The sequence below is a fragment of the Pseudazoarcus sp. NS36 genome (assembly GCF_059703705.1).
This window is the reverse complement of sequence record NZ_BAAKJA010000006.1, coordinates 223888-279149: the sequence shown is the minus strand read 5'-3', so window position 1 is coordinate 279149 and position 55262 is coordinate 223888. Positions and strand designations below refer to the sequence as shown.

At 62.8% G+C, this 55262-nt stretch carries 63 protein-coding genes, 2 tRNA genes and 1 other RNA gene (2 of these 66 only partly in view); 12 read left to right on the top strand and 54 right to left on the bottom strand.

Translation table 11 applies throughout. From position 1 onward, the window contains the following. Positions 1–421, bottom strand: the 5' portion of a protein-coding gene (locus AC6H0R_RS11740) for a hypothetical protein (protein ID WP_497581549.1). It extends 788 nt beyond the left edge of the window; only the first 421 of its 1209 coding nucleotides appear in the window; it begins with the start codon at positions 419–421; the stop codon falls past the left edge of the window. 212 nt (positions 422–633) lie between these two features. Between AC6H0R_RS11740 and AC6H0R_RS11735 the strand changes: the two genes are divergently transcribed. From AC6H0R_RS11735 to AC6H0R_RS11715, 5 genes are all read left to right on the top strand, one after another. Further along, the gene (locus AC6H0R_RS11735; protein WP_497581548.1) at positions 634–1710 is read left to right on the top strand and encodes a hypothetical protein; all 1077 of its coding nucleotides are present in this window, start codon (positions 634–636) and stop codon (positions 1708–1710) included. 19 nt (positions 1711–1729) lie between these two features. Next, the gene (locus AC6H0R_RS11730; RefSeq protein ID WP_497581547.1) at positions 1730–2137 is read left to right on the top strand and encodes a hypothetical protein; all 408 of its coding nucleotides are present in this window, start codon (positions 1730–1732) and stop codon (positions 2135–2137) included. Between the two features lie 14 nt (positions 2138–2151). After that, a complete protein-coding gene (locus tag AC6H0R_RS11725; protein WP_497581546.1) occupies positions 2152–2424 on the top strand; it encodes a hypothetical protein in 273 nt (90 codons plus the stop codon). Between the two features lie 31 nt (positions 2425–2455). After that, positions 2456–3043 (top strand): hypothetical protein, encoded by a 588-nt coding sequence (locus AC6H0R_RS11720; protein ID WP_497581545.1) that lies wholly within the window; start codon positions 2456–2458, stop codon positions 3041–3043. A gap of 81 nt (positions 3044–3124) precedes the next feature. Beyond that, on the top strand, positions 3125–3475 hold the full coding sequence (locus AC6H0R_RS11715; protein WP_497581544.1) for a hypothetical protein: 351 nt from the start codon (positions 3125–3127) through the stop codon (positions 3473–3475). Positions 3476–3538: 63 nt separating this feature from the next. On the opposite strand, the gene AC6H0R_RS11710 is transcribed toward AC6H0R_RS11715, so the two are convergent. Then, positions 3539–4624, bottom strand: coding sequence for a competence protein CoiA family protein (locus AC6H0R_RS11710; RefSeq protein WP_497581543.1), 1086 nt, complete (start codon positions 4622–4624; stop codon positions 3539–3541). A gap of 11 nt (positions 4625–4635) precedes the next feature. Between AC6H0R_RS11710 and AC6H0R_RS11705 the strand changes: the two genes are divergently transcribed. Next, the gene (locus AC6H0R_RS11705; protein ID WP_497581542.1) at positions 4636–5754 is read left to right on the top strand and encodes a hypothetical protein; all 1119 of its coding nucleotides are present in this window, start codon (positions 4636–4638) and stop codon (positions 5752–5754) included. Positions 5755–6192: 438 nt separating this feature from the next. On the opposite strand, the gene AC6H0R_RS11700 is transcribed toward AC6H0R_RS11705, so the two are convergent. From AC6H0R_RS11700 to gyrA, 25 genes are all read right to left on the bottom strand, one after another. Beyond that, positions 6193–6269: transfer RNA gene (locus AC6H0R_RS11700), tRNA-Pro, on the bottom strand. Positions 6270–6319: 50 nt separating this feature from the next. After that, on the bottom strand, positions 6320–6700 hold the full coding sequence (locus AC6H0R_RS11695) for a MerR family transcriptional regulator (protein WP_497581541.1): 381 nt from the start codon (positions 6698–6700) through the stop codon (positions 6320–6322). Further along, positions 6681–6992 (bottom strand): integration host factor subunit alpha, encoded by a 312-nt coding sequence (locus tag AC6H0R_RS11690; protein WP_497581540.1) that lies wholly within the window; start codon positions 6990–6992, stop codon positions 6681–6683. The genes AC6H0R_RS11695 and AC6H0R_RS11690 overlap by 20 nt, the downstream gene beginning before the upstream one ends. Before the next feature lie 5 nt (positions 6993–6997). Next, positions 6998–9376, bottom strand: a complete 2379-nt coding sequence (pheT, locus tag AC6H0R_RS11685) for a phenylalanine--tRNA ligase subunit beta (protein ID WP_497581539.1) — start codon at positions 9374–9376, stop codon at positions 6998–7000. A 20-nt stretch (positions 9377–9396) separates the two neighbouring features. Then, the gene (pheS, locus tag AC6H0R_RS11680; RefSeq protein WP_497581538.1) at positions 9397–10428 is read right to left on the bottom strand and encodes a phenylalanine--tRNA ligase subunit alpha; all 1032 of its coding nucleotides are present in this window, start codon (positions 10426–10428) and stop codon (positions 9397–9399) included. Positions 10429–10492: 64 nt separating this feature from the next. Then, positions 10493–10852, bottom strand: a complete 360-nt coding sequence (gene rplT, locus AC6H0R_RS11675) for a 50S ribosomal protein L20 (RefSeq protein WP_497573744.1) — start codon at positions 10850–10852, stop codon at positions 10493–10495. A gap of 12 nt (positions 10853–10864) precedes the next feature. Continuing rightward, the gene (gene rpmI, locus AC6H0R_RS11670) at positions 10865–11062 is read right to left on the bottom strand and encodes a 50S ribosomal protein L35 (protein WP_497581537.1); all 198 of its coding nucleotides are present in this window, start codon (positions 11060–11062) and stop codon (positions 10865–10867) included. Positions 11063–11196: 134 nt separating this feature from the next. Continuing rightward, the gene (infC, locus tag AC6H0R_RS11665; RefSeq protein ID WP_497581561.1) at positions 11197–11715 is read right to left on the bottom strand and encodes a translation initiation factor IF-3; all 519 of its coding nucleotides are present in this window, start codon (positions 11713–11715) and stop codon (positions 11197–11199) included. Positions 11716–11740: 25 nt separating this feature from the next. Next, a complete protein-coding gene (thrS, locus tag AC6H0R_RS11660) occupies positions 11741–13657 on the bottom strand; it encodes a threonine--tRNA ligase (RefSeq protein ID WP_497581536.1) in 1917 nt (638 codons plus the stop codon). A 159-nt stretch (positions 13658–13816) separates the two neighbouring features. Next, positions 13817–13893, bottom strand: a tRNA-Val gene (locus AC6H0R_RS11655). 44 nt (positions 13894–13937) lie between these two features. Then, complete coding sequence (locus tag AC6H0R_RS11650) at positions 13938–14729, bottom strand: 3'-5' exonuclease (protein ID WP_497581535.1); 792 nt, start codon at positions 14727–14729, stop codon at positions 13938–13940. Further along, positions 14726–15148: a YdbL family probable chaperone protein gene (locus AC6H0R_RS11645; RefSeq protein ID WP_497581534.1), complete on the bottom strand. Its 423-nt coding sequence runs from the start codon at positions 15146–15148 to the stop codon at positions 14726–14728. The genes AC6H0R_RS11650 and AC6H0R_RS11645 overlap by 4 nt, the downstream gene beginning before the upstream one ends. Next, entirely contained in the window at positions 15145–15324 is a 180-nt protein-coding gene (locus AC6H0R_RS11640; protein ID WP_497581563.1) for a hypothetical protein, read from the bottom strand. The genes AC6H0R_RS11645 and AC6H0R_RS11640 overlap by 4 nt, the downstream gene beginning before the upstream one ends. A 19-nt stretch (positions 15325–15343) precedes the next feature. Further along, entirely contained in the window at positions 15344–17314 is a 1971-nt protein-coding gene (locus tag AC6H0R_RS11635) for a hypothetical protein (RefSeq protein WP_497581533.1), read from the bottom strand. 4 nt (positions 17315–17318) lie between these two features. After that, positions 17319–18209 carry a cysteine synthase CysM gene (cysM, locus tag AC6H0R_RS11630; RefSeq protein ID WP_497581532.1) on the bottom strand — a complete coding sequence of 297 codons (891 nt, stop codon included), beginning with the start codon at positions 18207–18209 and terminating at the stop codon, positions 17319–17321. An 88-nt stretch (positions 18210–18297) separates the two neighbouring features. Further along, the gene (gene lapB, locus AC6H0R_RS11625; RefSeq protein ID WP_497581531.1) at positions 18298–19473 is read right to left on the bottom strand and encodes a lipopolysaccharide assembly protein LapB; all 1176 of its coding nucleotides are present in this window, start codon (positions 19471–19473) and stop codon (positions 18298–18300) included. A gap of 5 nt (positions 19474–19478) precedes the next feature. Continuing rightward, positions 19479–19745: a LapA family protein gene (locus AC6H0R_RS11620; protein WP_497581530.1), complete on the bottom strand. Its 267-nt coding sequence runs from the start codon at positions 19743–19745 to the stop codon at positions 19479–19481. A gap of 83 nt (positions 19746–19828) precedes the next feature. After that, on the bottom strand, positions 19829–20113 hold the full coding sequence (locus AC6H0R_RS11615) for an integration host factor subunit beta (RefSeq protein ID WP_497581529.1): 285 nt from the start codon (positions 20111–20113) through the stop codon (positions 19829–19831). 13 nt (positions 20114–20126) lie between these two features. Beyond that, positions 20127–21830: a 30S ribosomal protein S1 gene (gene rpsA / locus AC6H0R_RS11610; RefSeq protein WP_497581528.1), complete on the bottom strand. Its 1704-nt coding sequence runs from the start codon at positions 21828–21830 to the stop codon at positions 20127–20129. A gap of 79 nt (positions 21831–21909) precedes the next feature. Then, a complete protein-coding gene (locus tag AC6H0R_RS11605; RefSeq protein WP_497581527.1) occupies positions 21910–23862 on the bottom strand; it encodes a bifunctional 3-phosphoshikimate 1-carboxyvinyltransferase/cytidylate kinase in 1953 nt (650 codons plus the stop codon). A 2-nt stretch (positions 23863–23864) separates the two neighbouring features. Beyond that, positions 23865–24758, bottom strand: coding sequence for a prephenate dehydrogenase (locus tag AC6H0R_RS11600; protein ID WP_497581526.1), 894 nt, complete (start codon positions 24756–24758; stop codon positions 23865–23867). Then, positions 24758–25894: a histidinol-phosphate transaminase gene (gene hisC, locus AC6H0R_RS11595; protein ID WP_497581525.1), complete on the bottom strand. Its 1137-nt coding sequence runs from the start codon at positions 25892–25894 to the stop codon at positions 24758–24760. The genes AC6H0R_RS11600 and hisC overlap by 1 nt, the downstream gene beginning before the upstream one ends. 10 nt (positions 25895–25904) lie before the next feature. Then, on the bottom strand, positions 25905–26969 hold the full coding sequence (gene pheA, locus AC6H0R_RS11590; RefSeq protein WP_497581524.1) for a prephenate dehydratase: 1065 nt from the start codon (positions 26967–26969) through the stop codon (positions 25905–25907). A gap of 12 nt (positions 26970–26981) precedes the next feature. After that, positions 26982–28082 (bottom strand): 3-phosphoserine/phosphohydroxythreonine transaminase, encoded by a 1101-nt coding sequence (serC, locus tag AC6H0R_RS11585; protein WP_497581523.1) that lies wholly within the window; start codon positions 28080–28082, stop codon positions 26982–26984. A gap of 19 nt (positions 28083–28101) precedes the next feature. Further along, positions 28102–30687 carry a DNA gyrase subunit A gene (gyrA, locus tag AC6H0R_RS11580; protein ID WP_497581522.1) on the bottom strand — a complete coding sequence of 862 codons (2586 nt, stop codon included), beginning with the start codon at positions 30685–30687 and terminating at the stop codon, positions 28102–28104. Between the two features lie 153 nt (positions 30688–30840). Here gyrA and AC6H0R_RS11575 point away from each other — a divergent pair, with 153 nt between their 5' ends. From AC6H0R_RS11575 to AC6H0R_RS11550, 6 genes are all read left to right on the top strand, one after another. Next, positions 30841–32163, top strand: coding sequence for a TRZ/ATZ family hydrolase (locus AC6H0R_RS11575; protein ID WP_497581521.1), 1323 nt, complete (start codon positions 30841–30843; stop codon positions 32161–32163). A gap of 76 nt (positions 32164–32239) precedes the next feature. Then, a complete protein-coding gene (locus AC6H0R_RS11570) occupies positions 32240–32953 on the top strand; it encodes an OmpA family protein (protein ID WP_497581520.1) in 714 nt (237 codons plus the stop codon). Between the two features lie 96 nt (positions 32954–33049). Then, the gene (ubiG, locus tag AC6H0R_RS11565) at positions 33050–33751 is read left to right on the top strand and encodes a bifunctional 2-polyprenyl-6-hydroxyphenol methylase/3-demethylubiquinol 3-O-methyltransferase UbiG (RefSeq protein ID WP_497581519.1); all 702 of its coding nucleotides are present in this window, start codon (positions 33050–33052) and stop codon (positions 33749–33751) included. Continuing rightward, positions 33744–34427 (top strand): HAD family hydrolase, encoded by a 684-nt coding sequence (locus AC6H0R_RS11560; protein ID WP_497581518.1) that lies wholly within the window; start codon positions 33744–33746, stop codon positions 34425–34427. The genes ubiG and AC6H0R_RS11560 overlap by 8 nt, the downstream gene beginning before the upstream one ends. A gap of 38 nt (positions 34428–34465) precedes the next feature. Beyond that, positions 34466–34844: a transfer-messenger RNA gene (gene ssrA, locus AC6H0R_RS11555) on the top strand. A 23-nt stretch (positions 34845–34867) separates the two neighbouring features. Continuing rightward, the gene (locus AC6H0R_RS11550) at positions 34868–35932 is read left to right on the top strand and encodes a dienelactone hydrolase family protein (RefSeq protein WP_497581517.1); all 1065 of its coding nucleotides are present in this window, start codon (positions 34868–34870) and stop codon (positions 35930–35932) included. Between the two features lie 217 nt (positions 35933–36149). On the opposite strand, the gene AC6H0R_RS11545 is transcribed toward AC6H0R_RS11550, so the two are convergent. The 27 genes from AC6H0R_RS11545 to AC6H0R_RS11415 form a co-directional block, all read right to left on the bottom strand. After that, complete coding sequence (locus AC6H0R_RS11545; protein WP_497581516.1) at positions 36150–36776, bottom strand: hypothetical protein; 627 nt, start codon at positions 36774–36776, stop codon at positions 36150–36152. Between the two features lie 3 nt (positions 36777–36779). After that, positions 36780–37001, bottom strand: coding sequence for a hypothetical protein (locus tag AC6H0R_RS11540; protein WP_497581515.1), 222 nt, complete (start codon positions 36999–37001; stop codon positions 36780–36782). Positions 37002–37082: 81 nt separating this feature from the next. Beyond that, on the bottom strand, positions 37083–37574 hold the full coding sequence (locus AC6H0R_RS11535; RefSeq protein WP_497581514.1) for a glycoside hydrolase family 24 protein: 492 nt from the start codon (positions 37572–37574) through the stop codon (positions 37083–37085). Beyond that, positions 37571–37897, bottom strand: a complete 327-nt coding sequence (locus tag AC6H0R_RS11530) for a hypothetical protein (RefSeq protein WP_497581513.1) — start codon at positions 37895–37897, stop codon at positions 37571–37573. Before AC6H0R_RS11530 ends, AC6H0R_RS11535 begins: the two co-directional genes overlap by 4 nt. A gap of 11 nt (positions 37898–37908) precedes the next feature. Continuing rightward, positions 37909–38046 (bottom strand): hypothetical protein, encoded by a 138-nt coding sequence (locus AC6H0R_RS11525; protein ID WP_497581512.1) that lies wholly within the window; start codon positions 38044–38046, stop codon positions 37909–37911. 63 nt (positions 38047–38109) lie between these two features. Then, on the bottom strand, positions 38110–38565 hold the full coding sequence (locus tag AC6H0R_RS11520) for a discoidin domain-containing protein (protein WP_497581560.1): 456 nt from the start codon (positions 38563–38565) through the stop codon (positions 38110–38112). Between the two features lie 8 nt (positions 38566–38573). After that, positions 38574–39323 (bottom strand): hypothetical protein, encoded by a 750-nt coding sequence (locus tag AC6H0R_RS11515; RefSeq protein WP_497581511.1) that lies wholly within the window; start codon positions 39321–39323, stop codon positions 38574–38576. A 3-nt stretch (positions 39324–39326) separates the two neighbouring features. Beyond that, on the bottom strand, positions 39327–42569 hold the full coding sequence (locus AC6H0R_RS11510) for a phage tail protein (RefSeq protein WP_497581510.1): 3243 nt from the start codon (positions 42567–42569) through the stop codon (positions 39327–39329). Continuing rightward, positions 42566–42988: a C40 family peptidase gene (locus AC6H0R_RS11505; RefSeq protein WP_497581509.1), complete on the bottom strand. Its 423-nt coding sequence runs from the start codon at positions 42986–42988 to the stop codon at positions 42566–42568. Before AC6H0R_RS11505 ends, AC6H0R_RS11510 begins: the two co-directional genes overlap by 4 nt. Beyond that, the gene (locus tag AC6H0R_RS11500; protein ID WP_497581508.1) at positions 42985–43821 is read right to left on the bottom strand and encodes a phage/gene transfer agent baseplate hub protein; all 837 of its coding nucleotides are present in this window, start codon (positions 43819–43821) and stop codon (positions 42985–42987) included. Before AC6H0R_RS11500 ends, AC6H0R_RS11505 begins: the two co-directional genes overlap by 4 nt. Beyond that, positions 43818–44693 carry a DUF2460 domain-containing protein gene (locus AC6H0R_RS11495; protein WP_497581507.1) on the bottom strand — a complete coding sequence of 292 codons (876 nt, stop codon included), beginning with the start codon at positions 44691–44693 and terminating at the stop codon, positions 43818–43820. The genes AC6H0R_RS11500 and AC6H0R_RS11495 overlap by 4 nt, the downstream gene beginning before the upstream one ends. A 5-nt stretch (positions 44694–44698) precedes the next feature. After that, positions 44699–46810 (bottom strand): hypothetical protein, encoded by a 2112-nt coding sequence (locus tag AC6H0R_RS11490; protein ID WP_497581506.1) that lies wholly within the window; start codon positions 46808–46810, stop codon positions 44699–44701. Then, positions 46810–47085, bottom strand: a complete 276-nt coding sequence (locus tag AC6H0R_RS11485; protein ID WP_497581505.1) for a phage tail assembly protein T — start codon at positions 47083–47085, stop codon at positions 46810–46812. Before AC6H0R_RS11485 ends, AC6H0R_RS11490 begins: the two co-directional genes overlap by 1 nt. A gap of 29 nt (positions 47086–47114) precedes the next feature. After that, entirely contained in the window at positions 47115–47438 is a 324-nt protein-coding gene (locus AC6H0R_RS11480) for a hypothetical protein (RefSeq protein ID WP_497581504.1), read from the bottom strand. Between the two features lie 2 nt (positions 47439–47440). Further along, positions 47441–47932: a phage tail tube protein gene (locus tag AC6H0R_RS11475; RefSeq protein WP_497581503.1), complete on the bottom strand. Its 492-nt coding sequence runs from the start codon at positions 47930–47932 to the stop codon at positions 47441–47443. A 67-nt stretch (positions 47933–47999) separates the two neighbouring features. Continuing rightward, positions 48000–48356, bottom strand: a complete 357-nt coding sequence (gene gp17, locus AC6H0R_RS11470) for a tail completion protein gp17 (RefSeq protein ID WP_497581502.1) — start codon at positions 48354–48356, stop codon at positions 48000–48002. Beyond that, the gene (locus AC6H0R_RS11465) at positions 48356–48844 is read right to left on the bottom strand and encodes a hypothetical protein (protein WP_497581501.1); all 489 of its coding nucleotides are present in this window, start codon (positions 48842–48844) and stop codon (positions 48356–48358) included. The genes gp17 and AC6H0R_RS11465 overlap by 1 nt, the downstream gene beginning before the upstream one ends. Continuing rightward, positions 48841–49026 carry a hypothetical protein gene (locus AC6H0R_RS11460; protein ID WP_497581500.1) on the bottom strand — a complete coding sequence of 62 codons (186 nt, stop codon included), beginning with the start codon at positions 49024–49026 and terminating at the stop codon, positions 48841–48843. Before AC6H0R_RS11460 ends, AC6H0R_RS11465 begins: the two co-directional genes overlap by 4 nt. Further along, complete coding sequence (locus AC6H0R_RS11455) at positions 49019–49729, bottom strand: glycosyltransferase (protein WP_497581499.1); 711 nt, start codon at positions 49727–49729, stop codon at positions 49019–49021. The genes AC6H0R_RS11460 and AC6H0R_RS11455 overlap by 8 nt, the downstream gene beginning before the upstream one ends. Further along, a complete protein-coding gene (locus AC6H0R_RS11450; RefSeq protein ID WP_497581498.1) occupies positions 49719–50378 on the bottom strand; it encodes a glycosyltransferase domain-containing protein in 660 nt (219 codons plus the stop codon). Before AC6H0R_RS11450 ends, AC6H0R_RS11455 begins: the two co-directional genes overlap by 11 nt. After that, entirely contained in the window at positions 50371–50721 is a 351-nt protein-coding gene (locus AC6H0R_RS11445; RefSeq protein ID WP_497581497.1) for a phage head closure protein, read from the bottom strand. Before AC6H0R_RS11445 ends, AC6H0R_RS11450 begins: the two co-directional genes overlap by 8 nt. Then, the gene (locus AC6H0R_RS11440; RefSeq protein ID WP_497581496.1) at positions 50718–51032 is read right to left on the bottom strand and encodes a head-tail connector protein; all 315 of its coding nucleotides are present in this window, start codon (positions 51030–51032) and stop codon (positions 50718–50720) included. The genes AC6H0R_RS11445 and AC6H0R_RS11440 overlap by 4 nt, the downstream gene beginning before the upstream one ends. Beyond that, positions 51026–51421 (bottom strand): hypothetical protein, encoded by a 396-nt coding sequence (locus AC6H0R_RS11435; protein ID WP_497581495.1) that lies wholly within the window; start codon positions 51419–51421, stop codon positions 51026–51028. The genes AC6H0R_RS11440 and AC6H0R_RS11435 overlap by 7 nt, the downstream gene beginning before the upstream one ends. Before the next feature lie 53 nt (positions 51422–51474). Next, a complete protein-coding gene (locus AC6H0R_RS11430) occupies positions 51475–51792 on the bottom strand; it encodes a hypothetical protein (RefSeq protein ID WP_497581494.1) in 318 nt (105 codons plus the stop codon). A 53-nt stretch (positions 51793–51845) separates the two neighbouring features. Then, positions 51846–53249 carry a phage major capsid protein gene (locus tag AC6H0R_RS11425; protein WP_497581493.1) on the bottom strand — a complete coding sequence of 468 codons (1404 nt, stop codon included), beginning with the start codon at positions 53247–53249 and terminating at the stop codon, positions 51846–51848. A gap of 10 nt (positions 53250–53259) precedes the next feature. Continuing rightward, positions 53260–54120: a head maturation protease, ClpP-related gene (locus AC6H0R_RS11420; protein ID WP_497581492.1), complete on the bottom strand. Its 861-nt coding sequence runs from the start codon at positions 54118–54120 to the stop codon at positions 53260–53262. 5 nt (positions 54121–54125) lie between these two features. Further along, positions 54126–55262 carry the 3' portion of a phage portal protein gene (locus AC6H0R_RS11415; protein ID WP_497581491.1) on the bottom strand. It continues 177 nt past the right edge of the window, so only the last 1137 of its 1314 coding nucleotides appear in the window; its start codon lies off the right edge, out of view; its stop codon occupies positions 54126–54128.

The window sequence follows — 55262 nt, the reverse complement described above, 5'->3', positions numbered from 1 at the left end:
ACTCCTTTGGCCAACCGTCGCGACGGCGCAGTCGTTTAGCTGCGGCCTCAACCAAGGGATGCATATCGCCCTGTTGAGGTTGGGCCTCGACTGGGCTGGGTTCAGTCGCAGGAGGTGATTCCACAACGGTTCGCTTAAGACGCTTTCTGGCTGCAACGACCTCCTCGGGCACCTTCCTGAGCCCAGTTGAGACGGGACTGGGCGCCTTAATCGGCGGCAGTGGGGCCCGCTTCATGATCTTGCCTGCCTTCACCTTGGCCCAGTACCCGCGGCTTGGCAGCGGAATCCCCAAGGCGCGGCAGATCTTGGCCAAGCCCACATCGGACAAACCGTAGCGCGGCGCAACCACCGTCACCGGTTCGCTCCAGACCTCCTCGTACAACGCCTCTCGATCAACCGCGGCTTCGATGTTGTGCGGCATCGCATCGTCTCCGGTCGAAACACAACGGCGGAAGAGTGCAAACCTTCACCCTCGGAGGTCAAGCCATCTCTGAACATCGAGATCTCTGGTGACGCAAGCGTTCCAAGGGAAGCCTCAGACGTCATGTATATAGTCGATATATACGTGTTGACATGCTCGCAACAATGGCTACAATGCGTACTGTCGATAACGTGCATATAGTTCCTATACACATGAAAAACACACAGCTCACCAGCCCTGCCATCGCCAATGCCGGCATCTCGGTTCCGTTCAGCATTGAGGATCTACGCAAGGATGTCGCCAACGTCTTCCTCCTACACCTGCGCACAATCGCATGGATGACCGATGTAGAAACAGCAGAGTCCGTTGTCCCCGGACTTGCCGAAGACCACGACCGTCATCCTTTGATGTGGGAAGCCGACGCAGCAGACGTCGGCCTGACTTACGAACGCATCAAGGAGACAGCGCTCATGCGCACCCTTGAGTACCTCTACCGATACGCCTACTTCGGAGAACTAGATAGAAGCGCGGAGCCCATGGAGGACGAAAGCATCTACACATGGACCTCTGCGCTGGTCTTCGATGCCGCTAACGGACGCTTGGCGGATGAGTGGGCCGACAACGGATCGATGTCAATGCAGGCAGCCGCACGCTGCTTGACCGTGTGCGAACTAGCGAACGCACGTCATACGCTCGAGGGTGGGGAGCCCTTCTACTTCAAGTTTGGTTCGGTGAAGGACACAAACGCTGAGGGAGGCTGCCTCACCATCCGTCAGATGGCTCTTCTGGCAGGAATGGAAGAGATGAGTATTCGTGCAGCGGCCAACAAAACCCAAAAGCGGGCAAACCCGTTGCTCACCTACTCCACTGAGGGTGGCACCCGAGTCGCACTCGACATAGCACGGGAGTGGCTGCAGTCGAAGGGACGATATGTGCCAGTCAGAGTGCGCTGGTCCGATACCGAACTGGATCTGAAGAAGACGCGCTTCAGCAATGAAAAGGAGCTGTACTCGGCACTGAAAGCTCGTTTCGATAGCCGCTTCGCCGATCTCGGACACGAGCAGGCCACCAGGGTACTGGAGACCATTGGTCTGGATTCCCTGCTGGGGTTCTCCGGGGATCGGTTGAACGACCGCCCGCTCGTTCTGAAGCTCGCAGAACTGCTTGACCTGCCCGCTGACCTATTTGCTCTGCGCTGCCGGGAAGTGGCTGCGAGGGAAGAGCTCGCGCGGGTCGAAGAACTGCTCAAGCGGGCCAACGATGCTCTTGAAAGCACTGTCCATCCGTAACCATACCCCGAGGTCATCCATGGAAACCAACTGTCCCGTAGCCCAGTTCATCAGCCATCGGATCCAAGTGGTCGGCAAATCGCAGACCGAAATCGCCCACGAAGTTGGTTTCGACCGGCCGAACATGATCACGATGATCAAGCAGGGCAAAACAAAATTGCCCATGGCAAAGATTGGCCCGATGGCTGTCGCACTTGAAGCTGACCCGGTAGCACTCATGAAGCTGTGCATGAGCACCTACTACCCCGAAACATGGCGCCACCTGGAGGAGCAGTTCGAGTCCGCACTGACCCACGAGGAGCTGGTGATGGTCAAGGCTTGGCGCTCGTTCGTTGGCACCCCTTACCTTGCCGCACTCACTGAAGAGCAGAAGCGACACTTGAACGCATTTCTCAACTCACTCCGCACACCCGAACTGATGAACTGACCGGAGAAATGGCCATGGATATCACCAAACACGCGACGGATCGCATCCAGCAACGAGGCATTCCTCCCCTCGTGATTGATCTGCTCCTCAAGTTCGGCACCAGCGAGCCTGCTGGAGACGGGGCATGCAAAGTTTTTGCGGACAAGCGCGCGCGCAGACAGATCAAGGCCTTTGCGGGACCACTCGCACGCGCCATCGAACCTCATCTGGACGTTTATGTAGTGCTTGGGGCAAGGGGAAACATCATCACCACCGCTCCACGCATCGCACGTATTCACCGCCACTGACCTGAACTCGACCAACAAAGGCCTAGAACCCATGGACATCGTTCACGAGCTTGCCCCAATCATGCGGCCCTACATCTCCATCACGGGGGCGTCCGGAGATTACTACACCTACAAAAAGCGCTTCGGTGACCGAACGCTTCCAACTCTTGCAATCAAAATGCATCAACGAAAAGGCGAGCCTGGTGCCATGCTTTACATGGCAGTAGAGGCCGACGCCAAGCTTTCGAGCTTGTCGAGACGACAAAAACTCTATGTTGGGTCGCAAAGCGCTGTGGACCGGATGTTCCGGGGCGACGGGATGAACGGGCAGAACTTCCACCATGCAGAGATGCGTGCCGGAAAACACGGCGTCGGACTCGAAAGCTATGTTGCTGGAGGCGGCAAGGTAGACATCTACGCTGCTTCGGCCGCCCAGCTAGTGACCTTGGTCGGTACCTCTCAGAGATTCAAGGGAATGCTCCCGATGGTCCGCGGTGATGTCGCATTGTCTCGAGGCCGCAACCACGCCGGCTACTGGTTCGAGCAGTTGATTCTGCTCGATCAGGGGTCCGACTGGGTATGGAACAGCCAAGGCGCGCACGCTGATGCCGCGGCAGCACTACGCGCACGCAGCTTGTAAACACCCCATGAGCAAACAACACCCCATGAGCAAACTCAACGTCCTTCCACGCACCGCATAAACGAGACCCCAGATACGCCTATGAAAACTGACGCCATCGACAAACGCTTTGCCCTCATCTCCCGTGATGCAGAAGCCCTATATCCGTTCAAGAAGAAACAACTCTCTACCGGACGGTACGGCTTCGCCCTCTCCGCCCCCGGAGACAGGGACGCCTTCGGCGGCGGGGATTACACGGAAGACATCGCCGATGTGGTCTGGCAGGTAGTCTTTAACGGCTGGAAGGTCCGAGCTACGACTGTTGGCGAAGAAGGAAGACAACGCACAGGGTCCTTCAAACTTGGCGGAAAGGCCATTGTTGGGTACTGGATCGACCCCGATCTGCGCCACCTTGTTGCAGACGCCCCTGTAAAGCCATCCGCCCTCCCGTAACGAACGACCAGAATCCTTAGGAACCATCGCACAGACGCCCTGCGAGCAGAGCGTCTGTGCAGCTCAACGCCCCTGAAACTGGAGCAATCCGCCAAGGAAGTGGCTGAGCTTCCCGAAACACCCATCCCCCATCACCTGACGAACATCTGAGACTCCGAAGTACGAGCATCGCAACCCAGCTGACCGACAGAACTCTGACAGGAGCGCATCGTAATCCCCTGTCCGGCTGCCACCGAGAGTCACCAGACATGTGCTATCCGCATGGGGGTGGTGGCGCAAGTACGCGACCGCCCCGGGCAGCGGGAACACTGTTGGCTCGGGGTATGAACGCTCCAGGAATTCAGCTCGCTCGCCGGGGTCTCGGGGGATAAGTCCGAAGGCCGGATGAAAGACCAAGCCACTACTGAATTCGTACTGGTTCAGCCCTGAGCGCTCGGCTTCATCGTCCGCCCGCAATCGGCCACGCGAGCCCCTCTGCAGCGCACGCCGTTGGTGCTCCGCGCGCTGTCTGAGGCGCGCACGGACACCAGCCTCGCCAGGATGGAAGATCCACTGGCGAGTCTCTGCAGCGCTGCGTAGGATCTGATCCAGATCCTCAAGAGTCCATGCCCGGCTGCGATGAATCCCCGAGAGATCGAACTCCAAGGTGGCGACGCTCGCCTCGGCGAGTTTGGCACGCTTGCGCTCATCCACAGCATGTGTAACCCGGACCTCACACCAGACCTGCTCCGCCTCACCATGCAGAACGACATCGGGCCGAAAGCCAGTCGCAGACCATGCACCCCGCTCACCAACGTCATCTGGCAGTTCGGAGCGCAACACCCGCACCTGTCGCCCTGGGAGAGCCTCTTCAAACCCCGCCTCTGCCACTTGCAGCTCTGGCAAGTTGATGGAGCCCCACTGCGCAATCAGTTGGCGAGCCGCTTTATGCAGGGCGCTCTCAGGTCCGGTCGCGCAGGTCGCCACCACTTGACCGGCTCGGTAATGCGCAAAATGGTGCCGATACTTGGGCCCCTTCTTCGCAATCAGCGTGGCCCCGCATTCAGGGCAGACACATTTGCAAGGAAGCCCGCGGCGCACCATGGTCACGTCGACCATCAGACCAGTGTCTCGGGATAGTGCAAAATCAAGCCCATCATCATTTTTCACGAGGCGGCTCCATGAGCGTTGAGGACAAGCCCATGCTCGATGCGCAACCGCAGAAGATCGATGGAAGACTGGACGAAGATTCCGGAAGAACTCCGGAAAACATCTCAAATTCAGCGACTTGCAATCACGCCGGCATGCTCGAATCGGCCAGCGCGATTGCTGCCGACGCAGCTCGTGACGCACGCGAAAACGGATGGAACGGTGACTGGCTGATCCTGCTGCAGGCACTGGCTCAGCTGACTGAGCAACAGGCTCACGAGGGAGACCCTGCCCCAATCTTCACGGCCGAGCGGCTGCGCCAGGAGATCGCCAGCATCGTTGGCACTCCGGAGGCGCAGTGGTGGCTGGAAGAATCAGACAACGCCCGCAAGAAGTTCGCCAACGCCTGGAAAGCACTTTCGAGCGACATTGAACGCATGTCCGAGAACCTCAAGGGGCGCGCTCACAAGAACAATGTCCCGGCCATGGTGGGGTTGGCACCGGCGACGAAGCTCGGGACATCAAATGCGATGGGTTATGGCCTGACCCTGATCGAGCTGCAATTTCCACAACACGATGCTTCCTCGAGCTCTCCCGCCGTCTCACCGCTACCTCAGGAAGCGCTGAGCATCCAGTACCAGGAGGAGATGGAGGTCTATCCCATCCCGGGCATCAAGCGTCCGCTACGAATTTCGCTACCGGGGTTGCGGGCCACGGTCGTGACCTTGCCGGTGCTCGCCTTCATATTTGTCGGGGGCTTTTTAGTGTGGTTCGCGCTGATGCTCTGGGTCTCCGACGCAGACGCTCGAACGATCTTCCGAGGGACCGTTGTCGCGCTGCTACTTGGCGGCATGCTCGGATGGTGCGTGTATCCGTTCTACCGGCTCGTCGAGGACAAAATCATTCCTGCCCCTGCTTGGCTGGAGCTGACCGTGCCGCTTGGGCACGTGCTGGTGCTGAGACTAGAGGGGGAGGAACGCGTGCTGCGGATGGTTCGCTACACGGCGAAATGTCCGATCTGTGGGGGCAACATCAGTATCGAGCCCGGCAGACGGGCGCATAGGGGACGATTGGTAGGCGAATGCGCTCGGAACCCGGTTGAGCACGTGTATTCGTTTGATTTCATCACAGGGCGCGGACGGTTGCTGTGATTTACCCAAGAGATGCCCGATAGCTTTTGCCGCACTTTTAGCAGTCACTGCCTCGAGGCAACGACTGACCTAAAGCGAGCCTCACTAACCCGCCAACGGATCTGACGCAGAACGGGGTAACAGCGAGAGGCGTCGGATTCTTGACACCCAGCGAGCACACAGACTTGGAGTCGGGCTGACAGATTCACCATAACAACCGACACGGCTAATGCCGTCCCATCAAGAGACAACGAAACTGACTTTGCCGTCGGGAGAATTGCAATGCTTCGACCCCAGTGGAACGTCGTGAACCAACAGCACCTACAAGCCTCTCAAGACACAACCTGCCGTTAGTATCGTGGCCCCCCATTTGGCCCCCTGAGCCCAAACTCGTGGAACGCAAAGCAAAAAAGCCACCCCGAAGGATGGCCTAGATGCTTAATTTTACAGCGTATTTTTTGGTCGGGGCGGCGGGATTCGAACTCGCGACCCCTTGCACCCCATGCAAGTGCGCTACCAGGCTGCGCTACGCCCCGACACAAGCTGCGCATTATAGCAGCCACGGGGAGCTTTTCCAGCAAGATTCTCAGCTTCGAAGATAGTGCAGCAGATCCTCGATTTCGGCACGCAGACTCTTCACGCAAACACGCAGATGCTGGGCTTCGGTCGCCTCTTCCTGATCGTGAATGGCGTTCTCGCCAAGGCGGTTGCGTGCACCGGAAATCGTGAATCCTTCGCGGTACAGCAACTCGCGGATACGCCGGATCAGCAACACTTCATGATGCTGGTAGTAGCGCCGGTTGCCACGCCGCTTCACTGGCTTGAGCTGGGTGAACTCCTGCTCCCAGTAGCGCAGGACGTGAGGCTTCACACGGCACAGGTCACTGACCTCGCCGATCGTGAAGTAGCGCTTGGCCGGAATCGGCGGCAGCGGCTCCTGATCGTCCTCAGGCGGGCTGTTCTGCATTACCCAACTGCTCCACCGCCGCTTTCAGCTTCTGACTGGCATGGAAGGTGACAACCCGGCGCGCGGAAATGGGAATTTCCTCGCCGGTCTTGGGGTTGCGTCCGGGACGCTGGGGCTTGTCGCGCAACTGGAAGTTACCGAAGCCGGACAGTTTGACCGCCTCGCCACGCTCCAGCGCCTGACGGATTTCTTCGAAGAAGCCCTCAACCATGTCCTTGGCCTCACGCTTGTTGAGACCCACACGTTCAAAGAGCAGTTCGGCCAGTTCGGCCTTGGTCAATGTCGCGCTCATTATCCTCATCCGCGCAGTCGGGCGCCAAAGGAAGCGTCCGCCTCGCCAACGATGGCGGAGATGGCCGACTCGACTTCCGTATCTTCAAGTGTTCGTTGAGTATCTTGCATCAACACCCTGAATGCAAGACTCCTTTTGCCTTCGTCCACACCCTTTCCGGAGTAGACGTCAAACAATTCCACGGCGCGCACGATGGCCGGTGCAACGCGCTTCATCGCGGCCAGCAGGTCCGCCACCGGCACACTCTGGTCCACTGCCAGCGCGATGTCCCGCGACACGCCCGGGAAGCGCGACAATTCCTGATACGCAGGCACCGCCGCACCGAGCGCAGCCTCCAGATCAAGCTCGAAGACGATCGGCGCGGCGCCAAGATCATAGGCTTCAGCCCACTGAGGGTGGATCTCTCCGATCACGCCGATCGGCGCACCATCCACATGCACTTCGGCCGAGCGCCCCGGATGCAGTGCCGGATGGATGAGCGGCACGAATTCGGCATGGCGCGGTGCCAACAGCGCTTCAAGATCGCCCTTGAGGTCGAAGAAATCCATGCGACGCGTGGCTGCACCCCATTGCTCGGAGAGCGCAGGACCCGCCGCCAGGGCCGCGATGCGCAAAGGCTGGTGATAGCCTGCGACCGGCCCGCCATTCGCGTCAGACAGGAAACAGCGCCCCAGCTCGAACACGCGCACACGCGCCTGCTGGCGCTTGAGGTTCTCGGCCAGCGTCGCAATCAGCCCGGGAATCAGGCTGGTACGCATCACGCTCATCTGGCTGGCAATCGGATTGGCCAGCCGTATGGGCGCAGTGTTGCCGCACAGCTCACGTTCCCAGCGTTCTTCGATAAAGGCGTAGTTGATGACTTCCTGGAAGTCGCGCGCAGCCAGCAGCCGGCGCAATGACCAGCCGGTGCGCTTCGCTTCGGGCTGAATCAGCATCGACATCGGGCCAACGGGGACCTTGGCCGGGATATTGTCGTAGCCGTGCAGACGCACGATCTCTTCGATCAGATCGGCTTCGATCTGGATATCGAAACGGAAGCTCGGCGGCATGACTGTCAGAACGTCGCCCTCGCGTTGTACCGACAAGTGAGCGCGCTCAAGCAGCGTGATCATTGCCGCATCGTCAAGCTCAAGTCCCAGCAAGCGACGCGCACGCGCAAGACGCATGCTGACCGGCTGGCGCTGCGGCAAACATCCCTCGGAAACCGCTTCCAGCACCGGGCCAGACTGACCGCCGCACAGTTCCAGAATCAACTGCGTGGCACGCTCAATGGCACGACGCGGCAGATCGAAGTCCACCCCGCGCTCAAAGCGATGCGAGGCATCGGAACTGAAGTTGTACTGGCGCGCACGGCCAGCAATGGCTTCCGGCGCAAAGAAGGCGCTCTCGAGAAACAGATCGGTAGTATCGAGGGTGATGCCGCTCTCCTCGCCCCCCATGATGCCGGCCAGCGCGAGCGGGCGGGCCTCGTCAGCAATCAGCAAAGTGTCGGTGGCCGGTGTGACGGTCTGCTCATTGAGCAGCAACAACTGTTCGTCGGCGCGTGGCATACGCACATGAATGGCACCGGACAGTTTGGCGTCATCAAAGGCGTGCAACGGCTGACCAAGTTCCAGCATCACGTAATTGGTGATGTCGACCAGCGCGCTGATCGAGCGGACGCCGCAACGCTCCAGACGCTGCACCATCCACGCCGGCGTAACGGCACGCGCGTTCACGCCACGCACGATGCGACCACAATAACGCGGGCAGGCCTGCGGCGCGTCCAGCACAACGGCACGCGTGTCGGCGATGGCAGCGGCAACCGGCTCGGCTGCAGGCAGGGACAGCGGCGCGCCAGTCAGCGCTGCGACCTCACGCGCGACACCGCTCAGGCTCAGGCAATCGGCACGGTTGGGCGTGAGCTTGATCGTAAACATGCGGTCGTCGAGCGCAAGCAACTCACGGATATCCGAGCCGACGGATGCATCCTCAGGCAAAACCAGCAGTCCATCACTGGCCTCGGATATCCCCAGTTCGCGCGCCGAGCACAGCATTCCGAAGGACTCGACACCGCGCAGCTTGGCGGCCTTGATGTCGAAACCGGGCAGCTTCGCGCCGACGCGCGCCAGCGGGGCTTTCATGCCGACTGCGGCATTCGGTGCGCCGCAGACGATCTGCAGCAACTGGCCCGAGCCGTCGTCCACCTTGCAGACCTTGAGCTTGTCGGCGTCGGGGTGCTTCTCGGCTGCGACGATCTGAGCGACCACGACGCCGCTGAACTCGGCGGCGACCGGATCGCACTCCTCGACCTCGAGACCGGCCATGGTCAGCAGATGGCCCAGCGCCTCGGTATCAAGCTGCGGATCAACGAACTCGCGCAACCAGTATTCGGAAAATTGCATGACGGTATCCGCGTCGGTGATTAACGGAACTGGCTCAGGAAGCGCAGATCGTTGTCGAAGAACAGGCGCAGGTCATTGACGCCGTAACGCAGCATGGTCAGGCGATCCAGCCCCATGCCGAAGGCGAATCCGGTGTAACGCTCTGCATCAATGCCGCCGAAGCCCAGCACGTTGGGATGGACCATGCCGCAACCGGCGATCTCCAGCCAGCGTCCTTCCAGCGCGCCGCTCATGAAGGCGACGTCGATCTCCGCGCTCGGCTCGGTGAACGGGAAGAAGGACGGACGGAAACGGACCTGCAGATCGTCGGTTTCGAAAAAGCTTCGCAGGAAGTCGGCAATGACACCCTTGAGGTCTGCAAAGCTGACGTTCTCGCCAACCCACAAGCCTTCGACCTGATGGAACATCGGCGAATGCGTGGCATCGGAATCGACGCGGTACACACGACCAGGCGCGATCACGCGCAGGTCGGGCATGCTGGCCGCACCGGCATGGCGCTCGACGTGTGCAAGCATGGCGCGGATCTGCACCGGGCTGGTGTGGGTACGCAGCAGAACGTCGTCGCGGCCTTCGATGTAGAAGGTGTCGTGCATCGAACGCGCCGGATGGTTGTCGGGCGTATTCAGCGCGGTGAAGTTGTGCCAGTCGGTCTCAATCTCGGGACCATCGGCAACGATGAAGCCGATCGAACCGAAGAGTTGTTCGACACGCTCCTGCGTACGGGTGACCGGATGAAGTCCGCCCAGACCTGTGCCGCGCCCCGGCAGCGTCACATCCAGCGCCTCGGCCGCAAGCTGAGCTTCGAGACGCGCGTTGCGCAACGCATCCCGCCGCGCTTCAAGTGCGCCCTCGACGGCCTGCTTGGCGCGATTGATCTCGGCACCGGCAACGCGCCGCTCTTCCGGCGGCAACTTGCCCAAGGCCTTGAGGCGCTCGGTCAGGGAGCCGGTCTTGCCCAGATAGCGGGCCTTGGCCTGTTCGAGCTGATTGGGGTCACTTACGCCGTTGAACTCGGCAACCGCCGCGGCGACGAGAGAATCCAGATTGTCCATTTGGGTGACTGTCCGTACAGAAAAAAAAAGGAGGCCAGGCCTCCTTTTTTTGCGCCGCGCTGGATCAGGCGGCGAGTTTGGCCCGGGCTTGATCGGCAAGTGCTGCAAACGCAGCCCTGTCGAACACGGCCAGGTCGGCCAGTACCTTGCGGTCCACTTCCACTTCGGCTTTCTTCAGACCGTGCATGAAGGTGCTGTAGGTCAGACCCAACTCACGCGCAGCGGCGTTGATACGGGCGATCCACAGGACACGGAACTGACGCTTGCGCTGACGACGGTCACGGTAAGCGTACTGACCGGCCTTCATCACCGCCTGTTTGGCGATGCGGTATACGTTCTTGCGGCGGCCACGGTAGCCCTTGGCAAGGGCAAGGACCTTCTTGTGACGGGCGCGGGCGGTTACACCACGTTTAACTCGGGGCATGGCGGTCTCCTATCAAGCGTACGGAAGCATGGCACGGATCAGCTTGACATCGGAGTCATGGACTTCCGTCATGCCGCGCAGCTGGCGCTTGCTCTTCGTGGTTTTCTTGGTAAGGATATGGCGCTTGAACGCTTGGGACCGCTTGATCCCACCACCAGCGCGGACCTTGAACCGCTTGGCGGCTCCGCTCTTGGTTTTCATCTTGGGCATTACAACACTCCTGTTTTTGGATGCCGTCGGGTAGCACCGAACTGCGATGCATTTGTGACCCGACACCACTTCTTTTTGTCCGTTACCGGACTTTTTCCCGACCGCACTGCGCGGTCAGCGAAAACTTGCGGTGATCAGTGCTTCTTCGGCGCGATCACCATGATCATCTGACGCCCTTCCATCTTGGGCATCTGCTCGACCACACCGAGCTCATCGAGATCGGTACGGATGCGTTCGAGCTGACGCATGCCGATTTCCTGGTGGGCCATTTCACGACCGCGAAAACGCAGGGTGACCTTGCATTTATCGCCTTCGTCGAGGAAACGCTTCAGGTTCCGCAGCTTGATCTGGTAATCGTTTTCGTCCGTACCGGGACGAATCTTGACTTCCTTGATCTGCACCTGCTTCTGCTTCAGACGTGCCTCGTGAGCCTTCTTTTGCTCCTGGTACTTGAACTTGCCGAAGTCCATGACCTTGCAAACCGGGGGATCGGCCATGGGCGCAATCTCGACCAGATCAAGGCCTGCTTCATCGGCCACATTCAGGGCCGCCTCAAGCGAAACGATACCGAGCTGTTCTCCGTCATCCGATACCAGCCGGACCTCAGGCGCGTTGATTTCGTTGTTAACGCGCTGTTTCTTGTCTTGAGCGATGGTTCAGTTCTCCAAAAAAGCAATATCAGGCCGTGCCGGCTTTCGCTTCGAGCTCGCGTTGCCAGCGTTCGATCAACGTATCCAGGGACATCTGACCAAGATCGAGGCCACCTCGCGCACGCACCGCAACAAGCCCTTCGCCCTTCTCTTTCTCGCCTACAACGAGTTGATAAGGCAGCTTGAGCGCGCTGTGCTCGCGGATTTTATAGTTTATCTTTTCGTTACGCAAATCCGCTTCGACCCGGAAACCCGCGGCGCGCAGGCGTTTCGTGACCTCGGAAGCATATTCAGCCTGCCCATCCGAAATGTTCAGCACAACGGCCTGCACAGGCGCCAACCACAATGGCATCGCGCCGGCATGATGCTCGATCAGGATGCCGATGAAACGCTCCAGCGAACCGAGAATCGCGCGGTGCAACATCACCGGATGCTTCTTGGTGTTGTCGTCAGCAACGTACTCGGCCCCGAGTCGCACCGGCAGGTTGAAATCGAGCTGCAGCGTGCCGCACTGCCACACGCGGCCCAGACAGTCCTTCAGCGAGAACTCGATCTTCGGACCGTAGAATGCCCCCTCACCCGGCTGCAGGTCATAGGCCAGGCCCTGCGCATCCAGCGCGGCAGCCAACGCCGCCTCAGCGGCATCCCACTGCTCGTCGGTACCGACCCGCTTTTCCGGCCGAGTGGACAGCTTGACCTCGACGTCCGTGAAGCCGAAGTCCGCATACACCTTCTGCAGCAGGCGGATAAATTCAGCAGCCTCACCCTGCACCTGTTCGTCGGTGCAGAAAATGTGGGCATCGTCCTGCACGAAGTTGCGCACACGCATGATGCCGTGCAGCGAGCCCGACGGCTCGTTACGATGGCAGGAGCCGAACTCGGCCATGCGCAGCGGTAGATCGCGGTAGCTCTTGAGGCCTTGATTGAAGATCTCGATGTGGCACGGACAGTTCATCGGCTTGATCGCGTAGTCGCGCTTTTCCGATTGCGTCGTGAACATCAGGTCGGAATACATGCCCCAGTGGCCGGACTTCTCCCACAGGCTGCGATCGACGATCTGCGGCGTCTTCACTTCCTGGTAGCCCTCGGCGCTGATGGTGCGACGCAGGTACTGCTCGACCTGCTGCCACAGCGTCCAGCCCTTGGGATGCCAGAACACCATGCCCGGCGCCTCTTCCTGGATGTGGAACAGGTCGAGCTGACGACCGAGCTTGCGGTGATCGCGCTTCTCGGCTTCTTCGAGCATGTGCAGGTAGTTGGCCAGATCTTCCTTGCTGGCCCAGGCCGTGCCGTAGATGCGCTGCAGCATCTCGTTCTTCGAGTCGCCGCGCCAGTAGGCGCCAGCCACCTTGGTCAGCTTGAAGACCTTGAGCTTGCCGGTATCCGGCACGTGCGGGCCACGGCACAGGTCGATGAAATCGGCCTGACGATACAGCGACACATCCTGATCCGCGGGGATCGAGGCGATGATTTCGGCCTTGTACAGCTCGCCCTCACCCTTGAAGAACTCGACCGCCTTGTCGCGCTCCCATACTTCACGCGATACCGCGATCTCGGCCTTGGCGATTTCCGCCATGCGCTGCTCGATCTTCTCCAGATCCTCGGGCGTGAACGGGCGCTTGTACGAAAAGTCGTAATAGAAGCCGTTGTCGATGACAGGTCCGATGGTGACCTGCGCTTCCGGGAATAGCTGTTTGACCGCGTGCGCCAACAAGTGCGCCGTCGAGTGACGGATCACCTCCAGACCTTCCTCATTCTTTGACGTGAGGATGGCCAGACTGGCGTCCTGTTCGATGCGGTGCGACAGGTCCACTTCGCGGCCATCGACCTTGCCCGCGAGCGCGGCCTTGGCCAGACCTGCGCCGATCGAGGCCGCAACCTCGCCCACCGTCACCGGCTGATCGAAGCTGCGGACAGAACCGTCAGGAAGCGTGATGTTGGGCATTTCCGGGGCCTCGCGATCAATGACTTGTACAACAAAACTGCGGACGAAAAAAAAGTGCGGTCGAGCCGCACTTTTTTCTTTGGAACGATGCTGAGCCCGACCTAATACTGCACAGAGGCGGTAGTGGTAGTTCGGGACATCGACATGGCTCCTGGGTGTTGGTAGGCGCGATTGGATTCGAACCAACGACCCCCACCATGTCAAGGTGGTGCTCTAACCAACTGAGCTACGCGCCTGCTAAGAGCGGCGAATTATAGCGGCCCGTTCAGGCTTGTCAAAATTATTTGCTCGGCCAGGCTTCGAGAAAAGCTTTCCAGTGCGGCGCATCGATCTTCTCGAGCGATTCGCGCACGAATGCCAGCTCTGCCGCATGCGCCGCAGCATCACGCTCGCCGCGCATTCGCTGGAATCCGAGAAAGACCAGATAGGTGTTCACGACATCTGTTTCGCAGTAGTCGCGAATCTCGTCCGCACGCCCTTCCTGCCACGCCTGCCACACGGCGGAACCATCCATGCCGAGCTTGCCGGGGAAGCCCATCAGCTTGGCCATCTCATCGAGCCGCACCGATGCGCGCGGCTGATACATCGCCAGCAGATCCATCAGATCCGTATGACGAGCGTGGTAACGGCTGATGTAGTTGTTCCACTTGAATTCGCGCGAGTCGTGGTAATCACCCTCGCCCTGATCCCAGTACCGCGGTGCAGAAGCGCCATGAATCAGGCCGCGATAGTGCAGCACTGGCAAATCGAAGCCGCCGCCGTTCCACGACACGATCTGCGGTGTGTAACGCTCGATGCCGTCGAAGAAGCGCTGGATGATCTGCCCTTCACCGCTTTCCGGCTCGGCCAGCGAGAACACGCGGAAGTTCTGCGCATCACGCAGCACGCAGGAAATGGCGACAACGCGTTGCAGATGATGCGGCAGGAAATCCGAACCGGTCGCGACGCGACGCTGCTGGAAGGCGAACTCGGCCACCTCCGCGTCAGCCAGATCAGCCGGAAGCTCGTGCAGATCGCGAATACCGGCGACATCGGGAATGGTCTCGATGTCGAAGACAAGGACTGGCGTCACTTGCGCGCCCAGCCACTCGCCCCTTCGACCCACCAGCCGCGCTGGGCTCGGTCGATCCAGCGCTGGGCGAAGGTACTGCGGATGTCCGCCTCCCATTCGGGATGGCCGTTGGCACGCGCGATCTCACGGTACAGCGCACTGCGATCGGCGTTCTCGGACGCGATCAGCGAGGTGACGCGACTACGCTGGGCCAGCGGTACGCTGGAAGCATCGCGCAGCGCAACACTGCCGTCCTTTGCCAGACCGATGGCGCCGGAGGCATACAGAGGCGCAAGATCGCCATGCCGCTGCTGCATAGACTTCTGCAAGGCGCTGATTGCCGGCGTATTGATTTCAAGGTTGCCCTGCGCCGCGGCAAACGACGCCCACCCGGCGAACAGCAGCACGCACAACGCACGAAGCATGGATCGGAAAGTCATTGCGCACCTCCGTTGGCCGGCGCGGTCGTGGAGCCCTGCAGCTGCCAGACCTCGTCAATGATGCGGTCTGCCGCCTTTTCAGCCGCCGCGGCCGGAAAGTAGATGTTGATCGTGACGCAGCCGGCCAACAGCCCAAGCAGCGCTCCAGCGAGCATGTAGTGCCTCATTCCGCTCACGTGTAATCCCCCGGCAGGTTCAGCGAATGACCGGCGCGGCGTTCGATTCAATCACGCGCTGCACGCGTCCGACGAACTCGTCCCAGTCGACGCGGCGATTGTAGCCGATGATGTTGAGCGCCGGGATGCCGCCCCCGCGCACGATGTCGAAGCTGCCGGTCGCATTGGAGCCAATCCCGCCCATGCTGCAGACCCCGGATTCCAGCCGGCAACTCAGGCCGATTTCGCGATAACCGAAGTCATCGAAGAAGCGCAGGAAACTGCGCTGTAACGCCAGCCCGGCGCCCGGCCCGGCCAGCGCGCCGATGTTCTCGACGGCGCGCTGGCTGATGCGCTTCGAATACCGCCCCGGACTGCTGGCTACCCTTGCATCAAAACGCACGGGACGCCAATTGGCGAGCTCCAGCCCGTCGACGTCAAGATCGACGAAGCCGGTCATGCCTCCAAAGGAAAAGGTCTGCGTGAGCTGCGCCAGATCGAGATTGCGGGCAGTCAGATTGGCAAACAGACGGGACGAGACACCAAAAGGCTCGATCGCTTTCAGGTCGATCAAACGCAGATAGCCATCAAACACTGAAACGATCAAAGCGCCGTCAAGCGACAGCTCGCCCGGAGAAACGCGCAGCCCGGGCAAGGAAGCGGACAGCACACCGGCCATTTCGGGCAAACCTACCGCCTTGCTCAAAAGGGGCATGGAGATCGGCTCAACCACCGCTGCGCCGCTGCCTGACCACCCCGCCTCACTGCGCTCCAGCGCCAGGTCGCTGAGCACGAGACGACCGTCAAGCACCGGCACCACAAGCTGCGGCACCGACACGGATTGCCCCTGCAGACGTGCTTCCAACTCGAACCGGCCGAGCTCCAGAGCTTCCCAACGCCCGCCCTCGAAACGCAGATTGGCCCGCGTCGCCTCATCCGCGCGCCACGGTAGCGCGCCCGACAGGGGGCCGAACGACAGTGCCGCATCCGCATCTTCGAAGCGCACGCCATCAAACACGGCGTCAACCGATTGCACGGCTCCGTGATCAAACACGATGCCCGCACTGAGGTGACCGTCGAACCCCAGGGATTGGGCGCGCGAAGGTGCAAGCACCGGAGCGATGAAACGCGGGCCGATGATCGCCAGATCTGCCGACGCAACAGCTACCGCAAAGCGCTGCGGCACGCCGCCCGGCAAGGCAATGGTCGCTCGGGCCTCGACCGCCGCGGCACCATCAATCTCGAGCGCAAAACGTTGCAGCTCCAGCGTATCCGAGCCCAGTAATCCTTCGAATGACAGCCCGGCTGGTGCAGTGAGATAGACGGGGTGGATGTAGGACTCGCCGGCAGTCCAGCGCAGCCGGCCAGAGAACTCATGCCCCGCCTCGCGTGGACGCACACGTGCATCCACCTCAACCCGCAAACCCTCTGCTGCCTGCAGCCCATCCGCGCTGGCAAAACCGCCGCCCGACAACACGCCTTCAATAGTGATGGCGGAATCCGCCGCGAAGTCCACACGGCCATCGAATGCACCCGTCGGCGCATGGCTCGCCAATGCCGGGATCCAGGCAGCCAGACGCTGCAACCGGAACCCCTCCAGCTGCGCCGACAGTTCGCCATGCAGCAGGCGAAGCACCAGCGTTTCGCCCGCCGCGCGCACACGCAACGTGGCATCCCGCGACAGCAGATTGAGTTCGAAATCGACGTAAATCGGCTCATCAAGCCCGCTGGCCGCGAACCGCCCACCCTCGCAACGCGCGTCCGGAAAAGCGAGCAGGAACTTCGGGCAGCGCAGGTGCAGGGCCTGCCAGTGGCGCCCTGCCGCAGTGAGTCGCTGAACACGTATGTCGGCGCGCGCACCGTCGTCCGACACCGTCAGCGTCATCCCCTGCATGCTGAATGCCGGATGTTCGATGGCGCCGATGCTGAAATCGAGTGCGGCCGCATGCGCCGGTATGGCGCTGAGGAAAAGCAGCACCGCAAGCGCAAGACCGCGCCAGCCGGCACACATGGCTTCAGCCCGGGAACACGCCCGTAGACAGGTAACGATCGCCACGATCGCACACGATCGAGACGATCACCGCATTCTCGACCTGCTCGGCAATACGTAAGGCAACATGCATCGCCCCGCCAGAGGAAATACCGGCAAAAATGCCCTCCTCACGCGCAAGCCGACGCGTCATCTCCTCCGCTTCAGCCTGCCCGACATACTCCAGCCGGTCGACCGCGCTCTTGTCGTAGATACGCGGCAGATAGGCCTCCGGCCATTTTCGGATACCGGGAATCTGCGCGCCCTCGTCGGGCTGGCAGCCGATGATCTGGACGGCCGGGCTCTTCTCCTTGAAGAAACGCGAGCAGCCCATTATGGTGCCGGTAGTGCCCATGCTGCTGATGAAGTGCGTCACACGCCCACCGGTCTGCTCCCAGATCTCGGGGCCGGTGCCTTCATAGTGCGCAATCGGATTGTCCGGGTTGGCGAACTGATCGAGGATGATGCCGCGCCCTTCGTCGCGCATGCGCTCGGCCACATCACGCGCCATTTCCATGCCACCTTCCTTGCCCGTCAGCACCAGTTCAGCACCGAAGGCGCGCATGGTCTGACGACGCTCCACGCTCTGGTTCTCGGGCATCACCAGGATCATGCCGTAGCCACGCATCGCGGCCGCCATGGCCAGCGCGATGCCGGTGTTGCCGCTGGTGGCCTCGATCAGCGTGTCGCCCGGCTTGATGTCGCCGCGCGCTTCGGCGCGCACGATCATCGACAACGCCGGGCGATCCTTCACGGAACCCGCCGGATTATTGCCTTCGAGCTTGGCGAGGATGACGTTGTTGCGTCCGGCGGTGATGCGCTTGAGGCGCACCAGCGGGGTGTGTCCGACGTAGTCTTCGAGCGTCTTGTAGTCCATGTCAGCCTTGCTGGATGTGGGCGATGACGGTGAGTGTAGAGGCATGGCGGACAAGCCTGAAGCGGCCGCCGGTTCTATCCAAATGCCTTCAGGGCGCGAGGTCGAATTCCTCGGTGCGGCGCGGCGGGTAGGTCTCCCAACCGCCACAAGCCGGGCAGCGCCACTGGAACTGGCGGGATTTGAAGCCGCAGCCATCGCACCGGTAGCGTGCAACACGGCGCGTATGCCCGTGAATCAATTGCTTGACCAGCTCGATATCGTCGCGCTGCGCGGCGTCGGCCTGCTGTGCAGCGGCCTCCAGCAACTTCTCCAATCCCAGTACGGTGGGGTTGCGCTTGAGCTGCTCGCGCACCAGCTCATAGGCCGCCTTCGGCCCCTTGCGCTCGATCTCCCACTTGAAGACCTGATCCATCAGATCCAACGTGGGGTTGCGCTCCAACCAGGCACGCAACAGCGTCTGCCCGTGATCCAGGCGGTCGAGGCGACCATAAACGTCCATGACGCGCTCTGCGACCTGCGACAAATAGACGGGATCCTGATTCTCGACCCGTTTCCAGGCTTCGATCGCCTCCTCCAGCCGACCTTCAGCCAGCAGAAGATCACCCAGCAAAATACTGGCGCGCACGCAGCGCCGGTTCATCTCGATGGCTTCGTCGATATAGCCACGCGCCTCTTCATGCTGCGAACTTGCCAAGGCGTTGTCTGCCAGCTCACAGTAAAAATTGGCGATTTCCTTGCGCCACTGCACCCCTTCATGTCCGCTCAGGCTGCGTGCAATGTCGACCGCCTTCAACCACTCCTTTTCCTGCTGGTAGATATCGAGCAGGTTATGGGTGGCGATCTCGTTGTGCCGCGTCCCGCGCAAGCGCAGGTAGATCGCCTCAGCGCGATCCAGCAAGCCTGCACGCAGATAATCCTCAGCGAGGGCGGCCAGCGCGTCCATGCGCCGCTCTTCCTTCAGATCCTCGCGATCCACCAGACTCTGGTGCATGCGGATGGCACGCTCGGTTTCACCGCGGCGGCGAAACAGCGCACCCAGCGCGAAATGCAGCTCGATGGTGTCGGGGTCGATGCGCACCGCTTCAATGAAGGCATCGACCGCCTTGTCCTGCTGCTCATTGATGAGAAAGTTCAAGCCGTTCAGGTAAGAACGCGGCAGGGCCCGCGATTCGCGCACAACCTGACGAATATCGATACGCGCGGCCAGCCAGCCGAGCGCAAAGAAAAGCGGCAGCGCCAACAGCCACCAGAATTCAATTTCCATGCTCTTCAGTCCGTCTTGCGTTCGCGCTCAAGCCGCGCGTTCTCGCGCCGCAAACGGCTGATCTCGCGCTGCTTGCCAAGCAGCGAAGCGAAGGTCGCGGTCACGCCCAGCACTGCGCCCGCTGCAAACGCGGCAAGAATCACGAAAACCAGCGGCAAGCTCCATTCGCTGCCGAAGAAGAAGCGCAGATCGACAAGCTGATCATTCTTGACGGCAAACCCGAACAGGAGAAAGAACAACAGCAGGCGGATGGCCCATATCAGGATGCGCATGGAATATCTTCCTTCGAGGTCAAAAAAAAGGCGGCCTACGCCGCCCTTTCGGGAATCACCGGCAGGTGCCGATGCTTGCATGCTCAGGCCACGATATCAACCCGTTCCCGCAATTCCTTGCCTGCCTTGAAATGCGGCACGTGCTTTTCAGGAACCTGCACGCGATCGCCGGACTTGGGATTACGACCGATACGGGGCGGCCGATAGTTCAACGCGAAGCTGCCAAAACCGCGGATCTCGATACGATCACCGCGCGAAAGGGCGTCGGTCATCGCATCGAGAACCATCTTGACCGCGTAATCGGCGTCCTTCACGACCAGCTGCGGAAAACGAGCCGCAAGCCGCGCAATCAGTTCCGATTTGGTCATGACGAGCGCTGGATTACTGCTTCTGCTCGTTCAGCTTGGCCTTGAGCAGCGCACCAAGGTTGGTGGTGCCACTCACTGCGTCAGCCGACAGCTTGGTCATCGCGTCGCTGGTTTCAACCTGGTCTTTGGCACGGATCGAGAGGTTGATCGAACGGGTCTTGCGATCCACGTTGATGATCAGCGCCTCGACCTGATCGCCTTCCTTGAGCACGGTCGTCAGATCGTCGATACGGTGAGCAGCGGCCTCGGAAGCGCGCAGATAGCCTTCGACTTCTTCGTTGAGCTGGATCACGGCACCACGGGCATCAACACTCTTGACGGTGCCGGTGGCCAGCGAGTTCTTCTCGTGGGTGGCGATGAAGTTGGTGAAGGGGTCACCCTCCATCTGCTTCACGCCCAGCGAGATGCGCTCACGCTCGACATCAATGGCCAGCACCAGGGCTTCGACTTCGTCGCCCTTCTTGAAGCGGCGCACGGCGTCTTCACCGGACTCGCTCCACGACAGGTCAGACAGATGCACCAGACCGTCGATACCACCATCCAGGCCGATGAACACACCAAAGTCGGTAATCGACTTGATCTGGCCACGAACCTTGTCGCCTTTCTTGTGATTCAGGGCGAAATCGTCCCACGGGTTGGACATGCACTGCTTCATGCCCAGCGAGATGCGGCGACGGTCTTCGTCGATTTCGAGAATCATCACTTCGACTTCGTCGCCCAGCTGGACAACCTTGGTCGGGTGGATGTTCTTGTTGGTCCAGTCCATTTCGGACACGTGGACCAGGCCTTCGATACCCTGCTCGACTTCGACAAACGCGCCGTAGTCGGTGATGTTGGTGACCTTGCCGAACAGGCGGGTGCTCTGCGGGTAACGGCGGGCGATGCCGACCCACGGGTCGTCGCCGAGTTGCTTGAGACCCAGCGAAACGCGCTGACGCTCCTGGTCGAACTTGAGGACCTTGGCTTCGATTTCGTCGCCAACGTTGAGCACTTCCGACGGGTGACGCACACGACGCCAGGCCAGATCGGTAATGTGCAGCAGGCCGTCGATGCCGCCGAGGTCAACAAACGCACCGTAGTCGGTGATGTTCTTGACGATACCCTTGACGACCGAGCCTTCCTGCAGGTTCTCAAGCAGCTTCTGACGCTCTTCACCCATGGTCTCTTCGAGCACGGCGCGGCGCGAAACAACGACGTTGTTGCGCTTGCGGTCGAGCTTGATGACCTTGAACTCGAATTCCTTGCCTTCGTACGGCGTGGTGTCCTTGACCGGACGCATGTCGACCAGCGAGCCCGGCAGGAACGCGCGGATGCTGTTGGTCATGACGGTCAGACCGCCCTTGACGCGACCCGAGACGACGCCCTTCACCAGGGAGCCTTCGTTGAGTGCTTTTTCCAGATCGTTCCAGGCGGCAATGCGCTTGGCCTTTTCGCGGGACAGGCGGGTCTCGCCGTAGCCGTCTTCCAGAGCGTCGATTGCGACATGGACGAAGTCGCCGATGCTGACCTCGAGCTCACCGCGGTCGTCGCGGAACTCTTCGATGGCAACATAGCTTTCGGACTTGAGTCCGGCGTTCACGACCACGAAGTTGTGATCGATATTGACCACTTCGGCAGTGATCACCTCGCCAGCGCGCATTTCCTGGCGGGCAAGGCTTTCTTCGAACAGGTCGGCAAAGCTCTCCATGGAGCTGGAGACGGGGGTGGCAGTAGTCATAAGGGTTGAGGTTCCAAATATCGCGGAAACGGCCGCGACGCCTGTCAGTTTGCAAAAAAAACCGGACACCGGGCGGTGTTCAGTCAGCCTTGCGCGGGACGGACCCACGCATGTTTTCCAGAACAAATGAAACGGCCTCTTCGATCGACATATCGGTCGTATCGACAAGCACCGCATCAGGAAGCTGTCTTAGCGGAGCGACGCTTCGAGCCGCATCGCGGCGGTCGCGCTCCTCAAGATCGTTCTGAAGGTCGTGGAGTATAGCCGCTGAACCTTTTTCGATCAACTGCTTATAACGCCTTTGCGCCCTTGCAGCAGCCGAGGCGGTGAGGAAAAACTTGCTCGCTGCATCCGGAAACACCACCGAACCGATGTCACGCCCTTCGGCCACCAGGCCCGGCGCACGTCGGAAGTCACGTTGGCGGTCGAGCAAGGCGGTACGCACGGCCGGCAGCACGGCAACGCGGGAGGCGCCCACCGAACAGTCTTCCTCGCGAATGCGGTCCGTCACATCATCGCCGTCGAGCAGGATGCGGCCACCTTCGTAGCGCACCGGCAGCGCTCGTGCGACGGGCTCCAGCGCGAGCTCATCCTCGAAGGCCAAACCCGCGCGCAATGCGGCCAACGCCACCAAGCGATACAACGAACCGCTGTCGAGATAATTCCAGCCCAGCTTGGCCGCCACGCGCGCCGCAACCGTACCCTTGCCCGAGGCCGAAGGCCCGTCGATGCCCAGTACGGGCACCGGCTCGACGACTTCACCGAAAATATCGAAGTAGCCAGGGAAAGTCTTGTTCACGCACTTCGGATCGTTGATGCGCACACGGCAATCACCCAGCGTCACCAGCGAGAAGCACATCGCCATGCGGTGGTCGTCATAGGTGTCGATGGCGGCCGGAAGCAGACGCTCCGGCGGCGTCACACACAGGTAATCGGCGCCCTCTTCGACTACCGCACCGACCTTACGCAGTTCGATGGCCATCGCCGCGATGCGGTCGGTCTCCTTCACACGCCAGCTCGCGATGTTGCGCAGCCGGCACGGCCCGTCGGCAAACAGCGCGGCCACGGCCAGGGTCATTGCCGCGTCGGGAATATGGTTGAGATCCAGATCGAAGGCGCGCAGGCGACCGCTCTGCGGCGCGCGCGCCTCGATCCAGTTGTCGCCCATGGTGATACGCGCACCGAGTTGCTCCAGCGCCTCGGCAAAACGCACGTCGCCCTGGATGCTGTCGGCGCCAACACCTTCCACGCGTACCGGTCCACCACCGATGGCGCCGGCCGCGAGGAAGTACGAAGCTGCCGAGGCATCGCCCTCGACGAACAAGGTGCCGGGACTCACGTAACGCGCATTGCCCGGCACGATAAAGCGCTGCCAGCCTTCACGCTTCACGGTCACGCCGAAGCGCGTCATCAGCGCCAGCGTGATCTCGATGTAAGGCTTGGAAATCAGCTCGCCGACCACTTCAATGGTGGTCTCCTTGCCGGTCACCGGCAGCGCCATCAGCAACGCGGTGAGAAACTGGCTGGAAACATCGCCACGTACGCGCACTACACCGCCTGCCCCGATGTTGCCGGCGTGGATGGCGAGCGGCGGAAAACCCTCTTTGCCGAGGTAATCAATGTCTGCGCCGATCTGGCGCAAGGCGTCGACCAAATCACCGATCGGCCGCTCGTGCATGCGCGAAACGCCGGACAATCGGTACTCGCCCCCCGACAGTGCCAGCGCCGCGGTCAGCGGACGGAAGGCCGTGCCGGCGTTACCGAGAAAGAGATCGCCGGACTTCACCGGGAACGGCCCACCTACTCCCTGAACGCGGTAGCCACCATCGTCGCCGCGCGACCACTTCACGCCGAGCGCAGTAAGCGCTTCCAGCATGCGATCCACATCGTCAGACGACAGCAGATCGCGGATCTCGGTCTCGCCTTCGGCCAGCGCAGCGAGCAACAACGTGCGGTTGGAAATGCTTTTGGAGCCCGGCAAACGAACGGTGCCGCGTGCGCCGAGCAGCGGTGGAAGATCGAGGAACTCCATCGTCACTCCGGGGTATTCGGGTCTGTACGGTGGCCGTTGGCCCACGCATTGCGGGCCTCACGTGCGGCCGCGAAATGCTGCTCCAGTCGTTCGCCGTCGGCCGACAGCAGCAGCGCCCGCAGATACGCCAGTTCGGCCAAGTATTGATCCAGTTCGGCCAGCAAAGGCTGGCGATTGGCGATGCAGATGTCGCGCCACATTTCAGGGCTACTGCCGGCGATACGCGTGAAGTCGCGAAAGCCGCTGGCCGCGAAGTGGAACAGCTGTTCGGCATTGGCGCGTTCAGCCAGATCATGCACTAGCCCGAAGGCCAACAGGTGCGGCAGATGGCTGACGGCGGCAAAGATGCGATCGTGATCGTGCGGCGGCACTTCGTGCACCATGGCTCCGCAGGCCTCCCACACCTCGCGCACGCGCAGCACGGCGGCGGGTTCGTTCTCGGGCAGCGGCGTGACGACCACCTTCTTGCCCTCGTACAGCGAATCGAAAGCCGCCTCGACGCCGCTTTTCTCCGCGCCTGCGATCGGATGCGCCGGCACCACATTGCCGAGCCGTTCGCCCAGATTGCGGTAGATGGCTTCCATTACATCGCGCTTGGTACTGCCGGCGTCGGTGACGATGGTGTTCTCGGCCAGATGCGGAGCCATGGCGCCCATCGCGGCGTCCATCTGTCCGACCGGCGCAGCAAGCAGCACGAAGTCGGCGCCGTCCAACGCGTCGGCCCAGTCGGTGGCGATTTCGTCGATCACGCCGAGTTTGACCGCACGCTCCAGCGGCGCACGCGTACGTCCGATACCCACCACGCGCTTGACCATGCCGGCCTTGCGCAGCGCCATCGCAAAGGAGCCACCGATCAGGCCGACGCCACAGATCACCAGCTTGTTGATCACCGCCATCAGCCTGCACCCCTCACTTCAGCCAACGCCACCCGCAGGGCCGCGATGCAGCGCGAATTCTCCTCGGACAGCCCGATCGAAATGCGCAACCATTCGGGCATGCCGTAGCCCGCCACCGGGCGCACGATCACGCCTTGGCGAAGCAAGGCGCGATTGACCGCTGCCGCGTCGCCCACGCGCACCGCAACAAAATTGCCGGCCGACGGAATCCATTCAAGCCCAAGGCCGGCGAAGGCGTCCGTAAACTGCTCCATGCCGGCACGATTGAGCTCCGCGCTGCGCGCGAGAAAATCCGCATCACCGAGCGCTGCAGTCGCCGCGGCCAGCGCGACGCTGGAGACGTTGAAGGGCTGACGCACGCGGTTGAGCAGATCGACCACGGCCGGGTGGCCCACACCGTAGCCGACGCGCAGGCCGGCGAGCCCATAGGCCTTGGAAAAGGTGCGCGATACCAGCAGATTGGGAAAGCGTGCAATCCAGGCGATGCTGTCGTAGCGCTGCTGTGCGTCAAGGTATTCGGTGTAGGCCTCGTCGAGCACCACCAGCACGTCGGCCGGTACGCGGCGCAGAAATGCCTCAATGGCCGCTCCGGACAGGAAGGTTCCGGTCGGGTTGTTCGGGTTGGCGACGAAGACGATGCGCGTGTCCGGCGTGATCGCCGCCGCCATCGTATCCAGATCGTGGCCGTGATCACGCGCCGCAACCTCAATGCCCCGCGCGCCGGTGGCATTGGTTGCCAGCGGATAGACCGCAAAGGCGTACTGCGAATACACCGCTGACGCGCCCGGCGACAGCAGTGCCCGGGCAGCGAGTTCGAGAATGTCGTTGGAGCCGTTGCCGAGCACCAGCTGGTCCAGCCCCACCCCGAGCCTGGCCGACAGCGCGGCCTTGAGCTCGAAACCATTGCCGTCCGGGTAGCGCGCGATATCTTCCAGTGCGGCTGCAGCTGCCTTACGCGCGGCCTCGCTCATACCCAGCGGGTTCTCGTTCGAGGCGAGCTTGACGATGTCGCCCTCGGCCAGCCCCATCTCGCGCGCAAGCTCGGAGATCGGCTTGCCCGGCTGGTAGGGCGAAATCGCACGGATGTGAGCCGGAGCGCGCTCGGCGACGGGGGAAAGCTTGAGACTGTCGTTCATGCCAGAAACCTCAGATCGCGGCTACCGGATAGGAGCCGAGCACCTTCACGAAGGACGCGCGCGCTTCCAGCTCAAGCAGCGCTGCGGCCACGGCAGCGTCGGCCTGATGGCCCTCGATGTCGATGTAGAACATGTATTCCCACATGCCGTTGCGCGCCGGGCGGGATTGCAGCTTGGTCATGCTCACGCCATGACGCGCCAGCGGTTCAAGCAATTGATGCACGGCGCCGGGGCGGTTCGGTGCGGAACACACCAGCGAAGTCTTGTCGCGTCCCGACACGCCGGCATCGTGCTGACCGAGCACCAGGAAGCGCGTGGTGTTGCGCGGATCGTCCTCGATGTTGGCGCCGAGCACGCTCAGACCATACAGCGTTGCCGCCGCCTCACCGGCAATGGCGGCAGCGCCCTCTTCCGCGGCCGCCAGCCGCGCAGCCTCGGCATTGCTGGTAACCGGCACGCGTTCAGCACGCGGCAGATTGCGGTTGAGCCATTCGTGACACTGCGCCAGCGACTGCGAATGCGAATAGACCTTGGCCACGCCATCCAGCGCTCCGGCCTGGCTCATCAGATGCTGGTGGATGCGCAGGCTGACCTCGCCGCACACCTTGAGGCGGCTTGCCAACAGCAGATCCAGCGTGCCGCCGACCACGCCTTCGGTGGAGTTCTCGACCGGCACCACACAATAGTCGGCGTTGCCGGCCTCGACCATGCGGAAGGATTCCTCGATGGTGGCCTGCGGCTGGAACATCGGCGCAGAACCGAAATGCTTGCGCGCCGCGCTCTCCGAGAACGTGCCGGCCGGGCCGAGATAGACCACGCGCAGCGGCTGCTCCAACGCCAGACAGGCCGACATGATCTCGCGGAACACGCGCTGCACGGTCTGATCGGGCAAGGGGCCGGGATTTTCGTCGGCAATGCGGCGCAGCACCTGCGCCTCGCGCTCGGGCCGATACAGATTGCCCTGCTTGACCTCTCCGATGCGCTGGGCGTTGCGGGCGCGCTGGGAGAGACGTTCAAGAATTTCCCGGTCGAGGCGGTCGATGTCGTTTCTGAGCTGGTGCAGTTCGTCACTCATGCTGAACTCCGGTCATCCCCGCGTGCGCTCGAACTCGCGCATGTACGCGACGAGGGCCTCGACACCCGCAAGGGGCATGGCGTTATAGATCGACGCGCGCATGCCGCCGACCGATTTGTGTCCTTTCAACTGGGCCAGACCGGCCGCCTCGGCACCGGCCAGGAAATCCGCCTCCAGCCGCGTGTCGGCGAGCAGGAACGGTACGTTCATGCGCGAGCGGCAGGCCGGATCGATCTCGTTGCGGTACAGACCGGAAGCGTCGATGAAGCCGTACAGCAACTCCGCCTTGGCGGCATTGACGGTCTCCACCGCGGCCAGCCCACCCTGACGCTGCAGCCACTGGAAGACCAGGCCGGCAACATAAATGGCGTAAGTCGGCGGGGTGTTGAGCATGGAATCGTGCTCAGCCATGGTGCCGTAGCGCATCACGGCTGGCGTACCGCCCCAGACACGGTCGAGCAGGTCGTCGCGCACGATGGTGACGACCAGTCCGGACGGGCCGATGTTCTTCTGCGCGCCGGCGTAGATCATGCCGAAACGGCCTACGTCGAGCGGGCGCGACAGGATATGGGACGACATGTCGGCCACCAGCGGCACGCGGCTGTCAGGCAACTGTGCGGGGTCGAGGAATTCAACGCCGTGGATGGTCTCGTTGGTGCACAGGTGCAGATAGGCCGCCGACGCATCGAGCGAAAGCTCGCCGGCAAGCGGCACTCGACGGAAATGCGCCTCTTCGGTCGAACCCGCGCAACGCACGGCACCACCGACAAAAGGCGCGATGCCCTGCGCGACGTCAAAGGCCTTTTGCGACCAGGTGCCGGTCACGATGTAATCGGCAGAACCACCGCCGAGCAGGTTCATCGGAATCTGCGAGAACTGCTGCGTCCCGCCGCCCTGCAGAAACAGCACGCGGTAATTGGCAGGCACATCCAGCAGGCTGCACAGATCGGCTTCGGCACGCTCGGCAATGGCCGTGAAATGCTTGCCGCGATGGCTCATCTCCATCACACCGCAGCCGGCACCGTGCCAGTCGAGCATCTCGTCGGCGGCCTGACGCAACACCTCTTCCGGCAGCGCCGCGGGGCCGGCGCTGAAGTTGTACACGCGGCTCATGCCGGTCACTCCGAAAGCATTATTCCGCAGCCTCGTCGGCTGCATCGTCGCCGTCGTCCAGCACATCTTCCGGATCGGATTCGATGACCTGCTCGATACCGGCCAGATAGGTGCCTTCGTCGAGATTGATCAGCGTCACACCCTGCGTAGCACGACCCAGTTCGCGGATGTCAGCGACACGGGTGCGGATCAGCACGCCGCCATTGGAGATCAGCATGACCTCGTCAGTGGTATGCACCAGGCAGGCACCGACCAGCTTGCCGTTACGCTCAGAGGTCTGGATCGCGATCATGCCCTTGGTACCACGGCCGTGACGCGTGTATTCGCCCACCGGCGTGCGCTTGCCGTAACCGTTTTCGGTGGCAGTCAGAACGCACTGGGATTCGTCGCTGGCAACCAGCATGGCAATGACGCGCTGACTGTCCTCGATGTTCATGCCGCGCACGCCGCGCGCCTCACGCCCCATCGGGCGCACATCGCGCTCAGGGAAGCGCACGGCCTTGCCGGCGTCCGAGAAAAGCATCACGTCGCACTCGCCATTGGTGATGGCAACGCCGACCAGGTGGTCGCCGTCATCCAGGCCCACCGCAATGATGCCGGCCTTGCGCGGATTCGAGAACGCAGTGAGCGCGGTCTTCTTGACCGTACCCTGGGCGGTGGCCATGAACACGAAATGATCGTCGTCGAAGGTCTGCACCGGGAGCACAGCGGTGATCTTCTCGCCTTCGAGCAGCGGGAAGAGATTGACGATGGGTTTGCCTCGCGCGTTGCGAGCGCCCTCGGGCACCTCATACACCTTCAGCCAATACACACGGCCGCGGTTCGAGAAGCACAGCATGTAGTCGTGGGTGTTGGCGACGAACAGGCGGTCGATGAAGTCATCGTCCTTCATGCCGGTGGCCTGCTTGCCGCGGCCACCGCGTCGCTGGGAACGGTAGTCAGCGAGTGGCTGACGCTTGATGTAACCGCCGTGCGACAAGGTCACGACCATGTCTTCCGGCGCGATGAGGTCCTCGATGCTGATGTCCGAGGTGCTCATCACGATCTCGGAGCGACGCGGGTCACCGTACTGGTTCTTCACGACGGCGAGCTCCTCGCCGATGATGCTCGAGATGCGGTCGGGACGCGCCAGGATGTCGAGCAGATCGGCGATCAGCTCCATGACCTCGCGGTACTCCCCGACGATCTTGTCCTGCTCGAGCCCGGTCAAGCGCTGCAGGCGCAATTCGAGAATGGCCTGGGCTTGCACGTCCGACAGGCGGTAGCCTTGCTCCGACAAGCCGAACTCCGGCGCCAGCCCGTCCGGGCGGTAATGTTCAGCCGCGGCGCGCGCGAGCATCTCCTCGACAAGCGGGCTGCGCCAGACGCGCGCCAGCAACTCGCGCTTGGCGTCAGCCGGTGCCGGTGCAGCCTTGATCAGCGCAATGACTTCATCCACGTTCGACAGCGCCACCGCTAGGCCTTCCAGCGTGTGACCACGCTCGCGCGCCTTGCGCAGTTCGAAGATGGTGCGGCGCGTGACGACTTCGCGACGATGCGACAGGAAGCAGTCGATCATGTCGTGCAGGTTCAGCGTGCGCGGCTTGCCATCGACCAGCGCCACCATGTTCATGCCGAAAGTGTCTTGCAGCTGGGTCTGCTTGAACAGATTGTTCAGCACGACCTCGGGCATCTCGCCGCGCTTGAGCTCGATGACCACGCGCATGCCGGACTTGTCGGACTCGTCGCGGATCTCGCTGATGCCTTCGATCTTCTTCTCGTTAACCAGCTCCGCAATGCGCTCAAGCAGCGTGCGCTTGTTAACCTGATACGGCAGCTCGTCGACGATGATGGCCTGACGGTTGCCCTTCTCAAGGTCTTCAAAGTGGGTTCGCGCGCGCATCACCACACGGCCACGACCGGTGCGATAGCCGTCATGCACACCGGACAGGCCGTAGATCAGTGCAGCGGTCGGGAAGTCCGGCGCCTGCACGATCTGGATCAGGTCGTCGATCGACGCATCCGGATTCGCCAGCAGATGCAGGCAGGCATCCACCACTTCGGTCAGGTTGTGCGGCGGAATGTTGGTCGCCATGCCGACCGCGATACCGGACGAGCCGTTGATCAGCAGGTTCGGGATGCGCGACGGCAGGATCAGCGGTTCCTGCTCCGAGCCGTCATAGTTCGGGCCGAAGTCGACGGTTTCCTTGTCGATGTCCGCCAGCAGCTCGTGACCGATGCGCGCCATGCGGATTTCGGTGTAACGCATCGCTGCCGCATTGTCGCCGTCAACCGAACCGAAGTTGCCCTGGCCGTCGACCAACATGTAACGCAAGGAAAAACTCTGCGCCATGCGCACGATGGTGTCGTACACCGCCGAGTCGCCGTGCGGGTGATATTTACCGATCACGTCGCCGACGATACGCGCCGACTTCTTGTAAGGCTTGTTCCAGTCGTTCGACAGCTCGTGCATCGCGAACAGGACTCGCCGATGCACCGGCTTGAGGCCGTCACGTGCATCTGGCAGCGCACGCCCCACAATCACGCTCATGGCGTAATCAAGGTAGGAATGGCGCATCTCCTCTTCGAGACTGATCGGCAGGGTTTCTTTGGCGAACGTGGTCATCTCGGCTCGGGTCCAGGCGGCAGGCGCCGCGGTTCAGAATAACGCGCCATATTACCACGCCACCCTCCCTCCAGACCCCGCGTACGCACCCGCGCGAGCACCGGCAGGTATGATTGCGCCCCACAGCCCACCCGCCAGCCACGGAGACCACACATGCAGCGCGAATCGGCCGACCTGATCGTCAACGCCCGCTGGGTCGTTCCCGTAGATGAGGCAGACTCGGTACTGGATCATCATTCCGTGGTCGTAACCGGCGGGCGCATCGTCGCCGTCATCACGCAGGATCAGGCCCGAGTCCGGTACACGGCAAAGCAGGTCGTTGAACTCCCCGATCACGTGATCATTCCCGGCCTGATCAACGCGCACACGCACGCCGCGATGTCCCTGATGCGCGGGCTCGCCGACGACCTGCCGCTGATGCGCTGGCTGCAGGACGCCATCTGGCCAGCCGAGAACAAGCATGTGAGCGAGGCATTCGTTCGCGACGGCACCTTGCTCGCGGCAGCCGAGATGCTCGCTGGCGGAATCACCACCTGCAACGACATGTATTTCCACCCCGACGCAGCCGCCGAAGCATTCGACCTGGCCGGAATGCGGGCCGTCATCGGAGTCACCGTAATAGATTTCCCGACGCCGTACGCCTCCAACGCTGACGAATACTTCCGCAAGGGTCTTGCGGCACGCGACCGCTGGCAGCGACATCCTCGCCTGAGTTTCAACATCGCCCCGCATGCGCCCTACACCACATCGGACGAAACACTAACCCGCGCTGCCAGCCTCGCCGCAGAACTCGATTGCGGGCTGCACATCCATATTCATGAAACCAGGCATGAGGTGGACGAGTCACTGAAACACCACGGGATGCGGCCACTGACCCGACTGGCCGGACTCGGAATACTCGGAAACAATTTCCTCGGAGTGCATGCCATCCATCTGGACCGGGGCGATATCGAACTGCTCGCGCGAAACGCTTGCTCGATCGTTCATTGCCCTGCATCAAACATGAAACTGGCTAGTGGCATTGCGCCTATTGCCGAATTGATGAACGCCGGCATTACCGCAGCGCTCGGCACCGATGGCGCCGCAAGCAACAACCGCCTCGACATGTTTGCAGAAATGCGACAGGCCGCATTGCTCGCGAAAATCGCCAGCGGTGACGCAACCCACATCCCTGCACATACCGCGCTGCGAATGGCCACACTTAATGGTGCCAATGCAATTGGACAGGGAAACCTCATAGGCTCGCTGGAGCCCGGGAAACACGCCGACATGTGCGCCATCAATCTCGGCACGCCGGCAACCCAACCATGCTATGACCCGGTGTCGCATCTGGTGTATGTGGCGGGAAGAGAGCATGTATCCCACGTGTGGGTAGCAGGTGAAACGCGTGTTGAAAATGGGACACAAGTGCTGCACACCAGCAACACGGAATTGATCGCAACAGCGCGGCTGTGGCAAAGTAGACTAAAATCGTAACCGCGCTGCACGATCGCTCGGAGATTGGCGATTGCTGATTTGTTTGATAACCCTCTCTAATACGGACGACATAAAAATGAGCATTCAACTCAAAAGTAAATTGCTTGGGCTGGCTGCGATCGCCGCGCTCGGTATGGCTGCGGCCCCCGCGCTTTCGCAGTCGAAAGACACCGTAATTTCCTACACCACCGACTCCGCGGGCGTCGTTCCTTACGTGATCGACAGCCGCAATGCAGTGGCCACCAGCGGTTCCGGCCTGTGCTGGCGCACCGGCTTCTGGAGCCCGGCTGCGGCCCAGAGCGCTTTCGCCGGCAACTTCCCGGCTGGTTGTGTGTGCGACAAGGACATCGTCCCCGCCGAAATGTGCAAGTCGCCGTACGGTGACACTTCGGCCGTGAAGACCACCGCTACTGCCGACAAGATCAAGCTGTCCGCTGACGCCCTGTTCGACTTCGACAGCGCCAACCTGCGCCCGGCTGGCCGCAGCGCCCTGGACGAGCTGGCCACCAAGGCCAAGTCGCTGAACCTTGAAGTCATCCTCGCCGTTGGCCATACCGACCGTATCGGTTCGGACAACTACAACAAGCGTCTGTCCGAGCGTCGTGCCATGTCGGTGAAGAACTATCTGGTTTCCAAGGGTGTCGACGCCAAGCGTATCTACACCGAAGGCAAAGGCGAAAGCCAGCCGGTGACCGGCACCAAGTGCAACGGCGTCACCGAGCGCGGCGCACTGATTTCGTGCCTGCAGCCTGACCGTCGCGTCGAAGTGGAAGTGATCGGCACCAAGTAAGCCGTTTGCTGTCACACGGCAAGCCGTGCAAAGCCCTGCTTCGGCAGGGCTTTTTTTTGACCCCCGGATTCAACCCGAGCTACAGAGAGACACCTCATGAGTGTGAATGCCGATCCTGCAGAACTGCAAAAATTCGGTGAGCTGGCCCACCGCTGGTGGGATCCCGACTCAGAGTTCAGGCCACTGCACGAGATCAATCCGCTGCGCCTTGGCTGGATCGATGCTTGCGCCTCACTGCCCGGAAAAACCGTTCTTGACGTCGGATGCGGCGGAGGCATTCTGTCCGAAAGTATGGCTGCCCTCGGCGCAGACGTTACCGGCATCGATCTTTCCGACAAAGCGCTTGGCGTGGCAAAACTGCACCTGCTCGAAAGCGGGCAACGCGTGGCGTATGAGCTGATCAGCGCCGAGGATCTGGCGGAGCGACAGCCCGCATCGTTCGATGTCGTTACCTGCATGGAAATGCTTGAGCACGTACCCGACCCGGCCAGCACCATCGCCGCCTGCGCGCGCCTGGTCAGGCCCGGTGGGCACGTGTTCTTCTCAACGCTGAACCGCAACCCGAAGTCTTATCTCTTCGCGATCATCGGTGCGGAGTACATCCTCAAACTGCTGCCGAAAGGCACGCACGAGTACGCCAAGTTCATCAAGCCCGCAGAACTCGCTCGCGACTGTCGCCACGCGGGCCTGGAAGTCCAGGAGCTTCTCGGCATGGGGTATAACCCGCTGACACGCGTCTATTCGCTGGGCACTGACACAGACGTGAATTACCTCGTGCACACCCGTCGCGATGACTGACGGCGTCTTCTTTGATCTCGACGGCACACTGGCCGACACGGCGCCGGACCTCGCTCGGGCGATCAATCTCGTCTTGCACGATCACGGGCGCGACCCGCTGCCGCTGGCACGACTGCGCCCCCATGTTTCGTCCGGAGCACGCGGCATGTTGAGCGCAGCCTTCGGCGTTACGCCTGATGACCATGCCTTTCAGCCGCTGGCCGAGCAGTTCCTGGAGCAATACGCGGCAGCACTGTGCGTCGACACCCGTTTGTTCGCAGGCATGGACGAGCTGTTGACGGCCCTTGAAAGCGCCGCCATTCCCTGGGGCATCGTCACCAACAAGCAAAGCCGTTTCACTGACCCTCTGGTTACGGCCCTGGCGCTGCATGATCGCGCCTGCTGCATCATCAGCGGAGACTCTGCCGCGCGCCCCAAGCCGGCTGCAGATCCCTTGCTGCTTGCCTGCGAGCGTGCCGGCCTGACGCCTCGGAACTGCATCTATGTCGGGGATGACCTGCGCGACATCATTGCCGGGAAAGCTGCAGGAATGCGCACCGTAGCCGTTTCCTACGGTTATCTCGGTGTCGACCAGCCCATCGAAACATGGGGTGCTGACACAATCATCCAGTCCCCGCAGGAACTCGCAGAACTGATCGGCCTCCAAACTCCGGTACGTGATAGCATCCGCACTTGAAATACCTCTGCCTGACTCCATATGGCAGAAAGACTCCTGGGGCCGACTTGGCTTCGACGTGGGTCGCGAAGCAGCGCAGTGCATACCGAGGGCCAGAAAACCTCGTAAATCCATCTGGAAACAAACAAACGCCAACGACGAGCGTTTCGCTCTAGCCGCTTAATCCCGGTTAGCGCTGCACCGGCGGGTCTCTGGGCCGGATGGTCTTAGCGCAAGCTGAGCCATTGCAGTGTCATTTACAGAGAATCGCGAGCAGGGCCGGGTTACTTGGTTCTGCAGCTAAAAGTAAGGTAGCTCGCCCCTTTCCGGCCTGCCAATCGGCTAAGTCAGGGGTTAAAACCAAATAGGTTGGCTAAGTATGTAGATCTGTCTGTAGAGGGCTTGCGGACGGGGGTTCAATTCCCCCCGGCTCCACCACAACACGCTGTAAAATCAAAGGCTTGTGCCGCACTCCCTGTGCGCCACAAGCCTTTTTTTTGGGCTTTTTTGGGTGTCGTGGTCAACATTTTGGTCAACATTTTTCGGGCCTCAAAACACTGCTCGCCCTTCTCATCGGCATCAACGCCGGCCATTGGCTGCCTGATCTGCTGACTGAGCCACCGCCCCCGGTCATTGAGCATGTTGAGGTGCCGGCGCCACGCACACGGCCGGCGCAGGCGCAGGCGCTGCAGGCGAGAATGCGGGTGCAAACGGCTGATGACGTGGCCGCGGTACGGGCTGAGCTGCTGGGTGCGGTATTCGGCGGCGCGGTGCCGGGCGACATGCCGGCGGCGGTGGAGGATGTTGAGGCGCTGGGGGTGACTGGCCAGCGGCTGACGATGGCGCTGCCGAGCGGGGATCTGCTGGATGGTGTTCTGCTGCGCGCACCAGGTGCGCAACGGCTGGCCATCTATCACGCCGGGCACGGGCAGACTGCGCTGGAGGATGGTGGCGAGACAATCGGCGCACTGCTCGCGTCGGGGTTCGACGTGCTGGCGCTGGACATGCCGCCGGAGCCGCACGCACTCTACGCCGCGACGCCCCGCCCACTGGAATCGTTCATGCGCCCGATCGCCGAGGCGCTCAACTATGCGCTGGCGCAGCGCGAGTATCGGCGCGTGGTGATGACCGGGCTATCAGGGGGCGGGTGGGCGACGGTGCTGTATGCGGCGCTCGATCCACGCATCGAGGCGAGTTACCCGGTGGCGGGGTCGCACCCCTTCTACTTGCGAGAGCAGCAGGCGCAATCGCGCGGCGACTATGAGCAGCAGTTGCCGGGGCTCGACGTGGGGTATCTGGACCTGTACCTGATGGCCACGGACGGCGGACGCGAGCAAGTGCAGTTCTTCAACCGGCACGACCCCTGCTGTTTCGCGGGCGACCTGTCTCTGGCCTACCGCGACCCGCTGCACCGGATGGCCGAGCAGATCGGCGGCTCGTTTGACGTGGTGATCGACGACGAAGCGCTGCACGTCGTGTCGCGTCGGGTGGCCCGGATGGTGGCGGCGTTTGCTGCGCAGGACTGACGCGCCGCTATACTGCGGCCTAGCACGAAGGGAGGGCGAAATGGATGTAACTCAAGGGAGTGCCGCTGGGATATTTATCGCTTTCAACGAATCAGTCCCCTTGTCCGACTTCCGGAAATTCCCAGGGGGACGGTCACTCTGGATCAAGCCGCGCCAATCCTATCGTGCCTGGACCACCAAAGACGGGCAGCGCCAGGCGCGACGGACGCGCTAAGCCTTACACGTCAATCTGATCGAATAGCGGCGGGTAAGCCAGGCGGCACAGGCGCGGAGGAATGCGCACGCGCTGATCGAAGCCGCTTGGGTCTTTCTCGCGCTTGCGCACATTGTCGTTCCAGCTCGGCCAGCCGCCCAGCTTGACGGCGGCGTGCATGGCGGTGCGCTCCAACCAGCTGACGCCGGCGCAGCGCATGGCCTGGTTGAACAGGCTGTCGGTTTCGGCGCGGGTGAGTTCGGCTACGCCGATCTGGATCTGGCAGCGCTCGAACATATCGAATATCACCTGCTCGACGGGCGTGGGCTCCCACATATTCTGCGGGTTGGCGCCCCACCATGGGTTGAAGTTGTCAGGCGGGTGCGGGAGGTCTTCGGGGTTGAGGATGTATTCGATGCGCCCGGCGGTCTCATAGGGCCGGTCGTGCAAGGTGGCCGGCTGGCGCTCAAGGCCGTTGCCCGGCACCAGTGGCCGCGCGATATCCGGGATGCTGGCGAGGTCGCTCACTTGTCCGGGCAGGAGGCAGTACATGCGCCGCGTGCGCGGGTCGGCATAGACTTGAATGCGGCTCTGCGTCCAAACCTTCGGGCCGGGGCCGGCGATGCCGTGCAGGCGCGTGAGGAACGGCATGGCCTACCCTTCCCCATCCGTCAGTATCTGCACCGTGCAGTTCTCGCCGTGGTACTGCACCAGCACCCGCGCGAAGGCATGCTCTGCTCCGCTCTGATGCACGGCACAGCCGCGCCCGGTGATGCTGGGCAGCGCGCCGCCGTAGTCCATGACACGCAGCACGGCGGTGTCACGCGCGCAGCCGGCCAGCAGCAATACGGCGATGAGCAGAATCAGGTGTCGCATGGCTTGCTCCTGTGTGGTGGGCGGCTCAACCGAGTTGTCCCGAAACGGTTGATAGGTGTGTTGGCCTCGCCGCCCGTTGATCTAGGCCAGCACCCCGCCGGCCTCGATGTAAGCGGTTCGCAGCTTTGCAAGGCTCTGCTCGTGCTGGCCGTAACCAGCGCCCGGCAAGCTCGCCCAACGGCTGCGGCACTTGGCCAGGGCAGCGTCCAGCCGGCCGGCCTCGATGTCTTCCAGCGCCTTGCATTCGCGGATGAGCTGCAGCGCGATGGCGTCCTGCGCTATGGGGCCGAAGTCGGGCAGGCCGAGATGGCGCATGTAGTGCTCAGCAAAACGGTGCAGAATCTGATAGCGGCCGGCGGCGGTTGATTCTCCGGTGCTGCCCGACTGGTAGCGGAAGCCAACGATCACGTTCGGGTGCTGCGCGTAGCTGCGGAAGCGGATCGGGCGTGCCGGCGTGCTGCCGACGATCACGTCGTAGCCGTCGTCCCCGATGGCGGCCGTGCCCTCAGCAACCGCGATGGTGTCGAGTAAGGCGCGCAGGTTGGCGCTCAGGCTGGGGGTGCGCGCGCTCATGACCCACCTCGCCGAATCATCTCGCTGGCGTAGAACCACACGGCCAACAGCACCACGCCGACCACGCCGAGCACCCCTTTTCCGGCAAGCTGCTTGCGCAGGTCGCGGTAGAACTCGCGCCGCTCGCGGTAGGCTTCGATCATCTGCTCGTGCGCCTTGCGGTGCTCGGCCGGGTCGCCGTCAGGGAAGCCGCTGCGGATCAGGCCGCACACGCGCTCGAAGCCTTCGTCCTGCTGTTTCTTGAAATCGGCCATGCGGTCGGTCAGACGCGCATCCACAAGTTCGATCAGGCGGCGGTGCTCATCGGTGGTTTGGTCAGGCATGCAGCGGTCTCCTATGGCTTGCGGTGCAGACTGGTGCGCCGCGCGCGCAGCGCGGCCAGCGCCCTGCGCCAGGCGCTGGGGCGGGATTTTCTGTTTGATCGGTGTGCGGAGTAGAGGGCGCAGATCTCGCGCAGGCCGAGTGGGCTCATGTGTGCGGTCTCTATAACGAAAAAGCCCGGCGGGTGGCCGGGCGCGTCTGCAAAGCCGGCTCCTTACGTGCTGCCATACAGCCGAAACTCTGTCGTTGAAAGGTACGACCCCGTCGAAAGTCTGAATAGTTGCGCAGTGACTTCCGTGAAGCTGTACTCCTTCTGCACGTTCGGGCCGGAATCTTCCACGCCCGAAACGGTAGCCACCGTTTGCCATGCTGATCCGTCGTAGTACTGCACCTCGGCGCCATTCAAATAGGCGGCAACGCCGCCCCATCCACTCAATCCGCCACCAGCCACCAACACCTTGTCGACCGCCTGCGGCGATCCCATGTCGGCCTGTATCCACGCAGTGCCGGAGAGGTTGGTGGCCCCGCCGGTCGTGTAATCCGTGTCGCGCATGTTTGCGACGGTGGCCGTGTGAGGCTCCCACGTTGAGCTTTGCGAAAAGGAGGCTGGCAGCTTCTCGCTATAACCGGGCGCGGGCGCGGGGGCGTAAAGGCCTTGAGCCGCTACCACTCCGGGGATCACGGCGCAGCCTCTGCGAGCGCACCAAAGAGCGTCCACACGTTTTCGGCGGTGCGCTTGAGCGTGACGACGCCATGCTGCCCGGCAATGATCGGATCAACCGTTGAAAGGTGATTGAGCGTCACGCCGCTGCCGGCCGCGATGGTCACAACGCCCGTGCCGCCCTGCTCGATGTGGATCTCGGTATTCGCGGCCCATGCCTCAGAAGACTGCGGCGGCACGGTAATGGTTACTGCTGCAGAAGCCGAGGTCACGATGTAGTCCCCGGCATCAGCCAGGGCAAGCGTAATCGAGGTGCCGGCATTGCCGACGACTGCCGAGAAGCCGCCACCGCCCCCGCCACCACCTGACCCCGCCCCCTGATACTGCCCAGGGCATCGGTGATCCACCCAGCCTGTCACCGTGGCGCTGCCCGTCACCACCGAATACAGGTGCCAGTAGTCGTCAGTGTTGTTCCAGTTGGTGTCGTCGGTAGAGAAAGACACAACGCCGGTCGCCTTGGCCGCGACGACGTAGCAGGTGCTCGACGCCGTCAGGGTGCGCGTGCCATTTTCCACCGACACGCGGCTGCCGCTGCTCACCACCACGTTGCCGCCGAGGAAGCCCCAGGTCAGGCCCGAGCTAGTCGCTGCGTTCCGCCCGTAGGTCATGGCCTGCGAGGCGGCGTCGAACAGCGCATTGGCCTGCTGCTCTTTGCTCTCGCTGCCGACCACGATGCCGGGGATGTTGCTGGTAGGTCCGTCTGCCATTTTCTAGCCTCGCGTGATGCTTGAAGTGAGCGCAAAGCCGCGCCCTACCGTCGCGCTCATCTGGTAGATGCGCACGTACAGCGTTGCTTGATTGCTGCCGAAATCGGCCACTTGCTGCGCCGAGGTGTAGGCGAGCGTCGTCGTGCTGGCTGTGAGCGTGCGCACGACGCTGGTGTATCCGCTGCCGTTGTAAATCTCGATCTCGTAGGCCTCGGACTCTTCGCCCAGCGGCACGCCGACCAGATTTCGCCAGCCGGCGCTGATGCGCCCGCGCCGCAGCCAGGTCAGCGTCCAGTCGCGCGTGCTCGGGTGGCGGTGGCCGTTGAGGCGCACAGGGCTGAGCGGCTTGAGGTTCGCGCCTGTGTAAGTGAGCTCGCGCGTGGTGTCGCTGTCGATTGAGCGGCCGCTCGTGATGCCGCGATACCCCAGCGGCTGGCCGATGGTGGCGGACGACATGCCGATCCACGCCACATCAACATCGCGCAGCGCCACCACAGCGTCACCAGCCTGGTGCAGCGGCGCCGCCCACTCGCTGCCGAACAGGCCGCGCAGGAAGTCGGTGAGCACATAGCTGCCGTCTGCCTGCTGCTCGACGGTGGCCACGGCCACAATCTCCCACCGCCCCGGCGCACCAACGGCCAAGAGGTTGCCGCCGTTGTAGAGCGAAGCCAGCGTGATGCTGGAGAGGTCGCCGGTCAGCAGATCCACCTGCAACACGCTGGCTGCATCAACGATATCGGTGCGCCCTGCCGCCAGTGCGGTGCGGCACGTACCCATCGTCACCGGACTGAGCCATGCCTGCAGGTCTGCCCACGTCTGGCCGCCGTCTGGCGTGCGGTACAGCAACCCCCCCGGCCAGCCAGCCGTATAGCCGCACATCGCCGCGAACCAGCCGGGGCGGTTGAATTCGTCAGTCAGTAGCGGGATGTCCAGCAGCTCAAAGCGGCTGGGACCGGCAAGCCCCAGCGTGGGCGGCGTGGCGGTGCTGTCGGGTGCCACGGCGCCGGCCGTGTAGGTGGCCGCAGCGTTGAGCTTGGCCATACACTCCAGGCGACCGTCCGAAAGGTAATGCACCTGCGTGAGCCGAAGCTCAAGCGTGCCCAGCTCGCCGCCCTTGGTCTTGATTACATCGGCAGCTTCCAGCCCCCGATAACTCGGGGGCAGGTGGAACGGGCCGATGTCGCGGCGCTCCAGCCAGTACATGCGCAGCAGCACCTCGGGCATACCCGCTGCTTCACCAGCCTTGAGCGCAATCGCCAGCTCAAGCGTGACCTTGTGCGCACTCTCTACAGTGGTGCGCTCGTCGTCGGTCTGGTTGGTGTCGTACTCGCGGTCAACATCGGCAAACTGCACTTCGACCCGGCGCGGCAGTTGCGTATCCATTTCGCGGGCCACCGGCAACAGTGCGTTGCGCTGTGCTCCGGCCGGGCGGGCATCCAGATCAGCAGCGGGGATGGTCACGACGCTGGCCTGCCCGCGCGGGATGAAGTGGATCTTGTAGCCGCGCGGTACGATGTCAAACGGCCACGCCGCCTGCAGCGGCTCAAGGTTTGCCCGGATGCTGGTCTGGATGGCGATGCGGTAGCCGCGCACCTCTTGCGTGAGCAGGCTCACGTCCAGGTCGTCCTCGGTGAGCACAGCCGATTGCAGCGCTTCTTGAAGCACGATCTGCGAGAGCGGCTTGGTGCCCGCCCCCAGGCGCTCAAGGATGTACCGCCGAATGCGCACACCTGTTGCCAGGCCGCCCCCGCTGGATGGATCGTACAGGTCTGCCATGGTGCAGACGCCATCCATCACGCACGCAGAAACCGTCACGGTCGGGTCAGGCAATACAAAGCTGCGCACCACCGCAGCGCCATCGGCGCTCAGCTCATGCAGATACTTGGTCGGACCGGGCTGATTGACCTCTTCGAGCAGATACGGCTTGTCGGTGCCGATCAGCCGAGCCAGGGTTGTGCCGATCTGGGCGTTGATGGTGCAGGCCGCGGTCGATTCAACCTCCAGAGAATCCGGATTTATCACCCACGACTGCGCCAGATCAACGCGAGACACGCCGATGATCCGCCCGCCCACGAACGCAACCTGCATGTCATTGGGCACAGACAAAACCGCCACACGGCCAGCCAGCGGATCACACTTGACCAGCTCGTCGGCCGCGCTGTCGTACAGGTACAAGCACCCCCCGAAGACGGACCAGTTGTCTATATAGCTCCGGAATACGCCTGTGTTCGGGTAAGCGGTGCCGTTGTACCAGTAGTCATAGGGCGGGCTCGAATCGAACGGGCGACCGTCGTTGTACAGCGCAGTCTCGTGCCACGGATACGCCGGCATGAAGTCCGTCAGGCCTACGATGCTGCGCGGCTTGTCGGACGACACCAGAGTGTCAAAGCGGGCCAGACTGGCCGTGGAATAGTTGGCCACGCGGTGCGACTGCGGCACCCCGGCAAAGAAGTCGGCGTTGTATGCAACCGAGCACGCCACGCCATCATTGCCGAGCCGAAAGATCTGCACCTCATCGGCTGACGGGCGCGTAACCTCGGTATCCAACTGCTGCGAGAGCAGCACAGACTGGCCGATACCCTCGCCGATCACTTCCACCTTGACCTGCACGCCCGCAACGCTGTTGCTGTACTCGGTCAGCTCCAGGTCATCAAAGACGATGTACGCACGCCCGCGCCACGCCGGGCAGTTGCCCGCCCCCAGGTCGGCCTCGATGCGCGGGTCTGGCATCTGATCTTCGGTGCCCAGATACACCCGGAAACCCTTGGCGGCCTGGTTGCTGGCGATCACCGTTTCAATGTCATCAGAGCCGGCGTCGTAGAACAAGCCGGTCGTCGTCCAGATGCGCCGGATGCCTTGAATCGGGCCGGTCTTCGTGGTGTCGGCCAGCGCGAGGGCGAAGGTGGCGTAGTAAGTCGTTGTCTCAACTTCAGGCCCGCCGCCCCCCTTCCCCCCGCTCGATTCCTTGCGGGTGCGCGCCTTGAGCTCGCCGCCCTCGATCCAGAACACCGTGCCGTGCCCGGCCATGTTGGCGTGGTAGCGCGGCAGGAACACGCCGAAGCCGGCCGTCTGCTGCGCGAGGTCGGAGAGCTTCGGACCCTGCAGAACCGGGCCTTTGGGTGGGTCGATGAGGCCGCCGACACCCATACCCACTTGGGCACCATACACGGCGCCAGTCGGGCCGCCGGTGTAGAAGCCAACAACGGCACCTACTACACCGCCAACAATCTGACCCGCGCTACTCATGCCACCACCCGCGCACGCCAGGCGGCCACGATCTGCAGTTCCAGGGTGTCGTCAATGCGGTGCTCGACCACGCGCCCGATGCGCTGGTAGGCGTGAATGATGTAATCCGGCGCAGTGAGGATGCCAACGTGCGTGGGCTCGACCTTGAAGCGGATCAGCACCACGTCACCCAGCCCCGCCTCTGCCAGCGCGATGCGCTGCAGGCCGGCCTGCGCGTCAATGGCTTGCAACAGCCGCCCTTCGTTCGGCACGGTGCCGTAGGCCTTCACGTCGCGCATCTCAACGCCCGCCTCACGCAGCGCCACAATGCACAGCCCGGCACAATCCAGCCCTTTCCCCGGCAACCGCCCCTGATGCCGAAACGGCGTATCCATGCACGCCCGCGCGGCATCTACGATGCCCTGCTGCAGATCAGTCATCGGCCACCTACCTTGCCGTACTGGCTGCTCGTCTGCATGCCCACGTCGGCATCGCTGTTGATGATGTTGTCGTACTTGTCGCGGCAGTCCTCAAAGGGGCGCTTGCGGCAACCGGGGATCAGCTCGTATTCGTGGCCAACCTCCACCGGGTAGTACGCCGGCTCGAAGGTCTCAATGGTGCCGTCGGCCTCATAGCGTTTGATTTCCAGCGGGCGCAGGCCCACGTTCGGGCCGCTGGTGAATTCGATGGTGCCCTTGCCGAACCAGTCCGCAACCTCAGCGCGCGCCGAGTCGCGGAAGATGTTCTGGCTCGTCACATGCGAGAGCGCGCCGGTGACGGTGAGCGGGCCGAGATCCACCTTGCAGCCGGCGTATTCCTGCCCGCCGAAGGTCTTGGTGCAGCTCGGGCTGGTGGTGGTGCCGGTGGTCTGGCCGAACACGTCGACGAGCTGCATCATCTCGATGCGGTAGCGCCGGTCTTCCAGCGTGGTCTTGCCAAGAATGCAGGCCATCATCGGCTCGTAATGCTCGACTGGCGCCAGCCACGAGCAGGCAAATACCTGCAGCCGCGCGCCGTCGAACACGCCGGAATCCACCGCATCCCGCTCCACGCCACCGGCCGCGACAATACCCTCCAGATCCATCGCGCCCGGCGCAAAGCTGGTGCCGGTAATCAGCCCGGTGAAGTCGTAGCCGTTGCCGGGCGCATAGACCTGCCCGTTGCTCATGAGTAGCGAGCGCGGGTAGCTGGTGAGCCTCACGACAAGCCCGTTCCGGCACACGATGCGCAGGCAGTACGCCAGCGTCTGATAGGGGGCGACTTGCGGCTTCACAGTGCGATGAGCTCCACGAGTTCCACCTCGTCCACCTGCACCACGTTGGGCGCCAGCGGCTCGATGCGCGGCGAGTTGTCGAAGCGGCACGGGATGTCGAATTCGCAGCCGCCATGCACCGTCTCGCCTGCTTGTGGAGACGTCTGCACAGTGCCGCCCTCGGTGTAGTCGCTGAATGCGTTGGAGTTGATATTGAGCGTCACGGTGGTCGCGTCGGCGCCCAACACCTCGGCGCGCTGGCCGTTGATCTGAGTCATCCCGCTCACGCCGGACACATGGGCGCTGTCGCCCGCCACGAAGGTATTGGCGCCCACCGTGAGCACCGTGACGGCGCCCTTGGAGATACCGGTGATTGCGCGGCTCTTATTCGCCGCGAGGCTCACCACCCCCGTGGTGGTGTCGACGGTGAAGGCGGTGATGGCGTGGTCGCCCGTATCCGGGTTGCGGATACCGGCGACCACCGTACCGGGCACCGGCTTGAAGATGGTGCGCACCGGGTAGCCGGCGGCGCTGGCCGGCTGCTCGGTGCCGTATTGCTTCTGCAGCTGGTACTGCCCGGACTCGATCATGGGCAACGCCTGGTCGAATGCCGTGGGCACGCCCTTGCGCCCATTGGTGCTCCAGTCTTCATGCGCCCGCACGCGGAAGCCCACATAGAGGCCAAAGCAGCGGTGGTACAGCGACATCACCAGGTCGTAGGCGTCGTCATCGCCACGCGTGTAGCTCACACGAAAGCGGCGGATCGGATACGGGTGCAGCAGGGATCGATACTCGCGGTCAGACTCGACCACAATTACCCGCACGGCGTAGCTGTCGACCCAGCTCGCACCCAGCCGCACACACGCCGGCAGGCGTTCTTCCAGAAAGGGCATTGGCATTATCGGAACCTTTCGATGGAACCCATTGCGGACAGAGCCTCACGTGCGCCCGCGGCCGCCGCGCGGCGCACTTCTTGCGAAGAGCCCGGCGCCACCTGCACGGTGATGCTGACGGAGCGGCTGTCCCGCGCACCGCCGGCCAGGGCGGGGTTCGGCACAATCACCCCAGCCGTGCGCGGCACAAACATTTCGGGGCCCTGCTCGCCAACCAGAAAGCTGCGGCCAGGCAGCACGTCGCCGCCGTTGGCCTTGGCGCCGCCGAAGGCGGAGGCAAGGCCGGCAACAGCGCCGAGGAAACCACCAGCACCACTGTTGCTGCTGCCCCAACCTCCGATGCGCTTGGCCAGGTCGGCGGCTACCGCCTGGGCGATCATCTTTTGCAGGATCTTGCCGAAGCCCATGAGCATGCCGTCCAGCCCCTCGGCAAACGGGTCGAACAGGAAGTCGGCGAAGGCGTCTTGAATGTTGCGGGCGGCCTGGTCGGCGAAGACGGTCAGGGAGTCTGTGCTCTGCTCGACCATGGCATTGGTGCGACCGAGGGCCGTATCAACCGCCTCGAAGTACTGCTCGACGTTGATCACGCCCATCATGTACGCGGCCGACAGCAGCGACATGTCTTCGCGCTGCTTCTCCAGCTGCGCGCTGGGGATGTTGGCCATCAGCTCGTTGAAGCGCTTTTGCTCGTCGGCCAATTCCTTGAGGGTTTCAAGGTTGCCAATAGCAGCGTCAGCAGCGCGCAGCTGCGCATCCGTGGCACCGTCGAGGGCGAGCTTGTAGAGCCCTGCCTCGCGCTCTGTCATGTTGAACGTGGCGGCCTGCGTTTCGAGTGCGCGGATCTGTTTCTGGATGGCCTCGAAGGTGCGCATCGCATCCTTCGCGGCGTTCGGGTCCTCCTTCAGGGGTTTTTCCGGCTCATCGCCGCCCCTGTCGGCGACAACACTCTGCGCAGCCAACTGGGCACTCTTGAGGGCGCGACGCCAGGCCTCGACCATCTTGTCGCCGGCAAGCGGCTCGATCAGCAGCGCGGCAATGCGTTCCTTCGCCGTCTCGAAGCCCTTCTCGGCATCGCGAAGCTCACGCTGAATTGCGAGCCCAACTCCAGAAATCGGCATCGCTCCGACTTCCACACCGGGGATGCGATTCATCTGGTCGATGAGCAAATTCACACCGGCCACCGGGCCATTCACGATGGTCTCGGTCAGTCGCAGCATCAGGCCGGAAATGCCGTAAGCCATGAGCTTGCCGGCTTCGAGCGAGAGGTTGAATACGCGCCCCACACCGTTGACCGCGTTGATCACAAAGCCCAGCGCATTGATCGTCGAATCCACCGCCTCCGGCACCACCGTGCCGAAACCCCCGGCCTCTTCCACCGCCTTCATGAACTCGTCGCCAACTGCTTTCAATGCCGGCGCCAGGGCGACAGTCAGCTGCTTCTGCAGGCCATCCACGGCGAGGCTGATGGTTGAGAAGGCATCGTTGGCCATCTCGACCTTGGCGGCGTCGACGTCGGACAGGTTGAGGCCGAAGAGCTGCACCTGACGCGCGGCTTCGGCGATGGTGGCCGGGTCCATGCGCTGAATCGCTGCGGCATTCTTGGCGCCGAAGATCTCAGCCGCCACCGCGCTGCGCTCATAGGCCGGCACGTTGTCGCGCAGCGCGGCGTTGATTGCCGCGATGCGCTCATCGAGCGGGATCTTGGCAAGGTCTTCGGCAGACAGGCCCAGGCGGTCGAACGCGTCTGCCTGCGTTTTCACGCCCTGGGCGGCGCGGCCCATGTTGATGTCGAGCTGACGCGCCGCCGTCTTGATCTGATCGAAGCCGACCCCCGCAAGCTGCCCGGCTCGCTCCAGGTTGGAAAGGCTGGTGTAGGTGGTGCCCATCGACTGCGCCAGCTTGGCCTGCGAGTCAATGAGGTCGCGCTGCTTGTTGACGATCATCGTCAGCGCGGCCACGGCCGCCGTGGCGCCCACTGCAATGGCGGTGCCGATGACCTTGCCGACTTGCGCGGCCTGCTTCTCCATGGCCTTGAGGCGAGCTTCCGCGCGCTTGGTGTCGGTCTCGAAGCTGCCCGTTTTCATGAGCAGGTCAATGACGATGGAACCGGCGGCCATCAGGCTCTCCCGTTACACAGACCAAAGGCCTGGAGCAAACTCAAATCGACGTCCGACAGCTCGCCCCGGTACGGCGGGGCCAGCCAGTCGAGGGCGTCGGACACGGCTCGTCCGCCACCTTGCCAACCGGCCGCAAGAGCGGCCGGGCGGTGGTAGCGGTGCAGATCGTCAAAGGGGTGTTGCTGGTAGAACGCCGTCCAGCGGCGGAACTCGGCCGCCGACATGCGCCGCTTCCACTCGGCCACGCTGCGGCCACCGAGCGCGAGTGCAAGCACGTGCCACAGCCATTCCTCGCTGTTCGGCGTCAGGCGTTTCCCGAGGGTTCGCCCTGCCCGTTCACTTCCAACAAGGCCAGGAAGATGTTCTGCAGCGGGCGAGGCTTGAGCTTGAGCGCTTGCTCGAAGCCCATGGCCGGCTTCCCGTCGGGGTTGGCCACACCTTCGGCAATGAGACGGGCAATGGCGCCCTCTCGCGCGAGCTTGTCGGCGCCCACGGTGTCTTCACGAAAGCGAGCAAAGGCGGTGTAGGGCAACTCGCGAAAGTGCAGCGTGACTTCCTTGCCACCCCCGACATTGACGGCGCGAGGGTGCAGGGTTTCGCTGACGAAAAGATCTGCGTCGAGGCTCATGATCACGGCGCCTTGAAGAACGGCACCACGGCGCCCGAGCGCTGCAGCGTGAGCGTGCCGCGCACGACTTCGTTGGTGGCGATGTCGATGTTGACGTCGGCGATATACGCGGTGAACTCGAAGCCGCTGCGATCAGCAGGTACGACGAATGCACCAGCGCTCAGCGTGGGCGGCGCAACGCCGTCCGACAGGCCAGCAAGCCACGGCAGGCGCTCAGCCGTGGCCTTGAGGTCGAAAAGCACCTGATGGCTGATGGCCGTGGGCTTGTACACGAACGGCACCGACACTTGACCAGGGTTGCCAAGCCCCGCCTTGAAGGTGCGGTCTTGGGTTTCCTCGAGGCACGTGTCGTCGATCTGGTCGCGCGGGCCGCCGAGACCAGTGATGCCCGTCGGGCACTCGAACTTCATGATCGCCGGCTCGCTGCTGACCGAAGCCGCCGCGATCAGGAACAGGTGCGTGCCCTGCGTTTTTACGCTTTCGTGTTCGCTCATGGTGCTACTCCTGAAATGAAAAAGCCCCTCGCAGGGAGGGGCTTGTGGGGTGAAACTCGGGCGGCGGCTATCGGTTCAGCCACCAGTCAAACTGCATGCCGATGCGGTATCGGCGCGTTTCAAAATCGCGGGTGTTGATGACGATTCCGGTCATGTGCGCTTTAGGCTCGATGGCATTGCGCACAGCGATGGCCAGCGCCTCGACTTGCGCGTCGTCGTCCGACCAGCAATCGACCTGCACCGCCACACGATCAACTGGCGGCGGGTCGCTGAGGTTGTTCTCAGGCGCGCCGGTGACGATGAAGTGCGTGACATACGGCGCCACAACATCTGGCGCGGCTTCGCCGTGGCGGTAACAGCGGTTTCCGATCAGCGCCACCACAGGCGGCGAGGCCATCAGCGTGCGGTAGGTCGGCGGAATCATCAGGCCCCGCCCTGCCGCGCCAGGCGCGTGGCGATCTTGTCGAGATCCGCGAGCAGTGACCTGGTGGTGACGGTAATCGCTTCAGCCGCCTTCTGCTGCGCCGCCGGGCGAATGAATGGCTCGGCCGTCTGGCGCTCGCTGCCGTATTCCTTGAGCTGTGCCGTCTTGAGCGTGGTCACTGGCTCACCCTGCCGGCCGGTGTAGGTCTTGCGGCGCACCCGTACCAGAAAGCGCTCGCCACGCGTGCCGGTGGGCTCTTTGCCGCGGCTGACGATGATGTTCTTGGCCAGCAGATCGGTAGTCAGAGCGGGGTCGGTAAGCGTGCCTTTCAGGTTTGCGATTACCTGCTTCTGGATCACGCGAGCGCCACGGCGCAGGGCAGTCTTCACCGGGCCGCCGCGCTTGCTCACCACTTCAGCCGGCAGCGAGGCCAGCATCTTCGCGATGCGATCAGCGCCCTGAATGGTCATGGTCATTTCGAGGCTCATAGCGGCTCCATTGCATCACGCTGATTCCCGAACTGATGACCATCGAGGGTGCGCAGCACATCCTCTTCATCCTCGCCGGAATCTTCCTGCGCGAGCACTTCGAGCAGCTGACCGAGCATGCCTTCGATGCGGCGCTGGGAGGCCTCGATATCAGCCAGACGGTTAAGCAGCTCGTCATTCATAGCGCAGGCCCTCATAGTGTTCGGCGTCCGCACCCACCCAGCCACGCAGCTTGGCAAGGCGGAAGTCAGGCTTCCACGGCCGGGAGCGGTCCGGGCGGTGGCCAAGCCCCAGCCCCTTGCGGCCGGGCAGGCCCTTGATGCCCACCACGGTATCCACCTGGTGAATGTCCTTTTCGCTGGCCGGCAGCGAATCCCAGAAGAAGCGGTCGACGCAGTAGCGGTCGGCCGCAATGGCTTGGTGGCAGGCGGCCTGCATGCGCGGCAGGTGGCGCACATCAAATGCGGTGTTGCAGAGCGCGCTGCCGACGTTGCGCATCACGATCCAGCAGCGGTGCTGCACGTTGTAGTAGCGCTGCCACTGGCTGCCGGTGGCTCCCTTGCCTTGGGCGATGCGCGATGCACACGTGTGCAAATGGTCCGGGCTGTACCAGTCGTCGTGCTCCCACACCACCACCACATCACCGGTGACATGCTCCAGCGCAGCCAGCACGTTGCCGGCCAGGCTGCGGCCGCCCTCAAACTCACGCGACCGCACGATGTGCTGCTGGCCCATGGTGAGCACGGCAGGCTCATTGCCGTCGTCCGCCACAATCCACTGGTGCGGTTGCAGCGTCTGGCGCTGCATGTACATCTCAGCCAGCGCCATGCCGGTGGGCTGGTCGGCCGTGGGAGTAATCACGCTGATGCGCATTTCAGTAGTCATTGACCGGTCTCTTGTAGTGCACATGCCTGAAGTGCGGGTTGCGGTCGTGCGTACCCGGCCACCGCTGCAGCGGCACGCTGAGCTTGGCGGCGCAGTAGTCCAGACTCATCTGGTCACGCAGGGTACGAGTGGCGATCTCTTGCGCCCACATCTCGTTAAGCGCCACCACGTCAGGGGTGTGGCGACGCAGGATCACACCATTGCAAGACAGCTCGCGCTGCGGATTGGCGGCCGTATCGAAGCCATCCGCCTGGTAGGCCGCGAGCTGCGCTGAAACAGCAGCAGGCAAGGCCTTGCGCAGGCGGATAATTTCGCGGCATTCGTCGCTGATGCGCTGGCGATCACGGTGGCGGAAGGTGACGAAATCCCCCGCGCCCAGCAAATCCTCTGGGCGTGTAAGCAGGGTGAAGCTGGCATCCATCCACAGAGACCACTCGCCGCTGACCGAGCTGTGGCTGAGCGCCTTCATGAGGCGCGACGCCCGGGTGGGCGCCTTCTTCCGCGCCATCTGCACAATGTCCCAACGCGTCGATTTCAGCGGCTGGTCGGTGAAGCACACAAACCGCGCATCCGTCGCGCCGCAAGCCGGCTCATGAAGCGGGTCGGTGTAGCCAAAAACGCAGGTAAAAACGGTGATGCGCTCAGCCACGATTCACCCCCATCTCGCACATCAGGGTGAGGTGCCGCAGCAGCGTCGGGTCCGGCAGGATCGCGCGGATGTTATAGACCTCGCCCTTGTGCTTGACCCGCATGGTCTTGGCATTCAGGCCAGCGCGGTGGCGCAGTGTGATGCGCGTGGTGACGCCGTTTTGCACTGCCTGTGCGGCGAGAAACTCACGCCCCGAGAGCGGTACGATCTCGGCCGGAATCAGCGGCTCTTCCGAGTCGAGAATGCTCACCCAGTCGGTTACGCGGGCGCCGTCGCTGTCGAGATCCGTGATGCTCTCTTCGATATCCACCCGGTGGCGAAGGCGGCGGTTGAGCTGCTTCATACGCCCAGCCCTTTGCGGTACGGCATCCACAGGGCTTCAGCGGTGCGGCGGATCGCGGCGCGCTGGGTGGCGTCGCCTTCGTAGTCGGCCTGCACCATGATGACGATGCCGCCAAACAGATCATCCGGCACATCAGGTTCGCTGCTCGGCTCGCTCGAACTGCACTCTTCATCTGCGCCGGGCAGGCACGGACGGTCGAGGAAGTTCAGGCACTCACGCGTAGCCGACTTGATGAGGCGCTCGATGCGCGCATCGTCGTCGTCATGCGTGACGAGCAGTTGCTCTTTGACGGCCTGCAGCGTGATCAACATTGCAGCGCTTCCTCCAGCGTCATGCGTTTGAAACAGGCCAGCGCGGTTTCCCGGCTGGCGTTGATGATTTCAGCGTCTCGCCGCGCATGTGCCAGCGCGGCGAAATGGGCGGGCCACTCGCCAGCGGCGCCGGCGTTGCCGAGCCCTTTGGGGTGATCCGGGTGGTGATGCCTGCGACCGTCTCCGGCATAGCCGCAGTCGTAGCCAAGCAGCACTACACGCTGCGCACCCCTGGATAACGCATGCTCGATGGCCAGCGCGCCGCTGTTGCGGTAAGGCGCGGGCGGGATACGCATGACGCCATGGATGCCGCGGATCGGCGCAACACACTGCCCGGGGAATATCTCTTTCACGCGCCTGATGTAGTGATTCCACCAGGCGCGATCCATGGCCACCAGCACGTCGGCCCAGGGGACCGAGAAGACCGTGCTGTTGGTGACGACTACGCTGCGCTCTTTGACTTCTTCGCCGTCGCTTTCGGCTTCTTCGCTTCGGTCGGCGCCGTCAGCTTTGCAGACGTCTGCGCGGGCGAAGCGCCAGGCGCGAACGGCTTCGAGGTCTGCTTCTGTGACGCTGGGGCCGCTGGCAATGCAGACGACGGTGCGCCAGCGGCCTTGCGGGGGTTTGCTGCCCCCGCCGGCTTGGCGAGGTTGCGGCTGATCAGTTGCTCAGCGGCGCGATCGGTGGCTGAAAACCGCTCGCCACGCCGCAGCGTCTTGCCGTCGTGCTGCAGGCTGTAGAGTGCTTCAAGCTTTACCATGTGACTCTCCTGGCGCAACGGGGCCTGAACCCCGTTGCGCGGCTTGAGGGCGGTTACGCGCTGGCCGGCAGGCCGTCGAAGTCACCCTTGACGAACGCCTCGGGGCGATAGACCGTGAGCGCAAGGCGCTCTTCGACAAGTACCGTCACCATGTTCTTGGTGAAGTTCTTGTCGTGCTCCGTCGAGATCGACACCGAAACATCCTCGCGATCCCACAGCTGCGCGCCCATGAAGAACGCACCGACCAGGAAGTCGCCCGCGTCCATGGATTGCGTCTCGATCACCGGGCGCCCCCACATCATCGGACCCGCCATGCCTTGCGGGTTGGCAAAGATGTAGCTCTTGTTCGCATCCTTGGTGAGCTCGATGCCCGCCCAGTCGATCGGGTTCAGCACCACGCCGTCAGCCATGTATTCCGCCAGGGCGGCTTGCAGCATCGCCAGGCGCAGGCGATCCATCGCCGTCTCGAACTCGACGGTCACACCCGGGTTGCTGTAGGCCGAAGCCTGGGTGTAAATGCCGTCGATGTTCAGGCCAACGCCCGAGCCCTTCAGCAGCTGCAGCTCTTCCTTGAGCTTCAGGCCGTAGCGCAGGCGGGTGTTGATGTGCGACATCAGCATGGCCGCGTCCGCAAGGATCTGCTTCGACACGGTGATGTGATGGGCAATCGTGGCAACCTTGGCAGCGTCTTCCTCAAACGTGATGTCCGATTCGGGCTTACCTTCGGCCGGGTTCTCGGAGACCACATCGGCGCCGTTGGTGAAGCCGCTTTCGCGCACAAACTCAACCGAGTTGGACGTGGTGCGGCCCGGCGCGATCAGGTTGCGGATGAAGAGCTGGCGCTCACCCGGGGTGATGATGCCGGGCACCCGCTGAGGAACCACGAGGGAGCCGGCCGAGGCGGGGTCGCTGGTGACAGCGGCCGACACATCGATGTTGATGGTGCCCTTGAAGTTGCCGTTGCCCTGAATTGATGCGTACTGATCCGACTCGGCCACCAGCTCGCCCATGGAGCGCTGACGCACATCGCCGCCACCACCGTTCTGCAGCTTCGCGATAACTTGCTCGGCGCTGCGCAGATCGGCCTGAAGGACGCCTTGCTGGGTGAGCAGCTCGTCGACCTTGGCGCGGGTCTCTTCGGAAAGCTTCGAGTGGGTCTTGATATCCCTCTCGGCACGCTCGGCATGCTCCTTCAGCTGAGCGTCGATCTTGGTCAGGCTGGCCTGTACCTTTTCGTACTGCGCGACCACCTCATCCTCGGAGCCGACCTTGCCGAACTGGCGACGGAAGGCGCCGCTGTACAGGGCTACGCCCGGCTGGACGAGCGCGGCCGCGGCGACAATGACACCGGCCGCAGCCAGCATCGAAACGTGATTGACGCCAAAGGCGACGGGGATGATGGCGGCGATTGCGATCGTGGCCATCAAGAACACAGGGGTGAGTTTCATATTACGCATGACGGTTTCCTCACAAAGGAAAGGAGAGTTGCGGCAGGGGTGCCAGGTCAAAAACGGGCGCATCGCGCTGCCCGCGTTCGGGGGCATCACGCCCGCCGCTGCCAGCCGCATCGCGCAGGCTGGACTTGATTTCGTGGATGAGTTTTGCCGCCTCGGAGCGCGGCATGCCGGCTGCACGCAGGGCGGCTTCGACGCGGCGCACTGCGGCGGCGCGGGACTGGGTATCGCCCTGCTCTACCTGTTCGCCACCGAGCAGCTCGTCGGCGAAGCCCAGCTCGATGGCCTTGCTGCCGCCGAGCCAGGTTTCGGCGTCCATGAGCCGGCCGACCTCTTCGGCATCGACACCGGAGCTCGCCGAGTAGATGTCGGCCATGGCTTCGTCGAACGGCTCCATGGTGTCGGCGATCTTGCGCATGTCGTGGCGGTTGCCGACGGCCAGCGTCCAGCAGTCGTGAATCATCAGGAATGCGCCGCGGCCGATCTGCCGCGTATCGCCAGCCATGGCCACCACCGAAGCGGCCGAGGCGGCGAGGCCAAGCACCTTGATGGTGACTTCGCCGTCGTGCTCGCGCAGCAGGTTATAGATGGCCAGCCCCTCGAACATGTCGCCGCCTGGGCTGTTGATGAAGGCGGTGACCGGGCCGCTGCCGAGGTTGCGCAGCGCAGCGGCAACACGGCGGGATGTGACACCCTCGCCCGTCCAGTAGTCTTCGCCGATGGGCTGCAGGATGCTGATGCTGCGCTCTTGCTCTTCCGCTGCAGCAGCACGCAGGGCCGGGTTCCAGGACTCAAGCGCTTTGGGCGCGATATCCCACTGGATGCGCGAGTTCGGCCGGACTGCCGGAGCAGCCGGAAGGGTACGAATGGTCATGGCGGTTACTCCGAGGGCTTGCTGTCGCCGGCGTCGAGCCAGGCACGCAGGGCGGCGCGGGCGCGTTCGCTGTCTTGCGCTTGGCCGATACTGTCGAGGGTGGTCATTGCAGACTGCACGGTGAGCACGGCGGCATTGCCGCCACGCGCGGGCAGGTTTTCTTTCACGCGGCATTCGTCGCGATCCATGATCCCGTTGTTGACCATGGCCGCGTAGAAGGCCGCGCGCGCTGCACTGTCGGCACGCAGGAAGCCTTCGATGCTGAATTCGGCGTAGTAGCGCAGCCGGTCGCCCGGGCTGAGCAGCCGCATGTTGATGGTCTGCTCGATGCGCTTGAGCCAGGGCATGAGAGTGAAGGTCAGGAAGGCAATCATTTCCTGTTCCATGCCGGTGCCCCACTTGGTGCCACTGCCCTGGTGGCCAACCATCCAGGGCGGCACGCGGAACCAGCGGCAGATCTCTTCCACGCTCCACTGGCGCGTCTCGAGCAGCTGGGCGTCGGCGGGGTTGATGCCGCACTCGCCGACATCCATGCCGCCTTCGAGCAAGGGCTGTTTGCCGGCATTGACCGCGCCACGGACTTCTTTAAGGTTCTCGCGAAACTCCTCGCGCTGCCGCTCCGTCAGCACCCTATCCATCTTGAAGTAGGTGGTCGGCATCAGACCGTTCTCGAAGGTCTTGCCGGCCACCTGGTCGGCGGCTTGCGCGGCGCCGAGCGTGTTCGCTGCGTAGCGGATAACGCTGAGGCCGGTGATGCCATCCAGCGTGAAGCCGGGGATATTGAAGATCCGCGCCTGCGGGATCTCACGCTCCCGGCCGTCAAGCTCGACGTATCGATATACCTTTTCACCGCCACGCGCCCACGTGCAGCTGCTGAGGCGGCGCGGGTCGAGAAACTGCAGGCCGACCACGCGCTGCCCGATCATGAGCATTTCGGCACGGGCGTTGCCGCGCAACAGCATGGCCGCTACGGTGGCCTGCCAGTGGGCGCTGGAAGTAGTGTCGGCATTCGGCTGGGTGTGAAGGATGCTGTGCAGCGGGTGGTTGCTGGCCACGCGCCGGCCTTCGGAGCCAAGGCGCTCATACAGTGAGAGCGGCAGCGTGCCGATGGTCTCCGACACCAGGCCAGCGCACGCCCACAC

Bases quoted from the DNA above. Each gene is read 5' to 3' on its own strand.
- AC6H0R_RS11560 (WP_497581518.1), top strand. From the start codon at position 33,744: ATGACTGACGGCGTCTTCTTTGATCTCGACGGCACACTGGCCGACACG.
- AC6H0R_RS11570 (WP_497581520.1), top strand. From the start codon at position 32,240: ATGAGCATTCAACTCAAAAGTAAATTGCTTGGGCTGGCTGCGATCGCC.
- AC6H0R_RS11615 (WP_497581529.1), bottom strand. From the start codon at position 20,113: ATGACCAAATCGGAACTGATTGCGCGGCTTGCGGCTCGTTTTCCGCAG.
- gyrA (WP_497581522.1), bottom strand. From the start codon at position 30,687: ATGACCACGTTCGCCAAAGAAACCCTGCCGATCAGTCTCGAAGAGGAG.
- AC6H0R_RS11715 (WP_497581544.1), top strand. From the start codon at position 3,125: ATGAAAACTGACGCCATCGACAAACGCTTTGCCCTCATCTCCCGTGAT.
- AC6H0R_RS11705 (WP_497581542.1), top strand. From the start codon at position 4,636: ATGAGCGTTGAGGACAAGCCCATGCTCGATGCGCAACCGCAGAAGATC.
- AC6H0R_RS11460 (WP_497581500.1), bottom strand. From the start codon at position 49,026: ATGAATGACGAGCTGCTTAACCGTCTGGCTGATATCGAGGCCTCCCAG.
- AC6H0R_RS11465 (WP_497581501.1), bottom strand. From the start codon at position 48,844: ATGAGCCTCGAAATGACCATGACCATTCAGGGCGCTGATCGCATCGCG.
- rplT (WP_497573744.1), bottom strand. From the start codon at position 10,852: ATGCCCCGAGTTAAACGTGGTGTAACCGCCCGCGCCCGTCACAAGAAG.
- AC6H0R_RS11475 (WP_497581503.1), bottom strand. From the start codon at position 47,932: ATGAGCGAACACGAAAGCGTAAAAACGCAGGGCACGCACCTGTTCCTG.
- pheS (WP_497581538.1), bottom strand. From the start codon at position 10,428: ATGGACAATCTGGATTCTCTCGTCGCCGCGGCGGTTGCCGAGTTCAAC.
- hisC (WP_497581525.1), bottom strand. From the start codon at position 25,894: ATGAACGACAGTCTCAAGCTTTCCCCCGTCGCCGAGCGCGCTCCGGCT.
- cysM (WP_497581532.1), bottom strand. From the start codon at position 18,209: ATGGACTACAAGACGCTCGAAGACTACGTCGGACACACCCCGCTGGTG.
- AC6H0R_RS11515 (WP_497581511.1), bottom strand. From the start codon at position 39,323: ATGGCAGACGGACCTACCAGCAACATCCCCGGCATCGTGGTCGGCAGC.
- AC6H0R_RS11425 (WP_497581493.1), bottom strand. From the start codon at position 53,249: ATGCGTAATATGAAACTCACCCCTGTGTTCTTGATGGCCACGATCGCA.
- AC6H0R_RS11545 (WP_497581516.1), bottom strand. From the start codon at position 36,776: ATGCCGTTCCTCACGCGCCTGCACGGCATCGCCGGCCCCGGCCCGAAG.
- AC6H0R_RS11575 (WP_497581521.1), top strand. From the start codon at position 30,841: ATGCAGCGCGAATCGGCCGACCTGATCGTCAACGCCCGCTGGGTCGTT.
- ubiG (WP_497581519.1), top strand. From the start codon at position 33,050: ATGAGTGTGAATGCCGATCCTGCAGAACTGCAAAAATTCGGTGAGCTG.
- AC6H0R_RS11540 (WP_497581515.1), bottom strand. From the start codon at position 37,001: ATGCGACACCTGATTCTGCTCATCGCCGTATTGCTGCTGGCCGGCTGC.
- AC6H0R_RS11725 (WP_497581546.1), top strand. From the start codon at position 2,152: ATGGATATCACCAAACACGCGACGGATCGCATCCAGCAACGAGGCATT.
- rpsA (WP_497581528.1), bottom strand. From the start codon at position 21,830: ATGACTACTGCCACCCCCGTCTCCAGCTCCATGGAGAGCTTTGCCGAC.
- AC6H0R_RS11505 (WP_497581509.1), bottom strand. From the start codon at position 42,988: ATGACTGATCTGCAGCAGGGCATCGTAGATGCCGCGCGGGCGTGCATG.
- AC6H0R_RS11445 (WP_497581497.1), bottom strand. From the start codon at position 50,721: ATGAAGCAGCTCAACCGCCGCCTTCGCCACCGGGTGGATATCGAAGAG.
- AC6H0R_RS11420 (WP_497581492.1), bottom strand. From the start codon at position 54,120: ATGACCATTCGTACCCTTCCGGCTGCTCCGGCAGTCCGGCCGAACTCG.
- lapB (WP_497581531.1), bottom strand. From the start codon at position 19,473: ATGGAAATTGAATTCTGGTGGCTGTTGGCGCTGCCGCTTTTCTTTGCG.
- AC6H0R_RS11510 (WP_497581510.1), bottom strand. From the start codon at position 42,569: ATGAGTAGCGCGGGTCAGATTGTTGGCGGTGTAGTAGGTGCCGTTGTT.
- AC6H0R_RS11530 (WP_497581513.1), bottom strand. From the start codon at position 37,897: ATGCCTGACCAAACCACCGATGAGCACCGCCGCCTGATCGAACTTGTG.
- AC6H0R_RS11525 (WP_497581512.1), bottom strand. From the start codon at position 38,046: ATGAGCCCACTCGGCCTGCGCGAGATCTGCGCCCTCTACTCCGCACAC.
- AC6H0R_RS11600 (WP_497581526.1), bottom strand. From the start codon at position 24,758: ATGGCGGTGATCAACAAGCTGGTGATCTGTGGCGTCGGCCTGATCGGT.
- AC6H0R_RS11645 (WP_497581534.1), bottom strand. From the start codon at position 15,148: ATGACTTTCCGATCCATGCTTCGTGCGTTGTGCGTGCTGCTGTTCGCC.
- AC6H0R_RS11535 (WP_497581514.1), bottom strand. From the start codon at position 37,574: ATGAGCGCGCGCACCCCCAGCCTGAGCGCCAACCTGCGCGCCTTACTC.
- AC6H0R_RS11690 (WP_497581540.1), bottom strand. From the start codon at position 6,992: ATGAGCGCGACATTGACCAAGGCCGAACTGGCCGAACTGCTCTTTGAA.
- AC6H0R_RS11480 (WP_497581504.1), bottom strand. From the start codon at position 47,438: ATGAGCCTCGACGCAGATCTTTTCGTCAGCGAAACCCTGCACCCTCGC.
- AC6H0R_RS11730 (WP_497581547.1), top strand. From the start codon at position 1,730: ATGGAAACCAACTGTCCCGTAGCCCAGTTCATCAGCCATCGGATCCAA.
- AC6H0R_RS11430 (WP_497581494.1), bottom strand. From the start codon at position 51,792: ATGGTAAAGCTTGAAGCACTCTACAGCCTGCAGCACGACGGCAAGACG.
- gp17 (WP_497581502.1), bottom strand. From the start codon at position 48,356: ATGATTCCGCCGACCTACCGCACGCTGATGGCCTCGCCGCCTGTGGTG.
- rpmI (WP_497581537.1), bottom strand. From the start codon at position 11,062: ATGCCCAAGATGAAAACCAAGAGCGGAGCCGCCAAGCGGTTCAAGGTC.
- thrS (WP_497581536.1), bottom strand. From the start codon at position 13,657: ATGCCCAACATCACGCTTCCTGACGGTTCTGTCCGCAGCTTCGATCAG.
- pheT (WP_497581539.1), bottom strand. From the start codon at position 9,376: ATGCAATTTTCCGAATACTGGTTGCGCGAGTTCGTTGATCCGCAGCTT.
- AC6H0R_RS11695 (WP_497581541.1), bottom strand. From the start codon at position 6,700: ATGCAGAACAGCCCGCCTGAGGACGATCAGGAGCCGCTGCCGCCGATT.
- AC6H0R_RS11620 (WP_497581530.1), bottom strand. From the start codon at position 19,745: ATGCGCATCCTGATATGGGCCATCCGCCTGCTGTTGTTCTTTCTCCTG.
- AC6H0R_RS11735 (WP_497581548.1), top strand. From the start codon at position 634: ATGAAAAACACACAGCTCACCAGCCCTGCCATCGCCAATGCCGGCATC.
- AC6H0R_RS11435 (WP_497581495.1), bottom strand. From the start codon at position 51,421: ATGGATCGCGCCTGGTGGAATCACTACATCAGGCGCGTGAAAGAGATA.
- AC6H0R_RS11605 (WP_497581527.1), bottom strand. From the start codon at position 23,862: ATGGAGTTCCTCGATCTTCCACCGCTGCTCGGCGCACGCGGCACCGTT.
- AC6H0R_RS11495 (WP_497581507.1), bottom strand. From the start codon at position 44,693: ATGCCCTTTCTGGAAGAACGCCTGCCGGCGTGTGTGCGGCTGGGTGCG.
- pheA (WP_497581524.1), bottom strand. From the start codon at position 26,969: ATGAGTGACGAACTGCACCAGCTCAGAAACGACATCGACCGCCTCGAC.
- AC6H0R_RS11635 (WP_497581533.1), bottom strand. From the start codon at position 17,314: ATGTGTGCCGGCTGGCGCGGTCTTGCGCTTGCGGTGCTGCTTTTCCTC.
- AC6H0R_RS11455 (WP_497581499.1), bottom strand. From the start codon at position 49,729: ATGACTACTGAAATGCGCATCAGCGTGATTACTCCCACGGCCGACCAG.
- AC6H0R_RS11720 (WP_497581545.1), top strand. From the start codon at position 2,456: ATGGACATCGTTCACGAGCTTGCCCCAATCATGCGGCCCTACATCTCC.
- AC6H0R_RS11490 (WP_497581506.1), bottom strand. From the start codon at position 46,810: ATGGCCGCCGGTTCCATCGTCATTGACCTGCTCATGAAAACGGGCAGC.
- serC (WP_497581523.1), bottom strand. From the start codon at position 28,082: ATGAGCCGCGTGTACAACTTCAGCGCCGGCCCCGCGGCGCTGCCGGAA.
- AC6H0R_RS11440 (WP_497581496.1), bottom strand. From the start codon at position 51,032: ATGTTGATCACGCTGCAGGCCGTCAAAGAGCAACTGCTCGTCACGCAT.